At 74.7% G+C, this 56251-nt stretch carries 53 protein-coding genes (1 of these 53 cut by a window edge); 28 read left to right on the top strand and 25 right to left on the bottom strand.

Features of this window, described 5'->3' with window-relative positions; genetic code table 11:
- The 4 genes in view from ACFV1L_RS23610 to ACFV1L_RS23595 are tightly spaced (at most 16 nt apart) and all read right to left on the bottom strand, a layout consistent with a single transcriptional unit that may run on beyond the window.
- Positions 1–674, bottom strand: the 5' portion of a protein-coding gene (locus ACFV1L_RS23610; protein WP_380368830.1) for a multicopper oxidase family protein. Its footprint begins 817 nt before the window's first position; 674 of the gene's 1491 nt are visible here — the first part of the coding sequence; its start codon is at positions 672–674; its stop codon lies beyond the left edge, outside the window.
- Positions 671–1672, bottom strand: coding sequence for a TIGR03842 family LLM class F420-dependent oxidoreductase (locus tag ACFV1L_RS23605; RefSeq protein ID WP_380368827.1), 1002 nt, complete (start codon positions 1670–1672; stop codon positions 671–673). Before ACFV1L_RS23605 ends, ACFV1L_RS23610 begins: the two co-directional genes overlap by 4 nt.
- A 16-nt stretch (positions 1673–1688) precedes the next feature.
- Positions 1689–3077, bottom strand: coding sequence for a dihydropyrimidinase (gene hydA, locus ACFV1L_RS23600; protein ID WP_380368881.1), 1389 nt, complete (start codon positions 3075–3077; stop codon positions 1689–1691).
- Between the two features lie 5 nt (positions 3078–3082).
- Positions 3083–3925 (bottom strand): nitrilase-related carbon-nitrogen hydrolase, encoded by an 843-nt coding sequence (locus tag ACFV1L_RS23595; protein WP_380368825.1) that lies wholly within the window; start codon positions 3923–3925, stop codon positions 3083–3085.
- A 203-nt stretch (positions 3926–4128) separates the two neighbouring features.
- Here ACFV1L_RS23595 and ACFV1L_RS23590 point away from each other — a divergent pair, with 203 nt between their 5' ends.
- From ACFV1L_RS23590 to ACFV1L_RS23580, 3 genes are all read left to right on the top strand, one after another.
- Positions 4129–4731 (top strand): TetR/AcrR family transcriptional regulator, encoded by a 603-nt coding sequence (locus ACFV1L_RS23590; protein WP_380368822.1) that lies wholly within the window; start codon positions 4129–4131, stop codon positions 4729–4731.
- Complete coding sequence (locus ACFV1L_RS23585) at positions 4728–5093, top strand: VOC family protein (protein WP_380368819.1); 366 nt, start codon at positions 4728–4730, stop codon at positions 5091–5093. The genes ACFV1L_RS23590 and ACFV1L_RS23585 overlap by 4 nt, the downstream gene beginning before the upstream one ends.
- 182 nt (positions 5094–5275) lie before the next feature.
- The gene (locus ACFV1L_RS23580) at positions 5276–5590 is read left to right on the top strand and encodes a hypothetical protein (RefSeq protein ID WP_380368816.1); all 315 of its coding nucleotides are present in this window, start codon (positions 5276–5278) and stop codon (positions 5588–5590) included.
- A 44-nt stretch (positions 5591–5634) separates the two neighbouring features.
- Here the strand turns inward: ACFV1L_RS23580 and ACFV1L_RS23575 are convergent, their stop codons facing one another.
- The 3 genes from ACFV1L_RS23575 to ACFV1L_RS23565 form a co-directional block, all read right to left on the bottom strand.
- Complete coding sequence (locus ACFV1L_RS23575) at positions 5635–6246, bottom strand: TetR/AcrR family transcriptional regulator (protein WP_380368814.1); 612 nt, start codon at positions 6244–6246, stop codon at positions 5635–5637.
- A gap of 109 nt (positions 6247–6355) precedes the next feature.
- A complete protein-coding gene (locus ACFV1L_RS23570) occupies positions 6356–6970 on the bottom strand; it encodes a hypothetical protein (protein WP_380368811.1) in 615 nt (204 codons plus the stop codon).
- Between the two features lie 67 nt (positions 6971–7037).
- Positions 7038–7793 (bottom strand): hypothetical protein, encoded by a 756-nt coding sequence (locus ACFV1L_RS23565; protein WP_380368810.1) that lies wholly within the window; start codon positions 7791–7793, stop codon positions 7038–7040.
- Between the two features lie 174 nt (positions 7794–7967).
- On the opposite strand from ACFV1L_RS23565, the gene ACFV1L_RS23560 reads away from it, so the two are divergent.
- The 3 genes from ACFV1L_RS23560 (at position 7968) to ACFV1L_RS23550 (ending at position 11008) form a co-directional block, all read left to right on the top strand.
- A complete protein-coding gene (locus tag ACFV1L_RS23560; protein ID WP_380368807.1) occupies positions 7968–9089 on the top strand; it encodes an NADAR family protein in 1122 nt (373 codons plus the stop codon).
- Between the two features lie 117 nt (positions 9090–9206).
- Positions 9207–9641 (top strand): hypothetical protein, encoded by a 435-nt coding sequence (locus tag ACFV1L_RS23555; RefSeq protein ID WP_380368804.1) that lies wholly within the window; start codon positions 9207–9209, stop codon positions 9639–9641.
- 416 nt (positions 9642–10057) lie between these two features.
- A complete protein-coding gene (locus ACFV1L_RS23550; RefSeq protein WP_380368801.1) occupies positions 10058–11008 on the top strand; it encodes a beta-ketoacyl-ACP synthase III in 951 nt (316 codons plus the stop codon).
- Positions 11009–11154: 146 nt separating this feature from the next.
- On the opposite strand, the gene ACFV1L_RS23545 is transcribed toward ACFV1L_RS23550, so the two are convergent.
- Positions 11155–12174: a nucleotidyl transferase AbiEii/AbiGii toxin family protein gene (locus ACFV1L_RS23545; RefSeq protein WP_380368798.1), complete on the bottom strand. Its 1020-nt coding sequence runs from the start codon at positions 12172–12174 to the stop codon at positions 11155–11157.
- 330 nt (positions 12175–12504) lie between these two features.
- On the opposite strand from ACFV1L_RS23545, the gene ACFV1L_RS23540 reads away from it, so the two are divergent.
- Positions 12505–14997: a DEAD/DEAH box helicase gene (locus tag ACFV1L_RS23540; RefSeq protein ID WP_380368878.1), complete on the top strand. Its 2493-nt coding sequence runs from the start codon at positions 12505–12507 to the stop codon at positions 14995–14997.
- A 22-nt stretch (positions 14998–15019) separates the two neighbouring features.
- On the opposite strand, the gene cpt is transcribed toward ACFV1L_RS23540, so the two are convergent.
- The 3 genes from cpt to ACFV1L_RS23525 all read right to left on the bottom strand — a co-directional run bounded on the left by cpt (position 15020) and on the right by ACFV1L_RS23525 (position 17348).
- Complete coding sequence (cpt, locus tag ACFV1L_RS23535) at positions 15020–15562, bottom strand: chloramphenicol phosphotransferase CPT (protein WP_380368796.1); 543 nt, start codon at positions 15560–15562, stop codon at positions 15020–15022.
- A gap of 37 nt (positions 15563–15599) precedes the next feature.
- Complete coding sequence (locus ACFV1L_RS23530) at positions 15600–16472, bottom strand: MBL fold metallo-hydrolase (protein ID WP_380368793.1); 873 nt, start codon at positions 16470–16472, stop codon at positions 15600–15602.
- Between the two features lie 141 nt (positions 16473–16613).
- Positions 16614–17348 carry a TetR-like C-terminal domain-containing protein gene (locus ACFV1L_RS23525; RefSeq protein WP_380368792.1) on the bottom strand — a complete coding sequence of 245 codons (735 nt, stop codon included), beginning with the start codon at positions 17346–17348 and terminating at the stop codon, positions 16614–16616.
- Positions 17349–17493: 145 nt separating this feature from the next.
- Between ACFV1L_RS23525 and ACFV1L_RS23520 the strand changes: the two genes are divergently transcribed.
- Entirely contained in the window at positions 17494–18504 is a 1011-nt protein-coding gene (locus ACFV1L_RS23520) for a zinc-binding dehydrogenase (protein WP_380368789.1), read from the top strand.
- Positions 18505–18629: 125 nt separating this feature from the next.
- A complete protein-coding gene (locus ACFV1L_RS23515; RefSeq protein WP_380368786.1) occupies positions 18630–19043 on the top strand; it encodes a carboxymuconolactone decarboxylase family protein in 414 nt (137 codons plus the stop codon).
- A 10-nt stretch (positions 19044–19053) separates the two neighbouring features.
- Here ACFV1L_RS23515 and ACFV1L_RS23510 read toward each other — a convergent pair whose 3' ends face one another.
- A complete protein-coding gene (locus ACFV1L_RS23510) occupies positions 19054–19500 on the bottom strand; it encodes a hypothetical protein (protein ID WP_380368783.1) in 447 nt (148 codons plus the stop codon).
- Positions 19501–19585: 85 nt separating this feature from the next.
- Between ACFV1L_RS23510 and ACFV1L_RS23505 the strand changes: the two genes are divergently transcribed.
- Positions 19586–20485, top strand: coding sequence for an aminoglycoside phosphotransferase family protein (locus ACFV1L_RS23505; RefSeq protein ID WP_380368780.1), 900 nt, complete (start codon positions 19586–19588; stop codon positions 20483–20485).
- 602 nt (positions 20486–21087) lie between these two features.
- Positions 21088–21840, top strand: a complete 753-nt coding sequence (locus tag ACFV1L_RS23500; protein WP_380368778.1) for a maleylpyruvate isomerase N-terminal domain-containing protein — start codon at positions 21088–21090, stop codon at positions 21838–21840.
- A gap of 4 nt (positions 21841–21844) precedes the next feature.
- On the opposite strand, the gene ACFV1L_RS23495 is transcribed toward ACFV1L_RS23500, so the two are convergent.
- Complete coding sequence (locus tag ACFV1L_RS23495) at positions 21845–22420, bottom strand: hypothetical protein (RefSeq protein WP_380368775.1); 576 nt, start codon at positions 22418–22420, stop codon at positions 21845–21847.
- A gap of 71 nt (positions 22421–22491) precedes the next feature.
- Positions 22492–23010: an AAA family ATPase gene (locus ACFV1L_RS23490; RefSeq protein WP_380368773.1), complete on the bottom strand. Its 519-nt coding sequence runs from the start codon at positions 23008–23010 to the stop codon at positions 22492–22494.
- A 126-nt stretch (positions 23011–23136) separates the two neighbouring features.
- Between ACFV1L_RS23490 and ACFV1L_RS23485 the strand changes: the two genes are divergently transcribed.
- From ACFV1L_RS23485 to ACFV1L_RS23475, 3 genes are all read left to right on the top strand, one after another.
- On the top strand, positions 23137–23442 hold the full coding sequence (locus tag ACFV1L_RS23485; RefSeq protein WP_380368771.1) for a hypothetical protein: 306 nt from the start codon (positions 23137–23139) through the stop codon (positions 23440–23442).
- A 113-nt stretch (positions 23443–23555) separates the two neighbouring features.
- Complete coding sequence (locus ACFV1L_RS23480; protein ID WP_380368768.1) at positions 23556–23939, top strand: VOC family protein; 384 nt, start codon at positions 23556–23558, stop codon at positions 23937–23939.
- Between the two features lie 41 nt (positions 23940–23980).
- Positions 23981–24604, top strand: a complete 624-nt coding sequence (locus tag ACFV1L_RS23475) for a histidine phosphatase family protein (protein WP_380368765.1) — start codon at positions 23981–23983, stop codon at positions 24602–24604.
- Positions 24605–24803: 199 nt separating this feature from the next.
- Here ACFV1L_RS23475 and ACFV1L_RS23470 read toward each other — a convergent pair whose 3' ends face one another.
- Positions 24804–25409: a TetR/AcrR family transcriptional regulator gene (locus ACFV1L_RS23470; RefSeq protein ID WP_380368763.1), complete on the bottom strand. Its 606-nt coding sequence runs from the start codon at positions 25407–25409 to the stop codon at positions 24804–24806.
- Between the two features lie 61 nt (positions 25410–25470).
- The gene (locus ACFV1L_RS23465; RefSeq protein WP_380368760.1) at positions 25471–26664 is read right to left on the bottom strand and encodes an amino acid deaminase/aldolase; all 1194 of its coding nucleotides are present in this window, start codon (positions 26662–26664) and stop codon (positions 25471–25473) included.
- Between the two features lie 151 nt (positions 26665–26815).
- On the opposite strand from ACFV1L_RS23465, the gene ACFV1L_RS23460 reads away from it, so the two are divergent.
- Positions 26816–28159 carry a D-arabinono-1,4-lactone oxidase gene (locus ACFV1L_RS23460; protein WP_380368757.1) on the top strand — a complete coding sequence of 448 codons (1344 nt, stop codon included), beginning with the start codon at positions 26816–26818 and terminating at the stop codon, positions 28157–28159.
- A 28-nt stretch (positions 28160–28187) separates the two neighbouring features.
- Here ACFV1L_RS23460 and ACFV1L_RS23455 read toward each other — a convergent pair whose 3' ends face one another.
- Complete coding sequence (locus tag ACFV1L_RS23455) at positions 28188–29102, bottom strand: acyl-CoA thioester hydrolase/BAAT C-terminal domain-containing protein (RefSeq protein WP_380368754.1); 915 nt, start codon at positions 29100–29102, stop codon at positions 28188–28190.
- 118 nt (positions 29103–29220) lie between these two features.
- On the opposite strand from ACFV1L_RS23455, the gene ACFV1L_RS23450 reads away from it, so the two are divergent.
- The 5 genes from ACFV1L_RS23450 (at position 29221) to ACFV1L_RS23430 (ending at position 38188) form a co-directional block, all read left to right on the top strand.
- On the top strand, positions 29221–31017 hold the full coding sequence (locus ACFV1L_RS23450) for an acyl-CoA dehydrogenase (protein WP_380368751.1): 1797 nt from the start codon (positions 29221–29223) through the stop codon (positions 31015–31017).
- 399 nt (positions 31018–31416) lie between these two features.
- A complete protein-coding gene (locus ACFV1L_RS23445) occupies positions 31417–31926 on the top strand; it encodes a hypothetical protein (protein WP_380368749.1) in 510 nt (169 codons plus the stop codon).
- 420 nt (positions 31927–32346) lie between these two features.
- On the top strand, positions 32347–36195 hold the full coding sequence (locus ACFV1L_RS23440) for a hypothetical protein (RefSeq protein WP_380368747.1): 3849 nt from the start codon (positions 32347–32349) through the stop codon (positions 36193–36195).
- Between the two features lie 10 nt (positions 36196–36205).
- Positions 36206–36694 carry an RrF2 family transcriptional regulator gene (locus ACFV1L_RS23435; RefSeq protein WP_380368744.1) on the top strand — a complete coding sequence of 163 codons (489 nt, stop codon included), beginning with the start codon at positions 36206–36208 and terminating at the stop codon, positions 36692–36694.
- 282 nt (positions 36695–36976) lie between these two features.
- Positions 36977–38188: an MFS transporter gene (locus ACFV1L_RS23430; protein ID WP_380368742.1), complete on the top strand. Its 1212-nt coding sequence runs from the start codon at positions 36977–36979 to the stop codon at positions 38186–38188.
- On the opposite strand, the gene ACFV1L_RS23425 is transcribed toward ACFV1L_RS23430, so the two are convergent.
- The 3 genes from ACFV1L_RS23425 to ACFV1L_RS23415 form a co-directional block, all read right to left on the bottom strand.
- Positions 38175–38912 carry a hypothetical protein gene (locus ACFV1L_RS23425; RefSeq protein WP_380368741.1) on the bottom strand — a complete coding sequence of 246 codons (738 nt, stop codon included), beginning with the start codon at positions 38910–38912 and terminating at the stop codon, positions 38175–38177. The two genes, ACFV1L_RS23430 and ACFV1L_RS23425, sit on opposite strands and share 14 nt — an antisense overlap.
- Before the next feature lie 149 nt (positions 38913–39061).
- Positions 39062–39322 carry a hypothetical protein gene (locus ACFV1L_RS23420; RefSeq protein ID WP_380368739.1) on the bottom strand — a complete coding sequence of 87 codons (261 nt, stop codon included), beginning with the start codon at positions 39320–39322 and terminating at the stop codon, positions 39062–39064.
- Positions 39319–39582, bottom strand: coding sequence for a hypothetical protein (locus ACFV1L_RS23415; protein WP_380368738.1), 264 nt, complete (start codon positions 39580–39582; stop codon positions 39319–39321). Before ACFV1L_RS23415 ends, ACFV1L_RS23420 begins: the two co-directional genes overlap by 4 nt.
- A 358-nt stretch (positions 39583–39940) precedes the next feature.
- Between ACFV1L_RS23415 and ACFV1L_RS23410 the strand changes: the two genes are divergently transcribed.
- The 5 genes from ACFV1L_RS23410 (at position 39941) to bioD (ending at position 45354) form a co-directional block, all read left to right on the top strand.
- Positions 39941–41215: an SAM-dependent methyltransferase gene (locus ACFV1L_RS23410; protein WP_380368735.1), complete on the top strand. Its 1275-nt coding sequence runs from the start codon at positions 39941–39943 to the stop codon at positions 41213–41215.
- Positions 41216–41285: 70 nt separating this feature from the next.
- Complete coding sequence (locus tag ACFV1L_RS23405) at positions 41286–41795, top strand: GNAT family N-acetyltransferase (protein ID WP_380368732.1); 510 nt, start codon at positions 41286–41288, stop codon at positions 41793–41795.
- Positions 41796–42037: 242 nt separating this feature from the next.
- The gene (bioB, locus tag ACFV1L_RS23400; RefSeq protein WP_380368730.1) at positions 42038–43267 is read left to right on the top strand and encodes a biotin synthase BioB; all 1230 of its coding nucleotides are present in this window, start codon (positions 42038–42040) and stop codon (positions 43265–43267) included.
- Positions 43267–44577: an adenosylmethionine--8-amino-7-oxononanoate transaminase gene (locus ACFV1L_RS23395; protein WP_380368728.1), complete on the top strand. Its 1311-nt coding sequence runs from the start codon at positions 43267–43269 to the stop codon at positions 44575–44577. Before bioB ends, ACFV1L_RS23395 begins: the two co-directional genes overlap by 1 nt.
- 45 nt (positions 44578–44622) lie before the next feature.
- Positions 44623–45354, top strand: coding sequence for a dethiobiotin synthase (gene bioD / locus ACFV1L_RS23390; RefSeq protein ID WP_380368725.1), 732 nt, complete (start codon positions 44623–44625; stop codon positions 45352–45354).
- A gap of 52 nt (positions 45355–45406) precedes the next feature.
- Here bioD and ACFV1L_RS23385 read toward each other — a convergent pair whose 3' ends face one another.
- Positions 45407–47890 carry an RICIN domain-containing protein gene (locus tag ACFV1L_RS23385; RefSeq protein WP_380368722.1) on the bottom strand — a complete coding sequence of 828 codons (2484 nt, stop codon included), beginning with the start codon at positions 47888–47890 and terminating at the stop codon, positions 45407–45409.
- A gap of 314 nt (positions 47891–48204) precedes the next feature.
- Between ACFV1L_RS23385 and ACFV1L_RS23380 the strand changes: the two genes are divergently transcribed.
- The 3 genes from ACFV1L_RS23380 to ACFV1L_RS23370 all read left to right on the top strand — a co-directional run bounded on the left by ACFV1L_RS23380 (position 48205) and on the right by ACFV1L_RS23370 (position 52409).
- On the top strand, positions 48205–51045 hold the full coding sequence (locus ACFV1L_RS23380; RefSeq protein WP_380368719.1) for a BTAD domain-containing putative transcriptional regulator: 2841 nt from the start codon (positions 48205–48207) through the stop codon (positions 51043–51045).
- A 131-nt stretch (positions 51046–51176) separates the two neighbouring features.
- Positions 51177–51620, top strand: a complete 444-nt coding sequence (locus ACFV1L_RS23375; protein WP_084223918.1) for a thioesterase family protein — start codon at positions 51177–51179, stop codon at positions 51618–51620.
- 96 nt (positions 51621–51716) lie between these two features.
- The gene (locus ACFV1L_RS23370) at positions 51717–52409 is read left to right on the top strand and encodes a hypothetical protein (protein ID WP_380368716.1); all 693 of its coding nucleotides are present in this window, start codon (positions 51717–51719) and stop codon (positions 52407–52409) included.
- An 8-nt stretch (positions 52410–52417) separates the two neighbouring features.
- Here ACFV1L_RS23370 and ACFV1L_RS23365 read toward each other — a convergent pair whose 3' ends face one another.
- The 4 genes from ACFV1L_RS23365 to ACFV1L_RS23350 form a co-directional block, all read right to left on the bottom strand.
- Positions 52418–52849: a globin gene (locus ACFV1L_RS23365; RefSeq protein ID WP_380368714.1), complete on the bottom strand. Its 432-nt coding sequence runs from the start codon at positions 52847–52849 to the stop codon at positions 52418–52420.
- A gap of 79 nt (positions 52850–52928) precedes the next feature.
- Positions 52929–54059: an ABC transporter permease gene (locus ACFV1L_RS23360; RefSeq protein WP_380368711.1), complete on the bottom strand. Its 1131-nt coding sequence runs from the start codon at positions 54057–54059 to the stop codon at positions 52929–52931.
- Positions 54056–54973 (bottom strand): ATP-binding cassette domain-containing protein, encoded by a 918-nt coding sequence (locus tag ACFV1L_RS23355; RefSeq protein ID WP_380368709.1) that lies wholly within the window; start codon positions 54971–54973, stop codon positions 54056–54058. Before ACFV1L_RS23355 ends, ACFV1L_RS23360 begins: the two co-directional genes overlap by 4 nt.
- A 163-nt stretch (positions 54974–55136) precedes the next feature.
- The coding region (locus ACFV1L_RS23350) for an FHA domain-containing protein (RefSeq protein WP_380368706.1) at positions 55137–56251 on the bottom strand (1115 nt) is incomplete at its 5' end.

Here is a 56251-nt window from a genome sequence, read left to right as displayed (position 1 = left end):
CCGAGGATGCCGTAGGGTCCGGCGAGCGGGTCGCCGTCGAGGGCGCCGTCGGCGGTGAGGGTCTTGTCCTGGAGGATCAGCGGGATGTCGTCGACGCCGTAGGTGCTGGGGAGCCGGCCGGCCTGCGGGTCCTGGTCGTCGTCGATGATGAACAGGCCGGCCAGGCCTCGGTAGACGTGCTGGGCGGTCTCGCCGTGCGGGTGGGGGTGGTACCAGGTGGTGGCGGCGGGCTGGTCGATGGTCCAGCCGGGCGTCCAGCTGGCGCCGGGTTCGATCAGCTGGTGCGGTCCGCCGTCCATCGCGGCGGGCAGCCGGGTGCCGTGCCAGTGGACGGTGGTGGCCTCGGGGAGGCGGTTGTGGACGGTCATCGCGATCCGGTCGCCGCGGCTCGCGCGCAGGGTGGGGCCGAGGTAGGGGCCGTTGAAGCCCCAGGTGGTGGTGGGGCGCCCGGGCTTCAGGGCGAACTGTCCGGCGGCCATGGCGAGTTCGAAGGTGCGGACGCCGTCGGCGTCGGCTTCGGGGTGCAGCAGCGGCGGGATCCGCAGCGGGGTGGACGGGTCGCGCGGCGGGGGCGCGGGGCGGCCCGGTGCGGTGCCGGTGTTGGTTCCGCAGCCGGTGAGCGGGCCGGTGGCGCCGGTCAGGGCGGCGAGGGCGAGGAAGGTTCGGCGGTTCACGCGGTCAGCTCCGGGATCACTCGCGCCCCGTAGGCGTCGATGGTGGATTCGCGGGCGTCGTGCATCGCGTACAGCGCGAACTGGTCGACGCCCAGCTCGCGCAGGGTGCGGAGCTTGGCGAGGTGGGCCTCGGCGGGGCCGAGCAGGCAGAAGCGGTCGACGATGCCGTCGGGCACGAAGTCGGCGGAGGGGTTGCCGGCGCGGCCGTGGTGGCTGTAGTCGTAGCCGTGCCGGTCCTTGATGTAGGCGGTGAGTTCGTCGGGGACCAGGGCGGAGTGCTCGCCGTACCTGGCGACCAGGTCGGCGACGTGGTTGCCGACCATGCCGCCGAACCAGCGGCACTGCTCGCGGGCGTGGTCCAGGTCGTCGCCGACGTAGGCGGGGGCGGCGACGCAGACGGTGATGGCGTCGGGGTCGCGGCCGGCCTCCTCGGCGGCGCGGCGGACGGCCTTGACCATCCGTTCGGTGAGGTAGGGGTCGGCGAGTTGGAGGATGAAGCCGTCGGCCTTGCGTCCGGCCAGGGCGAGCGCCTTGGGGCCGTAGGCGGCCATCCAGACCGGCAGCCGGCCGTCGGTGATCCACGGGATCCGGATCGGGGTGCCGTCGACGACGGCTTCGCGGCCCTCGGCGAGGTCGCGGATGGCGTCGATGGCGTCGCCGAGCCGGGCCAGCGTGTTGGGCGGGCGGCCGGCCACCCGCATCGCGGAGTCGCCGCGGCCGATGCCGCAGACGGTGCGGTTGCCGAACATGTCGTTGAGGGTGGCGAAGGTGGAGGCGGTGACCTCCCAGGTGCGGGTGCCCGGGTTGGTGACCATGGTGCCGACGTGCATCCGCTCGGTGTGTTCGAGGATCTGACTGTGGATCACGAACGGTTCCTGCCAGAGCACGGCGGAGTCGAAGGTCCAGCCGTAGCGGAAGCCGTTGCGTTCGGCGCGGCGCATCAGGTCGACGACCTTCCCGGCCGGCGGGTCGGTCTGCAGGACGAGTCCGAAGTCCACTGCGGGGGTTCCCCTTTCAGAGGTACTGGCAGGTGGAGCGGGGCAGGAACGCGCCGTGCCCGGGGCGGCCGAGGTAGTGGCCGCGGTCGAGGACGACCTCGCCGCGCGACAGCACGGTCTCGACCCGGCCGGTGACGGTGCGGCCCTCGTACGCCGAGTAGTCGACGTTCATGTGGTGGGTGGCGGCGGAGAGGGTGTGGGTGGCGTGCGGGTCGTAGATCACCACGTCGGCGTCGGCGCCGGGCGCGAGGGTGCCCTTGCGCGGGTACAGGCCGAACATCCGGGCGGGTGCGGCGCAGGCGATGTCGATCCACCGGCGTCGGGTCAGGTGGCCGTCGACCACGGCCTGGTGCAGCAGGTCCATCCGGTTCTCCACGCCGGGCAGGCCGTTGGGGATCTTCGAGAAGTCGCCGCGGCCGAGTTCCTTCTGCCCCTTGAAGCAGAACGGGCAGTGGTCGGTGGAGACCACCTGGAGGTCGTCGGTGCGCAGCCCGCGCCAGAGCGCGGCCTGGTGCTCCTCGGGCCGCAGCGGGGTGGAGCACACGTACTTGGCGCCCTCGAAGCCGGGTTCGGCGAGGTTGTCGGTGGACAGGTACAGGTACTGCGGGCAGGTCTCGCCGAACACCGGCAGTCCGAGGTCGCGGGCGGCGGCGAGTTCGGCGAGCGCCTCGCGGGCGGAGACGTGCACCACGTACAGCGGCGAGCCGGCCACCCGGGCGAGCTGGATCGCCCGGTGGGTGGCCTCGGCCTCCAGCAGCGCCTTGCGCACCTCGCCGTGGTAGCGGGGGTCGGTCCGGCCGCGGGCGAGGGCCTGTTCGACCAGCACGTCGATGGCGGGGCCGTTCTCGGCGTGCATCATGATCAGCCCGCCGGTGTCGGCGGCCTGCTGCATGGCGCGCAGGATCTGGCCGTCGTCCGAGTAGAAGACGCCGGGGTAGGCCATGAACAGCTTGAACGAGGTGACGCCTTCGCCGATCAGGCCCGGCATCTCACGGAGCGTCGACTCGTTCACGTCCGAGACGATCATGTGCAGGCCGTAGTCGATCGCGCAGCGCCCGTCGGCCTTGGCGTGCCAGGCGTCGAGTCCGGCGCGCAGCGCGGCGCCCTTCGACTGGACGGCGAAGTCGACGACGGTGGTGGTCCCGCCCCAGGCGGCGGCCCGGGTGCCGGTCTCGAAGGTGTCGGAGGCGCACGTCCCGCCGAACGGCAGCTCCATGTGGGTGTGGACGTCCACCCCGCCCGGGATCACGTACTTGCCCGTCGCGTCGAACACCCGGTCCGCCGTCCACTGCTGGCGGCCCGTCAGGGAGAGCGCGACCACGGTGCCGTTCTCGATCAGCACGTCCGCGGGCGTCTCCTCGGCGGCGGTGACGACCAGCCCGCCGGTGATCAGGGTCCGGGCCACCGTGCTCACGCCCCGGTGAGCGGGCCGTACGCGTCCGGCCGCCGGTCCCGGTAGAACGCCCACTGCTGCCGGACCTGGTCGATGACGTCCAGGTCGAGGTCCCGGACGACCAGCTCCTCGCGCTTGTCGGAGGCCACCTCGCCGACGAACTGCCCGCGCGGGTCCACGAAGTAGCTGGTGCCGTAGAAGTCGTCGTCGCCGTACTCCTCGACGCCGACCCGGTTGATCGCCGCGACGAAGTACTCGTTGGCGACGGCCGCGGCGGGCTGCTCCAGCTGCCACAGGTAGGCGGAGAGCCCGCGGCTGGTCGCGGACGGGTTGTAGACGATCTCGGCGCCCGCGAGGCCGAGGGCCCGCCAGCCCTCCGGGAAGTGCCGGTCGTAGCAGATGTTGACGCCGACCTTGCCGACCGCCGTGTCGAACACCGGCCAGCCGAGGTTCCCGGGCCGGAAGTAGTACTTCTCCCAGAAGCCGTGGACCTGCGGGATGTGGTGCTTGCGGTACTTCCCGAGGTAGCTGCCGTCGGCGTCGATCACGGCGGCGGTGTTGTAGTAGAAGCCGGCCTGCTCGATCTCGTACACCGGCACCACCATGACCATCCCGAGCTCCCGGGCCAGCGCGCGCATCCGCCGCACCGTCGGCCCGTCCGGGACGGGTTCGGCCCACCCGTAGTGCTCGGGCTCCTGCACCTGGCAGAAGTACGGTGCGTTGAAGACCTCCTGGAACCCGATGATCCGCGCGCCCTGCGCGGCGGCGTCCCGGGCGGCCTTCTCGTGCGCCGCGACCATCGATTCCGCGTCGCCCGTCCACGCGGTCTGGAACAGGGCAGCCCTGACGACACGACCCATGGCCGTCCTCCTCGTTCGAACGCACCGTTAGAGCGCCGACAGTAGGAGCCGCCCGGGCGATGTCCGGGTGCCACGCGGCGGGTGACGGGCATTCAGCACTCGAACGATTGACGGCCTGTTACTGCGATTGCCCGGCCGCCGGACCGCTGCCGGGGCCACCCGCCCCTTGACCGGAGTGAGTGCTCACTCCGATACTGGCGGGCATGACCGAGACCGCGCCGGGACGGCGCAGGGCACCCTCGATGGACGCCGACCGGCGGCGGGAGATGATCGTCCGGGCCGCGCTGCCGCTGGTGGTCGAGCACGGCGGGGCGGTGACCACCCGTCGGATCGCCCGGGCGGCGGGGATCGGGGAGGGGACGCTCTTCCGGGTGTTCGCCGACAAGGACGCCCTGCTCGCGGCGTGCGTCGCCGAGGCGCTGCGCCCCGAGCCCGCGCTCGACCGGCTCGCCGCGATCTCCCTCGCGCAGCCGCTCCCGGACCGCCTGGTCGAGGCCGCCGCCGCCCTGGGCGCCCACCTGGACCGACTGGGCGCCCTCCTCGGTGCGCTGCACGCCACCGGCGGCCGGGCCGGGACCCGCGACGCCGCCCCGCCCGACCGGGCCGCCGGCACGCTGCCGGTGCGCCGGGCCCTGGCCGAACTCTTCGAGCCGGAGCGGGAGGTGCTCAGGCTGCCGCCCGAGCGGCTGGCGGCGCTGTTCCTCGGCCTGCTGTTCGCCCGTGCGGGCGACGAGCAGCACCCCGACCCGGCCGAACTGGTCGACCTGCTCCTGCACGGCGCTCTCACCCCGGAAGGCCGCACATGACCATCACGCTGAACCACACCGTCGTCCCGGCCGTCGACAACCAGGCCGCGGCCCGCTTCTTCGCCACCGTCATGGGCCTGGAGTACACCGGCCCCGACCGCCACTTCGCCCCCGTCCGGGTCAACCCGTCGCTGACGCTGGACTTCCTGACCGTCCCCGAACCGACCGGCCACCACCTGGCGTTCGACGTCGACCCCGCCACCTTCGACGGCATCCTCGGCCGCCTGCACGACACCGGCACCCCGTACGGCAACGACCCGTCCGCCCCCGACAACGGCCGCACCGACCACCCGCTGTGCGCCCGCGGCCTCTACTTCACCGACCCCGCCGGCAACCTGTTCGAAGTCATGTCCCCGGCCTGACCCCCCCACCCGGCTGCGCCCGGGCGGGGGCGCTCGGGGGCACGGGGCGGCGCGGCCCGGCCGGGTGCGGGAACGGTGCGCGCCGGAGCCAACCGACACGGGCGGCGCGCCGTGGTGGCCGCGGGTCGGGACTGCCTACGGTTCTCCGCATACGGTCGATTCCTCGTCTGCGGGAGGTCGGAATGCGTGCTCGGGTCATGGCGACGGTGGTCGCCTCGGTGGTGCTGGCGGCCGCGGGGCTGGTCGGCGCCTCGTCGTCGTCCGCCGGGGCGGCGGCGCTGTCGTGCGGGAACAAGCAGTACTTCACCGGCAGCGGCGGCCACGCCGGGGCGTCCATCCGGTGCACCGGCGGGCCGTTCGTCGCCAAGGCCGCGTGCTACAAGCCCGGCTACGGCACCTACACCCACTACGGGAACCGGGTGGAGACCGGCGGCACCTCCACCGTGTGGTGCGACCTCGGCGCCACCGTCTCCAGCGTCGAGGGCCTCGCCTCCTGATCCCCTCCCGCCGCCCGCCCGCGCCCCGGGAGCCCCACGGGGCGTCAGGCGGGCGGCGGGAGGAGGCGGTTCAGGGCGTTGCGGGTGCGGGTCGCGGCGAGGGGGTCGCGGAGCAGTTGGAGCGACTGGTTGAGCGCCAGGTAGATGCCGGTCAGCTCGTGGACGATCTGCTCCGGGTCGGTGTCGGCGGGCAGGTGGCCGGCCTCGACCGCGAGGCGGACCTCGCCGGCCAGGCGGCGGCGCCAGACCAGCAGCAGCCGGGCGACGTTCTTGCGGACCGGACCGTCGTGCGCGTCGAACTCGACGGCGGCCGTGGTGAACAGGCAGCCGCCGGGGAACACCTCGCGGGCGTGTTCGAGGTACGCGATCCAGCTCTCGCACACCGCCCGCAGCCGGGGCAGGCCGGGTTCGGCGTCCGCGGCCGGATCCCACACCAGGGTGGTGAACAGTCCGGACGCCCGCTCCAGGGTGGCGAGCTGGAGCGTCTCCTTGGTGCCGAAGTGGCCCAGCACCCCGGCCTTGCTCAGCCCGAGGTCGGTGGCGAGGCGTCCGATGGTGAGCCCTTCGAGGCCGTCCACGGACGCCAGTGCCACGCTCCGGTCGATGATCCGGGCCCGGGTGCGGCGGGCCTCGGCCACGGTGCTGCGCGGGCTCATCGGTCCTCCTCCGTCGGGTCCGCGGGATCGGGTGCGCCGGCCGGCGCCCCAGTCCGCGAATCCTACGTGGTCACCGGCCTGACGTGCGGAGCCGCGGCCCGTGGGCCGCTCACTCGCCGAAGTGCGACCAGAGGATCCCCACGCCCGCACCGTCGGCGTCCCGCCCGATCAGGATGCTCTTCGAGGTGAACGCCCAGGTGGGAAAGACCAGCGCGTTCGCGCCGGTCGCCGGGTCGACCAGCACGTCGAGCACCGGTGTCCGGGAGCCGCCCGCCTCCTGGGCCCGGAGTTCGGCGACGGCCTGCGCGATCGGGTCCTCGGCCTGCGCGAATTCCGGCGTCAGGTGCAGGGCCTTGCGGATGCCGTACCGCTCCGGGGTGCCGGAGTGGAGCGCGGTGGCGTGCTCGCTCAGCGCGTTGACGTCGTCCGACGCCTCCTCCCAGTCCGCGGCCGTCAGCGCCTCCGGCGGGCGGCCGCCCGCCACCAGCGCCACCGCCGTGACGGTGGCGCCCCGCTCCTCGTCCTGCTCGTACGCCAGGTACACGTCGTGCAGTCCGTCGCCGAGGACGCCGAAGGTGTAGAACTCCGCGCCGTCCAACCCGCACAGCGCGACCTCGCCCCGGGTCGCCAACTGCCCGGCCGCCGTGAACTCACCGGCCCAACCGGCCTCGCCGTACTGGTTGTTGGCGGTCAGTACCGCTTCGATCGCTTCAATCGTGGTCACCCGGTGAGTGTGCCACCTCCCTGCGACAGCCCCGCGACCGCCGTCGTCGCCCGCCCGCGAGCGCCTGTCAGCGGCGGGCGACCTGGTCGTCCGGCGGGGGCGTGGCGTCCACCGGCTTGCCGAAGTCCCCCAGCTGAACGGCCATCTTCCCGCCGCCGCTCTCCGTCGACAGCAGGTAGGGCCTGCCCTCCGCGGCGATGAAGTAGGAGACGGGCACTCCGTTCTCGTCGGTCATCGTGACGACCACCACCTTGCGACCGTCGAGCTGCCGGGTACCCGCCACGGCGAGGTCCTTGCCGAGGCTGCCGTCGGTGTTCAGGCCGACCTGTGTGGCGAGAGCCGTGCCCATGTTGCAGAAGGCGGAGGCGAAGGTCTTGGTCGTGCTCTCACTGCCGCCGAACCACTTTCCGACCTCCGAGGCGGGCAGGTCCGGAGCGGACGCCCGCAGGGCAGAGGCGTCCGGCTTCCACCACACCTTGCCGCCGGAGCGGACGACTTCGGTCGTGCCCTTGCCGGCGACGGCGTACCGGCCGGCGCACGAGCCGCTGCTGTCCTGGGAGAAGGTGCCGGTCACCGCGCCCTCGCGGTACTCGGGAAGGCTCAGCGTGATGGTGAGGCTGGTCAGCGTGTTGCCCGCCACCCGCGCCCGCGCGATGACCTCCTCCACCGGCAGGTTCTCCAGCGGCGTCTCCGATGCCGTGGCCGACGGCGGGGGCGCGGCCGAGGCCGCCGTGTCGCCGGTCGACGGCGAGGTGCAGGCCGCCGCCCCTGACGCAGCGACGGCCGACAGCACCGCACCCGCCAACAGTCGTCCCCCGCGCACCAGCAGCCCCCCACAACGAACGGATCTTCGAACGGGTCATTATGACAAACCGTCAGGACAGCCGCCGACCGCCGCCCCTGATCCGCGACCGCTCCGACCGGACGTGTCCGGGGGCAGGCGCCGGGACGCGGAAATTCGCGGTCCGCCCGGCGGTTGCCGCGGCACAATCCCGGCATGATCGGCAACCGGATCACCCATCGCACCGCGGACGGCGTCCGCATCCCCGGCACCTGGCGGCACGCGTTCGTTCGCAACGGCGGCCACTACTTCCTCACCGACCTGTTCGTCTACGCCGACGGGCTCATCGACTGCTGGGGCCTGGTCACCGTCGAGGAGTTCGAGGAGAAGCTGCGCACCGGTTGGGTCGCCACCAGCTTCCCGGAAGGCGGCGAGGCCTCCGCGCACGAGTTGGCGGACTGGAAGTTCGGCGAACCGGAGAGCTGGACCAGCCCGGACCAGCTGCTCGCCGAAGTCCGCGACACCATCGACGAGTTGAACGGACGGCCGGACTCGACCGGCCGCTGCCTGGCCGCGGTCGACGCGTTCCTCGCCGACCGGACCGAGGAGAACCGGGACTCGGCCCGGGCCGCGTTCCTGGCGGTCCACGAGTCGCAGCGCCGCTACACGCTGGGCGACATGGACCGCAAGGACTGGCCGTTGCGGGTCCTGGTGGCGGGGCCCGGCGGCCGGACCTACCTGCCGTTCGACGGCACGGTCACGCAGGAGAGCTACGACGAGGCCCTCGCGTACTTCGAGGACCGGGCCCGCCGGCGGGCCGAACGGGCCGACCGGATCCCCGCGGACGGGCCGGCGACCTCGCACGCCCCGGCCGTCCAGCTCTACCACTCGTACCCGAACAAGCCGCTGGACGATCCCGGCAAGGTCGCCCTGCGCCACGACTACCCCGCGCCGATCACGGTCGACGGCACCGACTACCCCTCGGCGGCACACGCCTACTGGGCGCTGTCGGTCGCCGAGCCCGCGACCAGGCCGGCCGTCGCGGCGGCGCCGAGCGCGGCCGCGGCGCGCACCCTCGCGGCCGGGGCCCCGCGCCGCGAGGGCTGGGAGCACGTCCGGACCGCCGTCATGACCCGCCTGCTGCGCGCCAAGTACGACCAGCACCCCGACCTGGCCGCGATCCTGCTGGCGACCGGCGACGCCACCGTGCTCTACGACGACGCCGACTCGTCCTTCTGGGGCGACAACGCGGGCCGCGGCCGCAACTGGTCGGGGCGCCTCCTCGAACTCGTCCGCTCCGAACTCCGGGCGCGGCAGGCAGGAGTCCTCGGGGCGTGACCGGCTGGACGTCGCCGTTGAGGCAACCGATCAGCAAGGGGGCGAGGAGCGGACTCCCGGCGGGTCCGCCCGAAATCCCCGGGCGCCCGTGCCGGTTCGTCTGCCATTCTCGGGCGCGTGTCTGCTCGTCACCGCCGCCTGCCGCGGCACCTCTCGTGGCCGCTCACCTCGACGGACCTCCGCTCCGCCCTCGGCGAGGCGCCGTCCGACGCGCTCCAGGTGAGCTTCGGCAGCCGGGGCTCGACGGACGGGAGCCTGCTCGATGCCCTGTGGCGGCCGCCCGTCGGCTCGAACTACGGCAACGGTCTGCACCCCCGCTGGTGGTCGAGTGTCTGGATCGTCGTCATTCCCGTCCCGAGCGCCGAGCGGGCCGCCACCCGCGGGCTGCTGCGCGACCTGGCCCTGCCCGCGCTCCGCGACTGGGTGGACCGGGCCCGCAACGGATCCGAGGGATGGGCGCTGACCGGGCACAGCCTGTCCTGGCGGCTCGTCGACCAGCGCCTCCACCTCAGCCGCGACCGGCAGCCGTACCGCGCGGTCGAACCCCAATAGGCTCTCGCGCATGAAGCAATCGTCGGAGACGAGCGAGCGCGAATTCTTCGCCTTCCTGGGGCGGCGTCCGAGCATGGTCGTGGGCAGGGCCTCGTTCGACACGGTGACCGCCTTCCTCGCCGGCTACGCGGCGCACGCCGACCGCCACGGATGGGGGAACGTCCGGGACCTGCCGCCCGAGGACGAGCAGCGGGCCATCGAGGTCCTGTTCGAGCTCCTCGACGCCTTCCTCGCCGAGCGGGAGGCGGCGGTCGAGCTCCGCCGAGACGGGAGGACGGGAGGACGGGCGGGCCGGGCGGAGGTGACGGTGTGTCCGGTCCGTGGGCCGCCGCTTAGATTCCGATCGGTCGGTTGCTATATTTCCCGCCGTTGCCACCGGCACCGGTCGGCGGCCGTTGTCGCGGAAGGGAGCTGCCATGCCCGGAGTCCGTATCGCCGGTCTCGGCCACCACCAGCCCAGCAGGGTGCTGACCAACGACGAGCTGGCGACCATGGTGGACACCAACGACGAGTGGATCCGCCGGCGGACGGGCATCGCCACCCGCCGGATCGCCGCGCCGGAGGAGTCGGTGGCGGACCTCGCCGCCGCGGCCGCCGCCAAGGCGCTCGCCGCGTCCGGCCTGGACCCGGCGGAGATCGGGCAGATCACGGTGGCCACCTGCAGCGCGATGGACCGCTGCCCGTCGATCGCGGCGCAGGTCGCGGCCCGCCTGGGCATCCCGTCCGCGGTCGCGTTCGACGTGAACAACGGCTGCGCGGGCTTCTGCACCTCGCTGTCGCTGGCCGACCACTCGCTGCGCGCGGGCGCGGCCAGGCACGCGCTGGTGATCGGCGCGGAGAAGATGTCGGACGTCACCGACTGGACGGACCGGCGCAGTTGCATCCTGCTGGGCGACGGCGCGGGCGCGGCGGTGCTCTCGGCGACCGAGGGGGCGGGGACCGGCGTCGGCCCGGTGGTGTGGGGGTCGGACCCGTCGCGGGCGAGCGCGGTGCGGCTGCTGGGCGACTGGCACCCGCGGTTCGAGCAGGACGGCCAGGCGGTGTTCCGGTGGGCGACCACCGAGCTGCCGGCGCTGGCCGAACAGGCGTGCCGGGCAGCCGGGTTGAGCCCGGCGGAGCTGGACGGGGTGGTGACCCACCAGGCGAACCTGCGGATCATCGAGTCGCTGGTGCAGAAGCTGGGCCTGTCCGAGGACGCGGTGATCGCCCGGGACGTGGTGGACTCCGGCAACACCTCGGCGGCGTCCGTCCCGCTGGCCCTGGCGAAGCTCGTGGAGCGCGGCGAACTGGTCTCCGGCGCCCGGGTGTTGCTGTTCGCGTTCGGCGGCGGCCTGTCCTGGGCCGGCCAGGTCGTCACCTGCCCCTGAGCCGACCGCAGACCCCCGACCGCAGACCGCCGACCGCCGACCGCCGACCCCGGAACGTCGGCCCCCGGAACGTCGACCGGTCCCGGCCGCCGACCCGCCGGGGCATCGAACGCCGACCGCCGGCCGCCGGAACCGGTGCACCGGGCCTACCGCTCGCGCACCGGTTCCAGCGCCCGGCGCAGGCGCTCCAGCCATTCCTCGGCGGTGCCCCGCACCCGCGGGTGGTCCGCGCGGAACTCCTCCCAGTCGACGGAGCCCAGGACCACCGCGTCCAGGCGCAGCGCGTCGCCGGCCGCCGGGCAGCCCGGCTCGCGACTGAACACCTTGCGCAGCAGCGCGGGGGTGAGCTCGGCGGCCGCGGTCTCGGCGAGGAGCACGGCGTCGTGCAGGTCCTTTGCCCGGGCCCGGCCCGCCGCGGCGCTGTCGGCGTGCAGCCAGAGCAGTTTCCAGGCGAGCGACAGGGCGCGGCCCGCGGTGCGCACGACGCTCGGCCCGGTGCCGTCGGCGCGGGGTATCGCCGTCCACACCGGGGCCTCGGGGAGCCACTCGTCGCGGGCGAAGTCGATCCGCACCTCGCCGGACGGGTGGCCGTCGGCCTGCCACGGGACGGTCAGGCACACTCCCGGGGTCTCGTACTCGGCGTAGGTCCAGGTGCCGTCGTCCCGGGCGGCGTCCGCGTCGAGCACCAGCCCGGGCGCGGCCGTCGGCCGCTCGCGCACCAGGTCGAGCAGCGTCTCGTACGGCGGGCGGGTCTCCGGTTCGGTTTCGGCGATCCAGTGCAGCCCCTCGGGCGGGACGGCGGGCCGCAGGCCCCGGGTGTCGAACTCCTCGTACGTCCAGATCTCGTACCGGGCGGCGCCGTCGGCGGCCTCCGGCCACTGCTGGACGACCGCCACCTCGTCGACGTACGGGTAGGGGTGTTCGGTGTCGACGGGGATCAGCGACGGCCGGGGGACGATCCAGTCGAGGTCCGCGGGTTCGCGCGCCTCGGCGCCGACCCAGGCCGGCATCACCATGCTGCCCCGGAGCACCAGGACGTCGCTCAGCGAGGAGTCGGCGACCAGGCCGAGCAGGTGGTCGAGCACGGCGCGGTGCGCGGCGCGGTGCGGTCCGTCGGGTGCCGCACGGGGCCGGTCGCCGGCCCGGGCCGGGCGGTCGTTGTGCACGTTGGGCTCCTCCCCGACGGCCGTCCCGGTCCGGGTGCCGGTGCCGGAAAGGGTGACGGGCCGTCACCGTCGTGGGTCGAGCATGCCAGTCGCCGGTGACGGGCCCGTCCTGCGTCGGTCGGCCGACGTGGGTGCGGGTGGGGGTCGGCCGGAGCGGCACCCCCCGGCGGCGGCCGGACCGGGGCGCGCCCGTGACGTCCTGTCGCCGCTCGGCCACGCGGAGGAACCGTCCGGCCTGACCGGCGGCGGCACGGACGGACGGTGCGGGTCCGAGCTTTGCCCCTGGTCGTGCCGGACGGGCAAGATAGCCGGGTGACCCTCCTGGACCTGATGCCGAAACCCGCCACGCCCGACTCGCTGTTCGAGACCTTCGCCGAGTGGGCGTCGGAGCGCGGCATCACCCTCTACCCCGCCCAGGAGGAGGCGCTGATCGAGCTGGTCTCCGGGAACAACGTGATCCTGGCGACGCCGACCGGCTCCGGCAAGTCCCTGGTGGCGGCGGGCGCGCACTTCGCCGCGCTGGCCGAGGGCAAGCGGACGTTCTACACCGCGCCGATCAAGGCGCTGGTGTCGGAGAAGTTCTTCGACCTGTGCAAGATCTTCGGCACCGAGCAGGTCGGCATGATGACCGGCGACGCCTCGGTGAACCCGACCGCGCCGATCATCTGCTGCACGGCGGAGGTGCTGGCGCAGATCGCGCTGCACGACGGCCCGCGCGCGGACATCGGCCAGGTCGTGATGGACGAGTTCCACTTCTACGCCGAGCCGGACCGCGGCTGGGCGTGGCAGATCCCGCTGCTCGAACTCCCGCAGGCGCAGTTCCTGCTGATGTCGGCGACCCTCGGCGACGTCCGCCGCTTCGAGGAGGACCTGACCCGCCGCACCGGCCGGCCGACGACGGCGGTCCGTTCGGCGACCCGCCCGGTGCCGCTGTTCTACGAGTACCGCCGGACCACGCTCCACGACACGCTGGAGGAGCTGCTGAACACCGGTCAGGCTCCGGTGTACGTGGTCCACTTCACGCAGAAGGAGGCGGTGGAGCGGGCGCAGTCGCTGATGAGCATCAACATGTGCTCGAAGCAGGAGAAGGACGCGATCGCCGCCCTGATCGGCAACTTCCGTTTCACCACCAAGTTCGGCCGCAACCTGTCGCGTTACGTCCGGCACGGGATCGGCGTGCACCACGCCGGCATGCTGCCGAAGTACCGCCGCCTGGTGGAGCGCCTCGCGCAGGCCGGTCTGCTGAAGGTGATCTGCGGCACCGACACCCTCGGCGTCGGCGTCAACGTGCCGATCCGCACGGTGCTGTTCACGGCGCTGTCGAAGTACGACGGCCAGCGGGTGCGGATCCTGCGGGCCCGCGAGTTCCACCAGATCGCCGGGCGGGCGGGCCGGGCCGGCTTCGACACCGTCGGCCAGGTGGTGGCGCAGGCCCCGGAGCACGTGGTGGAGAACGACCGGGCGCTGGCGAAGGCCGGCGACGACCCGAAGAAGCGCAAGAAGGTGGTCCGCAAGAAGGCCCCGGACGGGTTCGTGTCCTGGACCGAGGAGACCTTCGAGCGGCTGATCGCGGCCGACCCGGAGCCGCTGGTGTCCCGGTTCAAGGTCAGCCACGCCATGCTGCTGTCGGTGATCGGCCGCCCGGGCAACGCGTTCGAGGCGATGCGCAAGCTGCTCACCGACAACCACGAGGACCGCCCGGCGCAGCGCCGCCACATCCGGACCGCGATCGCGATCTACCGCTCGCTGCTGGAGGGCGGCGTGGTGGAGCAGTTGGACGAGCCGGACGCCGAGGGCCGCACCGTCCGCCTGACGCTGGACCTGCAGGAGAACTTCGCGCTGAACCAGCCGCTGTCGACGTTCGCGCTGGCCGCGTTCGACCTGCTGGACCCGGAGTCGCCGTCGTACGCACTGGACGTGGTGTCGGTGGTCGAGGCGACGCTCGACGACCCGCGGCAGATCCTCGCCTCGCAGGAGAACAAGGCGCGCGGCGAGGCCGTGGCGGAGATGAAGCGCGACGGCATCGAGTACGAGGAGCGGATGAACCGGCTCCAGGAAATCACGTACCCGAAGCCGCTGGAGGAGCAGCTCGGCCACGCCTACGACGTGTACCGGCGGGCGCACCCGTGGATCGGCGACCACCCGTTGCGGCCGAAGTCGGTGGTCCGCGACCTGTACGAGCGCGCGATGACGTTCACGGACTACGTGGGCTTCTACGAGCTGGCCCGGACCGAGGGCATCGTGCTGCGCTACCTGGCGGGTGCGTTCAAGGCGTTGGAGCAGACCGTCCCGGACGACATCAAGACCGATGACCTGAAGGACGTCATCGCCTGGCTGGGCGAGCTGGTCCGCCAGGTCGACTCCTCGCTGCTGGACGAGTGGGAGGCGCTGGCCAACCCGACCGAGCCGGAGGCGGGCGAGGTCCGGCTCGACGAGAAGCCGGCCCCGGTCACCGCGAACGCGCGCGCGTTCCGCGTGCTGGTCCGCAACGAGCTGTTCCGCCGGGTCGAGCTGTGCGCGCTGGAGCACTACGAGGAACTGGCGGAGCTGGACGGCGAGGACGGCTGGGACGCGGACCGCTGGGCGGACGCGATGGACGGGTACTGGGAGGAGTACGACGACCTGTTCACCGGCCCGAACGCGCGCGGCCCGAAGATGCTGCTGATCGAGGAGGTCGAGGACGAGGGCCTGTGGCGGGTCCGGCAGATCTTCGACGACCCGAACGGCGACCACGACTGGGGAATCTCCGCCGAGGTCGACCTGTACGGCTCCGACGAGGAGGGCCGCGCGGTCGTCAAGATCACGGCGGTCGGCGCGCACTGACGGGCCGTCGGCCCGCGGCCTGCTACGGCTGTCCGGCCAGCCGGGCCGCGACGGTGCGGGCGCACGCGGCGGGCGGGGTGGCGGTGGTGTCCACCTCCAGGTCGTAGTGGACGCCGTCGTGGACCCGGTGGGCCTGGTCGGCGGCCATGCCCGGGGTGCGGTCCGGCCGGGCGCGCTCGCGGGCGGCGGCCCGGTCCGGGTCGCAGCGGACGCCGACCCAGAGCACGTCCAGCCCGGCCAGCGCCTCGCGCCAGCGCTGCTGGGAGGCCGCGCCGGAGAGGAACACGTCGTCGACGATGACGGGGGCGCCGGCCCGGGCGGTGGCGGCGACGCCGGCCGTCCAGGCGGTCTCCAGCCGGCGGAAGGCATCGCCGACGGTGACGACGCCGTCCCCGCCGAGGTCGATGCCGTCGTCCTCGGCCAGCAGCGCGGGCGGCATCGCCCCGATCAGGTCGTCGATGCCGAACGTCAGCCAGGGCTCCGGCAGTTGCTCCTGCAGGGCGCGCGCGAGGCTGCTCTTCCCGCTGCTCGAACCGCCGTTGAGCACGATCACCCGAATGGTCACCCGCCCACCGTACCCGCGCGGCCGGCCGCGCGGGCGCTCACCACTGGTGGGCGGCGAAGTCCACCGGTCCGGGCCGGAGCCGGCCGGCGTGGGCGACCAGGGCGCGCAGCTGCTCGGCCATCGCTTCGGGCGCCAGGTGCTTGCGGTCGCCGTGGCCCGGCAGCATCCACTCGAAGCGCAGCCGGGGCGCGACCCGGGCCAGCGAGGCGGCCTGGGCCTCGATGGAGTACCAGGTGACGTGTTCGGCGACGGCCAGTGCGCCGGCGGTGCGCGACCAGTAGATGCTGTCGCCGCTGAAGCAGTACCGGTCGTCGGCGAGGTACAGCACGCTGCCCTCGGTGTGGCCCGGCACGGGGTGGGCGACCACGCCGTCCGCGACCGTGGTCGGCGCGGTGCCGCGGAGCACCCGGTCGGCGTCGGGCGCGGCGTCGAGGTCGCCCTCGTGGATCCACAGCCGGGCGCCGAACCGGTCGGCGTAGCGGCGGCCGTGCGCGGCGTGGTCCCGGTGGGTCAGCAGCACGTCGGTGACCGGCCCGTGCGCCTCGTAGCGGGCGGCCAGCGCCTCCGACCAGCGCGGCGTGTCGATCATCAGCTGGGTGCCGCCGGGCCTGCGCAGCAGGTAGGCGTTGGCGCCGGCGGTGCGCCGCGAGTTGTGGCCGCAGAGCAGCACGTTCGGGTCGATCGCCAGCGGGTACGGGTCGGCGGCCGGGTCCAGCGGGCCGGAGCGGCGGCGGATCGAGCGGGTGTGGCAGGCGTAGGCGGCGGCGTTCAGGTCGGCCAGCTCGGCGGCGGTGCGGGGCTGCCGCACCACCTCGGAGCGGCGCCCGGTCTGCACCACCAGCTCCGGTGCGAGCTGCCGGGCCACGTCGCACCCGGTGCACCGGTCGTCCACGTACCAGTCTTCGTCCATGACACTGCCCCCGGAGGTCGTAACGGATCGTCACCGGGCCCGCGCGGCCCGCTCCTTCAAGAGGTATCCCGGGGCGGGGGGAAACCGGAAGGGGGTCCGGGTCTTGTGCTTCCGGCGCGGGGGCGCTCTGCTGACGGGGCGTCAGCGCGGGGCCAGGCCGTCCACCAGCAGGTCGACCAGGGAGGCCAGGAACTCCGGGGTGACGGGTTCGCCGAGCAGCAGGTGGCGGGCGAACAGCGGGCTCATCAGCGCCTCGACGGCCGCCCGGGGGTCGATGCCGGGGCGGATCTCGCCGCGTTCGGCGGCGCGGCGCAGCAGGACCTCCGCGCGCTCCAGGCGGTCGGCCCAGTAGGCGTCGCGGCGGCTGCGGGTCTCGGCGGTGGCGGGCGCGATGCTCAGGTGCAGCAGCGCGGGGCCCTCCGGGGTGGCGAGGAACGCGCCGAGGGCGGTGAGGAGTTGACGCAGGTCCTCGCGCAGGCTGCCGGTGTCGGGCAGCGGCAGCGCGTGGTCGGTGTAGTCGGCGAGCGCCTCGCGGAGCAGTTGTTCCCTGGTCCCCCAGTTGCGGTACACGGACGTCTCGTGGACGCCGGCGGCCGCGGCCACCGCCGAGACGCTGGCGGCCTCCAGGCCGCCCTCGGCGAGCAGGCGCACGGTGGCGTCGAGCACGGCGCGCCGCATCGCCGCACCGCGACGGCGCAGCGGGGCGGGGGCCCCGCTCCCGGCCGGCGCGGCGCGCCCGCCCGCCCGGTCCGCGCCGGGCTGCGCGCCCCGGCCGGTGCTCGGCTCCGCTCCATGGCCGGCGCTCGGCTGCGCGCCCCGGCCGGCGCTCGGCTGCGACGGGCGGGGATTCGGCTGCGACCTGGGTGAACTCGACACGCCCGAAGCCTAACGCAGGCCTCCTTGCGTTGCCGCCGGGCGCGACGTAGCCTCGGCAATGCAAGTCGCCTTGCGATAGACCACCAGCGGGGCGTTGCGGCAACGAGGCCGCCGACCGTGCGCCGTCGGCCGGAGAGGATCGACCATGGCCCGGATGCGTGCCGTCCGTCTGCACCTGCCCACCCGCAAGCTGAGCGTCGAGGAGGTGGAGCGTCCCGTCCCCGGCGCCGGCCAGGTGCTGGTCAAGGTCGAGGCGGCGGGCGTCTGCCTGTCCGACGTCCACCTGATCGACGGCTCGCTGACGCCGCTGTACCTGCCCGGCGAGAGCGTCACGCTCGGCCACGAAGTGGCGGGCACCGTAGCCGAGTTGGGGCCGGACGCGGGCGCCTGGCAGGTCGGCGACCGGGTCGTCCTGCAGGCCGGCGAGAAGCGCGACGGGATCACCTGGACGCGCGGCGTCGACTACGACGGCGGCTGGGCCGAGTACGCGCTCGCCCGCAAGGACACCCTGATCCGGCTGCCCGAGTCGATCCCGTTCGAGCAGGGCTCGATCATCCCGGACGCGGTCTCCACCCCGTGGGGCGCCATCACCACCACCGGCCAGGTCCGGCCGGCCGAGCCGGTCGGCGTGTGGGGCGTCGGCGGGCTGGGCGCGCACGGCGTGCAGCTGCTGCGCGCGATCGGCGCCAACCCGGTGATCGCCGTCGACCCGTCCCCCGCCGCCCGCGAGCGGGCCCTCGCCTTCGGCGCGGACCTCGTGCTGGACTCGGCGGACCCGGAGCTGGCCGCGAAGATCGGCGCCGCCACCGGCGGGGCCGGCCTGTCCGCCGCCTTCGACTTCGCCGGGGTGCCGGCCGTCCGCGAGCAGGCGATGACGGTGCTCGGCGCGCACGGCCGGCTGGTCCTGGTGGGCCTGACCGACCAGCCGCTGACCGTCGCCGACAGCGTCCGGTTCTCCTACCTCCAGCAGCAGATCCTCGGCCACTACGGCTCCGAGGAGAACGCCGTCCCGCAGCTGATCTCGCTCGCCGCCGGCGGCCGCCTGGACTTCTCCCGCTCGGTCAGCGACGTGCTCCCGCTGGAGCGGGCCGCGGAGGCCGTCGAGCGCCTGCACACCAAGCAGGGCAACCCGATCCGGCTCATCCTCAAGCCCTGACGCCCCGTCACCGCGCCCGGCCCGTCCCGTCTCCACCGGGGCGGGCCGGGCCGTTTGCCTTCGAGTGCGCTCCAACTCCTACCGTCTCTCCCGTTCCCCCGCACCGACGGACCACGGAGAGCCCGATGACCGACACCGCCACCACCCGCCAGGAGCGCTTCGAGCACGGGCTCGACGTGCTCGGCCGGATCGACGGCGAGGCCGGCGACAACGTCCTCGCCGCCCTGTCCGACGTGTCGCCCGAACTCGCCCACCAGGTCGCCGCCTGGGGCTTCGGCGAGATCTACGACCGTCCCGAACTCGCGCCGCGCGACCGCCAGTTGGTCACCCTCGGCATGCTCACCGCGCTGGGCGGCTGCGAACCGCAGCTCCGGGTCCACGTCAACGCCGCGCTGAACGTCGGCCTGACGCCGCAGCAGGTCGTCGAGGCCCTGCTGCACTCCGCCGTCTACTGCGGCTTCCCCCGCGCCCTGAACGCCACCTTCGCCGCCAAGCAGGTCTTCGCCGAGCGCGGCCTGCTCCCGGTCGTCCCCGCCTGACGGCCGGCCGTCAGCGGACGGGACGCCACCGGAACCAGTAGTCCGTGCCGTCGGCGCGGTACCGCTCCCCGTCGTCGAAGCGCAGTTCGCCGATCAACTGCCGTGCGCCGGCCGGGCACCGGCGGTGCGGGACGAGCAGTCGTCCCAGGGCGTCGTACCGGACGTCGACCCCGCCGAGGTCGGGATGCGGCGTGTCGTCCCCGGCCTCCTGCCGGGCGTTCCAGACCGCGAAGATCGCCCACCACTCGCGTTCCCACAGCGCGGCCCCGGCGCTCGCGGGCCACACCTGGTAGGTGCCCGGCTCGTCGCCGTCGTCCCGCCGGAGGCAGCGGAAGTAGTGCGGCACCCCCTCGACCGGCGCCAGGCCGGCCCGCGGCCCGTCGCACCACTCGTGCTCGACGACCGCGTACTCGAAGCCGTCGGCGATCAGCCGGTCCGTGTCCCAGGTGTCTGCCACGGCCGGGGAGGGTACCCGCCGGCGCTCCGCCGCGCCCGCGAATATTTCGCTCGCGCCCGGACGGCCCGTGGTGGAGGGTTGCGCCATGATGCTGCACGAGGACGAGATCCCGGCCGACGCCTCCCTGGTCCGCCGCCTGCTGGCCGAACAGCGGCCGGAGTGGGCCGGGTTGGCGGTCCGGGCGGCCGGGTCGGGCACCGACAACCGGATGTTCCGGCTGGGCGACGACCTGCTCGTACGCCTTCCCCGCACCCCCGGCACGGCGGAGGCGGTGCGCAAGGAGCAGCTCTGGCTGCCGCGCCTGGCGCCGCGGCTGGCGTGCCTCGTGCCGGAGCCGGTGCACGAGGGCGTGCCGGGGGCCGGGTTCCCGCTGCCGTGGTCGGTGTACCGGTGGATCGACGGTGCCGCCCCCGGGCCCGGCTCGGTGCCCGACTGGGCCGCGTTCGGGACGGACCTGGCCGGTGCCGTCCGCAGCCTGCACGCCGTCCCGCTACCGCCCGAGGCCGACCGGGGCGCCCTCCAGTGGTACCGGGGCGGCGAGTTGGCGCCCTGCGACCCGTGGGTGCGCGAGCGCTTCGCGCAGGCCCGCGCCCTGCCCGGCCTGGAGCTGGACCTCGACCGGCTGGAGGCGCTCTGGCGGCGGGCCCTCGCCCTGCCCGCCCCGTCCGGCCCCCCGGTCTGGCTGCACGGCGACCTGAAGCCGTCCAACCTGCTGGTCCGCGACGGCCGGCTGCGCGCCGTCATCGACTTCGGCGGCCTGTCGATCGGCTTCCCCGACGCCGAGCACGCCCCGCTGTGGGACGTACCGGCCGCCGCCCGCCACGCCTACCGCGCCGCGCTCGGCCTCGACGAGCAGGTCTGGCAGCGGGCCTGCGGCTGGGCGGTGGCCGTGGCGATCAGCGGGATCCCGTACTACTGGCACACCGACCCCGCCTTCGTCGCCGAGTGCACCGCCCGCCTGCGAGCCGTCCTGGCGGACCACTGAGACGGAGCCCCGACCGGCCCGGGCGTCGGCGCTCCGGGACGACCGCGTGCGCCGGCACCGGAAGTTCCCACAGGCGGAGCGCCCGACCCGCTCCCACGACCGGGTGCCCACAGCCTCCCGCCGGCGCACGGGGGCCGGCGGACGCAGGCCGCGCGCGACCAGCAGGGCGTCCGTCTCCTCGGCGCCGAGGAAGGTCCGCCACGGCTCGCCGCCCCTGCGCGGCGGCCACCGGCGCCTGCTCGGCGAACGCCTGCCCGGCCGGCGGCCGGCAGGACGGCGACCGGTTCCGTGCCCGGCCCGGGCCCCCGACGGTGTGCAGGACGCGGCCGACCGCCTCGGCGCTCGGGTACCTCGTGACGCACCGCCGGCTCCCCAGGGCGGGCCGTGCCGGGTCGAGCCCGGCGGCCGGCAGGGCGGCGGTCGGCCGCTGCGCCGTCGCGGTTCGCCTCGAACAGCCGGATGCGGGCCGCCCGTTCCCTGCGGCGGGCGAAGGAGTCCGGGCCCGTGCCTCGCCGACGCCTCGCCGACACGGAACTGCCTTCCGGTGCACGTTCCGCAACAATTCCCGGTGTCGCGGCGGCCGCGCGTGATAGGCAGACGCAATGGCTTCCACTCCCGCTTTCCCGGACCTGCTGGACCTGATCGAGGAGCGGTCGGCGGCGCTGCGCCACGCCGTCGCCACCGCGCCGGACCCGCGAACGACTGTCCCCACCTGTCCGGACTGGCACCTGCCGGACCTGCTCGCGCACCTCACCGTCGTGCACCGCTTCTGGACGGCCGCCGTCCTCGCCGGGGCCGAGTTCGTCCCGGCCCCGCCGGAGGCGGACGGCGACCTCCCGGCGGCCGAGGCCCTGGCCCGCTCGGCGGAGGCGACGTCCGCACTGCTGGCGGCACTTCGGGAGGCCGGGCCGGACCGCCCCTGCTGGACGTGGTGGCAGAGCAGCGGCAGCCCCAACGACAGCGGCGCGATCGCCCGCCACCAGGTGCAGGAGGCCGCCGTGCACGCCTACGACGCCCAACTGGCCGCGGGCGCACCGCTTCCGGTCCCCGGGGCGGTCGCCCTCGACGGCATCGACGAGTTCCTCGCCCTCTCCTGGGGCACCGCCGACCCCTGGCCGCACGCGCCGGCCCGGATCCGCCTGCGCACCGACGAAGGCCGGACCTGGCAGGCGGAGCTCACCGCCGACGGCCCGCGGCCACTCGCCCCGGACACCGAACCCGTCGCCCTCGAACTCATGGCACCGGCCAGCGAGTTGCTCCTCACGCTGCACCGCCGCCGTCCCGCCGCGGCGGTACGCAGCACTGGCGACCCGGCCCTGCTCGCCGTCCTGCTCGCGTGGCCCCGCCTGGGCTGACGGCCTACCCGCGCCGTCGCCGAGCGCCCCGCCCGGGGCGGGCGGCGACGGCGGAGCCGTGGGCCGTCTCGGCGGACGCCAGCACCAGGAAGCTGCCGATCAGCGCGAACACGGCCGGGACGCCGGCAGAGATCCGCAACTGCGCGCCACGCCGTCGCTCGCCTTCGTCCTCGGTGATGTCGACGCGGACGAACTGACCGCCCCGGTCGGCGACTTCACGCTTCGTCCAGTAGTAGCCGGTGGAGTCCTTGCGGATCTCCTCCGCGCCGCCGGCGGTCGCCAGCCCGAGGCCGATCAGGCAGGCCACGACCACGTAGCAGAGCTTCAGCCCGCGCGGCAGCACCATCATGTACTGCACCAGGTCGAAGCCGCTGCCCCGCCGCAGGAACGGCACCGACCAGGACCGGGCCAGGGCCGCCCCGAACACCAGGACGATCGCGCCGAGCGTCGAGGCCCACAGCCACACCGGCGCGACCCAGCGCAGCGGTGGCGCCGTCGCCGCCAGGCAGAGCAGTTCCACGGCGCACAGCACCCAGGCCGCGAAGAAGTGCACCCGGTAGCAGCCCCGCAGAACTTCCACGCCTCACCCCGTTCGCATGAACCCCGAATGCCCGCGCAGCCTATCCCGCGCACCCGCCGGGGGTGTTCACTTCACGCCAGTGGCCCTCCGGGCGGGAACTGCACGACGACCTGCTCGCCCTCCCCGTCCGGCTCCTCGAACATCGCCAGGTAGCGGTGGAGCAGCGCCCGGTCCACGGTCACGGAGTTGGCGCCCTCCGTGAGGTTCCGCGCCGCCAGACGGCCCTCCAGGGTCGCCAGGTCGGCCTTGAGGTGCACCAACTCCCAGCGGCAGCCGTGCTGTTCGATCAGCTGCCGGTAGTCGGCGCGGGCGGCGCGGCTCCAGAAGCTGTAGTCCACCACCACGTCCCGTCCCGCCACCATCAGTTCGACGAGTTCCCGCCGCTGCCGCCCGCGCACCTCCTCCTTGAGCCGGTCGTACTCGTCGGCCGCCAGCACCAGTCCGGCGTCGCGCCCGCCGAGCACCCGCCAGACCTCCTCGTCGATCGACAGCCGGACGAAGCCCCGCCGCACCAGCCCCTCCGCGTAGGTGGTCTTGCCCGCCCCCGGGAGACCGCACATCAGCACCACGGTGCTCAATCGCCTCGTCACGCCGCCAGGTTAGTGCGCGGCACCGCACCGCAACCGATCCGCCCGCGCGGTCGTCCGTGATCGTGACACAGCGGATCGGCGGATCGGCGGATCGGCGGATCGGGCGGATCGAACGGGGGGCGGGGCGTGGGCGTGCGTCGAGCGGTGGGGGCCGGGCTGCTGGCGGTGCTGGTGGGGGTCGGGGTGGGGCTGTACCCGGACCCGTACGACAACGACGGTCACAGCACGCTCTACTGCGGGTCCGGCTTCGGCGGGCCGGGCTACTCGGCCGAATTCAATCCGGACTGCCGGGTCAGGCGCAACGGCCTGCTCCTCGCGGCATGGCTGCTGATCGGGACGGGTACCGCCGCCGCGGCCGCCGCGCCGCTGCGATCGCGGCAGCGGCACGCCGAGCGCGGGCCCGAACCGTCGGACCGCCGAGCCGCTCCTTGACGGGGCATCGGACCGCCGGACCGCCGGATCCGGCGGGTTGCCCGCTCGAACCCGATCGCGTCGACCGCCTCCCGGTGATCCCGCCACCGCCGACCCGCCCTAGACTGCCCCTCATGGCATGCCGCATCAGCGAGTTGATCCTGGACTGCGCCGACCCCGAGCTGCTGGCCCGCTTCTGGTGCGAGGTCCTCGGCTACGTCGAACTGGGCCGGGAGCCCGACGGCGGCATCGAGATCGGCCCGCCCGGCACCGGCTTCGGCGGCCCCCTGCCGACGCTGATCCTCAGCCCCACGGCCGACCCGCGCCCGGCGAAGCTGCCGCTGCACCTGGACGTCAGCCCCACCGACCGCGACCAGGACGCCGAACTCGCCCGCCTGCTCGCCCTCGGCGCGACGCCCGCCGACGTCGGCCAGACCGGCGAGGAGAGCTGGCACGTCCTCGCCGACCCCGAGGGCAACGTCTTCTGCCTGCTGCGCACGCCCGTTCCGGCCGTCTGACCGGCGGCCCCGCCGGGCCCGCGACGAAGGAGCTCCGACCCGTGACGGGAACCGCCGCCCGCTACCTGTACCTGGCCCGGCACGGCGAGGCGCTGCCGGACGGGAGCGGGCTGTCCGAGGCGGGGCGCCGCCAGGCGGCCCTGCTCGGCCGCCGACTGGCGGACCGCCCGGTCTCGGTCGTCCACCACGGCCCGCTGCCCCGGGCCGCGCAGACCGCCGAACTGGTCGGCGCGCAGCTGCCCGGCGCCGTGCGCCGGGTGTCGGAGGCCGCCGGCGACTACCTCCCGCACTTCCCGGACCGGGACGAACTGCCGTCCGACAGTGCCGAGTTGTTCCTGACGTTCCTCGCGGGGTGCACGCCGGAGGACCGGGAGCACGGCCCGGCCCTGGCCGAGCGGGCGATCGCGGAGTTCACCGGGCCGGTGGCGGGCGACCGGGAGCGGCACGAACTGGTCGTCACCCACGCCTTCCTGATCGGCTGGCTGGTGCGGCACGCCCTGGACGCCCCGAAGTGGCGCTGGCTCGGGCTCGACCAGGCCAACGCCGCCCTGACCGTGATCCGCTGGACGCCGGGCCGGCCGGCGGCCGTTCTGCTCATGAACGACATGCGGCACCTCCCCGACGATCTCCGCTGGACCGGATTCCCGCCCGGGTCACGGGTGTGACCGCACACCGGGCCCAGCGATCCGCAGGTCCCCGGCCGGCGTTCGCCCGGGGCGGAGCGGACGTTCCCGAAGCAGCCACGGTCGCCGACCGCGACGCGACCTCGCTGCCGACCGGCTGACGGCGCGTCGGCAGCGGGGTGCCGGTGCCGGGGCCCGTCTTCTTACCCGCGGGGCTGCGGCGCCGGTTCGAAGACAGACCTCAGGACGCTGCGGGCCGGGCGATCGAGACGAGGTAGCTGGCGTGTTCGTCGAGGGCGGCGGCGGCGTGCTCGTCGTCGCGGTCGATCAGCCAGGTGAGGGTGAGGCCGTCCAGGGCGCCGAGCGCGTAGCGGGCCAGGACCGGCAGGGGCACGGTCCATTCGATGTCGGCCAGGCGTGCCATGGCCTGGAGGGAGTCGCGGGTCGCGTCGAGGTAGTGGGCGTACTGACGGCGTGCCAGGTCGGCCAGGCCGGGCCGGCGCAGGGCGTACTGGGTGAGTTCGTAGGTCAGCAGGTGTTCGTCGGGGCTCTGCCGGATCCGCTCCCAGTAGGTGTGCAGGCCGGTGCGGACGACCTCGGCGACCGGGGCTCCTTCGACGCCGGCGGCGGCGACGGCGGGGGCGAGGGCGCGCACCATGATCCGTTCGACGACGCTCTGCAGCAGTTCCTCCTTGGAGCGGAAGCAGTAGTGGAACGCGCCGAGCGGCAGTCCGGCCTGCGCGACGACGGCGCGGGTGGTGGCCTTGGCGACGCCGTCGCGGATCATGACCGTGATCGCCGCCTCGATGAGTTGCTCGCGGCGCTCGTCGGCGGAACGGCGGGTCATGCGGGCTCCAGGAGGGATCGGCGGCGGGCGGGCATCGGCACGCTACCTCAGTCCGGTCCGGTCACAGGAAGGCGTGTCCTTCGCCCCGGTAGGTGGGGGCTTCGTCGACGATGCGGTCGCCGTCCACCAGGTGCAGGACGTCGACGCGTTCGCACAGCTCGCCGGCCTTGGCGTGCCGGAACCAGACCCGGTCGCCGAGGCGCAGCGCGTCGGCCGCGGGGCCGGCCAGCGGTGTCTGGACCTCGCCCGCGCCCTCCTGGGGGAGCAGTCGCAGCCCGGCGGGGTGGACGGGGGTCGGCAGCCGGTCCGGTCCGGCCGGGCCGGACGCGGTCCAGCCGCCGCCGAGGACGGTGACCAGGCCGGGGGCGGGACGGCGGACCACGGTGAGTGCGAAGTACGCGGCCGGGACCGGGTCGAAGGCCCGGTAGTGGTCGAACAGCGCGGGCGCGAACAGGCCGGAGCCGGCGCCCAGTTCGGTGACGGCGTCCTCCGCCGAGGTGCTCTCCAGACTGCCGGTGCCGCCGCCGTTGACGAACTCCAGCGGCGCCACGTCGAGGACGGCGCGCACCGCCTCGGCCCGCCGCCGCGCCAACTCCCGGGCGGAGGCCCGCTGGACCAGTCGGACCGCGCCGCGGTGCAGCGGCGCGCCGGGGCGGTCGTCGGCGATGCCGGCGATCTGGCCCTCGTAGGACATCACGCCGACCAGTCGCAGCCGCGGCCGGGCGAGGACGGCCCGAGCCAGCTCCCGGGCCGCGTCGGGGGCGTGCAGCGGTGAGCGGCGCATGCCGAGGTGGAGCTTTCCGCCGAGCAGGCGCAGCGAGGCGTCGAGGTCCAGGCAGATCCGCAGTGGGGGGCCGTCCGGGCCCGCCGCCGCGCAGATCAGCTCCAGGTGCTCGACCGAGTCGGCCATCAGCACGACCCGGGCCGCCGCCCGCTCGTCGGCGGCGAGTTCGCGCAGCGGGTCGGCGTCGGCGCACGGGTAGCCGACCAGGACGTCGCCTCGTTCGTCGTCGAGCGTGCGGGCCAGCCAGAGCGCCTCGGGCAGGGTGAACGCCATGACGCCGCGGAAGCCCGGCATCCGCAGCACCCGGTCGATCAGCTCCCGGGAGCGCACCGACTTGCTGGCCAGCCGGATCGGTTTGCCGCCGGCCCGGCCGACGAGCTGCGCGGCATTGGTGCGCAGCGCCTCCAGGTCGACGACGGCGAACGGCGGACGCAGCCCGGCGGTCGCCCGCTGCAGTCGTTCGATGGTCATGGGAGGCCCTTCCGTCGGATGCGCGGGCTCGTGTTCGGTGTCGGCCACCCTGACTTGTTCATCTGTCCAAGTCAAGCGTTCAGGTCCCTTGACTTGGACAACCGTCCGGCAGCACGCTTCCCCCCATCAACGAGCCGAGAGGACACCGGAGATGAGACCGGACACGACACCCGCGTGGCGCAACTGGGCAGGCAACGAGCAGGCCCGGCCGGCCCGGGTGGCGCACCCCCGGGACGCCGAGGAGGCCGCCGCCGAGATCGCCGCCGCCGTCCGGGACGGGCACCGGGTCAAGGCCGTCGGCGCCGGACACTCGTTCAGCCCGGCCGCCGTCGCCCCGGGCGTCCAGCTGCGGATGGACCGGATGGACCGGCTGGTGTCCGTGGACCCGGCGACCGGCCTGGTCACCGTCGGCGCGGGCATGCCGCTGTGGAAGCTCAACCCGCTGCTGGCGGAGCACGGCCTGGCCATGGAGATCCTCGGCGACATCGACCGGCAGACCGTCTCCGGCGCGGTCTCCACCGGCACCCACGGCTCCGGCCTGCGCTTCGGCGGCATCGCCACCCAGCTGCGCGCGCTCCGACTCGCCCTCGCCGACGGCACCGTGGTCCGCTGCTCGCCCACCGAGCGGCCCGAGCTGTTCGCCGCCGCCCGGGTCGGCCTCGGCGCACTGGGCGTGATCACCGAAGTGACGCTCCAGTGCGTGCCGCTGTACGTCCTGCACGCCCGGGACACCGCGATGCCGATCGCCGAGGTGCTCACCCGACTCCCCGAACTCGCCGCCGCCAGCGACCACTTCGAGTTCTTCTGGTTCCCGCACAGCAGCACCGCGCTGACCCGCCGCTTCACCCGGCTGCCCGGCGGCACCCCGCTGCGCCCGATCCCCGCGCTCACCCGCCGCCTCGACGAAGCCCTGAACGGCCCCGCCTTCGAGGCGATGTGCCGGATCGGCACCCGGTTCCCGGCCGCGGTCCGCCCGATCGCCCGGTTCGCCGCGAAGGCGATGTCCGCCCGCGAATGGACCGACCTGTCCTACCGGGTCTTCGCCTCACCTCGCGAAGTCCGCTTCCTGGAGGGCGAGTTCGCCATCCCCCGGGAGCACGCCGCGGCGGCGCTGCGGGAGATCCGGCAGTGGATCGACCGCCACGACGAGCGGGTGTCCTTCCCGCTGGAGGTCCGGTTCGTCGCCGCCGACGACATCTGGCTGTCCACCGCCTACGGGCGGGAGAACTGCTACATCGCCTTCCACCAGTACCACCGGATGCCCCACCGCCGGTACTTCGACGCCTGCCAACGGATCCTCGCCGACTTCGGCGGCCGCCCGCACTGGGGCAAGATGCACACCCTGGACGCCGCGGCCCTGCGGCCGCGCTACGAGCGCTTCGACGACTTCACCGCCCTGCGCGACACCCTCGACCCGACCGGCGTCTTCGCCAACCCGTACCTGGACCGCGTCCTCGGCCCGGCCCCCGCCGCCAGGCCCACCGCAGTCGGCTGATCCGCCCGCCCGGGCACCCGAACGCCCCTCAGGACGACCGCCCCCTCTCCGACTCCGCCGCCGGCATTCCGCTTACCGCCGGGAGATCCTGACGCCCCGTCAGCACCTGGACGACGTACGGCCACGCGGCAGCGCCGAGCAGGGCGTCCGCCTCGGGCGTCCCTCCGTAGTCGAACTGCGCGGAGGCCGGCGCGGGGCCCTCGCCGGGCAGGCGGATCCGGTGGCCGGCGTCGGGGCGCTGCACCAGCCGGACGCCGAGGCCGGCGGCGCGCCGCCGCGCGGCGAGCTGTTCGGCGAACGGGAGCGCCGGCCACATCGCGTCGTCGCCGCCCGCGACCAGCAGCAGGTCGGCACGGGCGGCCTGGACCGGGATGTCCGCCGCGGGGACGGCGCCCGCGGAGGTCCGTTCGCTCTGCTCGTACCAGCCGCGGATGGCGACCGGCCGGCCCTCCGGCTCGGCGGGCTCCCAGGTGTCGTCGAGCGGCACGAACGGCAGTGCCCGCCCCTGCCAGGTCCAGCAGGAGCGGAGCGGGCGGTCCGCGCCGTCCCGGCCCGGCCCGACGTTGCTCCACACCCGGGAGGTGGGCGCCAGCGCCACCACCGCGTCCACCCGCGGGTCGTGGACGGCCGTCAGCATCGCGGCCTCGGCGCCCTTGGAGGTGCCGAGCATCCCGATCCGGCGCGCCCCGTTGTCGCGCAGCAGGCCGACCGCCGCGGTGAAGGTCTCCAGCGGCACCTCGCAGATCCCCGGCGGCTGCCCGGGCCCGCCGAACCACCGGAGTGCCAGCGCCGCCACGCCGGCCCGGGCCAGCAGCCGGGCCCGTTCCCGCTCGATCCGCCCGCTCGACCCCGACAGCACCACCACCGCGGCCCCGCTCCCGCCCGCCGGCTCGACGAGCAGCGCCTCCCACGGCTCCGTCAACTCCCGCTCGACGACGTCCATCCGAACCTCCTGCTGCTGATCGGCGGTCGGCACCGCCGGGGACACGGGTCCTGCGGCGGGCACCGTTGCGGTACTAGTCTCTGCGGCCGTCGGACTTCCTTCGTGATCGGGGTGTGCCATGGCCGAACTGCTGCTGTCCCGCCGGGATCTGGACTTCCTGCTGTTCGAGTGGCTGGGGGCGGAGTCGCTGACCGCGCGGGAGCGGTTCGCGGAGCACGACCGGGAGACCTTCGACGCGGTGCTGGACCTCGCGCAGGAGATCGCCGCACGACACTTCGCCCCGCACAACCGGCGCAACGACGTCGAGGAGCCGCGGTTCGACGGCGAGCGGGTGGTGCTGCACCCGGAGGTGGGCGCGGCGCTGGAGGTGTTCGTCGGGTCGGGGCTGATGGCCGCGGCGATGGACCACGACCTGGGCGGGCAGCAGCTGCCGACGCTGGTGGCGAATGCCTGCACGGCGTGGTTCCAGGCGGCGAACGTCGGCACCGCGGCCTACCCCTTCCTCACCGTCGCCAACGCCAATCTGCTGTCCGTCTACGGGACTTCGGAGCAGCGCGAGCGGCTGGTGCGGCCGCTCGCCGCGGGCCGGTTCTTCGGGACGATGTGCCTGTCCGAGCCGCAGGCCGGCTCCTCGCTGGCGGACGTGCGGACCACGGCCGAGCCGCGTCCGGACGGCGGGTACCGGCTGTTCGGGACCAAGATGTGGATCTCCGGCGGCGACCACGAGTTGGCCGAGAACATCGTCCACCTGGTGCTGGCGCGGACCCCGGGCGCGCCGGCCGGGGTGAAGGGCCTGTCGCTGTTCGCGGTGCCCAAGTACCTGGTGGGGGCGGACGGTTCGGTCGGCGAGCGCAACGACGTGGTGCTCGCCGGGCTGAACCACAAGATGGGGTACCGGGGGACGGTCAACACGGTGCTGAACTTCGGCGAGGGGCGGCACCGGCCGGGCGGCGAGCCGGGCGCGGTGGGCGAGTTGGTGGGCGAGCTGCACCACGGGCTGGCGTGCATGTTCCACATGATGAACGAGGCCCGGACGGGTGTCGGGCTGGGCGCGGCGGCGCTCGGGTACACGGGCTACCTGCACGCGCTGGAGTACGCCCGCTCCCGCCCGCAGGGGCGCCCGCTGACGGACCGTGACCCGTCCGCACCGCAGGTGCCGATCATCCAGCACCCGGACGTCCGGCGCCTGCTGCTCGCTCAGAAGGCTTACGCGGAAGGGGCGTTGGCGCTCGGCCTGTACTGCAGCCGGCTGCTGGACGAGCAGCGGACCGCGCCGGAGCCGTCCGCGCGGGCGGCGGCGGGGCAGTTGCTGGAGGTGCTGACGCCGGTGGCGAAGAGCTGGCCGTCGCAGTGGTGCCTGGCGGCGAACGAGCTGGCGATCCAGGTGCACGGCGGGTACGGCTACACGCGCGACCACCCGGTGGAGCAGTTCTACCGCGACAACCGGCTGAACGCGATCCACGAGGGCACGCACGGCATCCAGGCGCTCGACCTGCTCGGCCGCAAGGTGGTGCGGGACGGCGGCGCGGGCCTGGCGGCGCTGCTGGACGCGTTCGCGGCGACCACCGCCCGGGCGGCCGAACTCGGCGGGGAGGCGGCGCGGTTCGCGGCCGCGCTGGATGCCGCCGCCGGGCGGGTCCGGCACACCACGGGCGTACTGTGGTCGGCCGGCGATCCGGAGGTGGCGCTGCCGAACGCCTCCGTGTACCTGGAGGCGGTCGGCCATGTGGTGCTGGCCTGGATCTGGCTGGAGCAGTACCTCGCGCTGGGCGGCGCGGACACTCCCTTCCATCAGGGCAAGCGGCAGGCCGCCCGCTGGTTCTTCCGGGTCGAACTCCCCCGCACCGGGCCGCAGTTCGACCTCCTCGACGCCCTGGACCGGACGGCCGCGGACACCCCGCCGGCCTGGTTCTGAGCCCTCGGCCCGCCGCGCGGCCGGGACTTTCCGGATGTCCGGAATCCGACGGCCGCAGGTCAGCGGGCATTTCACGGGCGCATTCCATGATCCGACCGGTTAAGCGGAAGCAGGGCGTCTGGACAGTCCGCACCGGCCCGATTACAGTCGGTGCGGGGCCTGCGAGAGCAGGAAATGTCACAGTGGGGGCGGCACATTCATCGTCGGGCGGCGGAAATCCGTCCCGCCCGGTGATTCACCATGTCTTCCGGAATCGGCTTCGACCGACGCTGCCGTTTTCGGAATTCGGCTCGCGGAAGCGCCGGTTCTTCACGGCTCGACGCGGGCCGTCGCGTCCGTCGAGGCCCCTCGTCCGCAACTCGTCCGCAACTCGCCCGGACAAGAAGGAGAGACACCCTCATGCCTCTGTCAGCGGCTGACCTCGCGAAGCTCGGCGACACCCCGGTCACGATCCAGTCGGACCACTACCCGAACATCCACCTGCGCATGGACGGCACCGGCGTGACCGAGTTCGCCGGCAGCGGCGCGGGAAAGGTGAACTGCCAGTTCGGCACCAGCCCCTGGACGGCTTTCCGGGTCCGGCCGCAGAGTGACGGTTCTTTCGCATTCGAGTCGGTCGCCTTTCCCGGCGTCTTCCTGCGCATGGACGGCGCCGGAGTTCCGGACAACATGGCCGGCGGGGGAACCGTCAACTGTCAGTTCGGCGCCCACCCATACGAAATGTACAAGCTCCGCCCGCAGGCCAACGGCTCGTTCTCGTTCGAGTCGGCGACGGCATTTCCCAACCATTTCCTGCGCCTGGTGGTCGGCAGCGGAGTGACCGCCGCCACCGGCCCCGGCGGAACGGTGAACTGCCAGATCAACGCCAACGGCGGCGACGACGAGAAGTTCTACCTCGACCTCGCCTGAGCGACTCCGCGGGCCGCACCTGCCGACCGGCGGGGTGCGGCCCGCATCCGTTGCGCGGCAGGCCGCGCCGGACCGGGGCGGTCGGTTCCCCCTCGCCCGGGGCGCGACACCCGCCGGCGCGCGCCCGCCCCGGCGTCCACGGTCCGGTCACCGCTCCCTGCCTCCGGGCGCTTCACGACGGCCCCGCCCGGGCCGGCCTGCACGAAGCCGGGCACGAAGCCGGTACGCGCCGTGCCGAGGAGGTGGTGGCGGAGGGCGTCGGAACGCCTGCGAGCCACGGCCTAGGGTGGTGGGGTTCGCAGGTGCGGGAGGGGGCGGGGCGGCGTGGAGCGGTCGCGGCTGGTGGGGGTCCGTGGCCCGGGCGGTCCGGGTTCGGGGTGGGCGGTCGGCGGCCGGCTGGTGCTGACGTCCGCTCATGTCGTGCGCGCGGGACGGCCGGACGGCGTCGAGGTGTTCCGGCCGGCGGGGCCCGGCCCGGTCGGCGCCGAGGTGCTGTGGTGCGGCACCCCCGGCGGCCGGGACGACGCGGCGCTGCTGCTGGTCGACGCCGCGCTGTGGCCGGAGCCGCCCGGTCCGGTGCGCTGGGGGCGGCTGGTGACGGACCGTCCGGGGACGGCCTGCGAGACCTGGGGCCTGCCGGACGTCGCCCAGCGCCCCGGCCGGCCCGCGGAGGCGGTGCAACTGCTCGGCGAGTTGAACCCGGGCACCGGCTTCGCCGGCAACCGGCACGTGATGGACCTGCGCCGGCACCCGCCGCAGTGGTCCGACGGGTCCGCCTGGGGCGGCCTGTCGGGGGCGGCGGCGTACTGCGACGACCTGCTGGTGGGCGTGGTCGCCTCGGAGCGGGCCCACTCGGGCGGGGCGCAGCTGAACCTGGTGCCCGCCTACGTGCTGCACCACGACCCGGCGTTCCGGTCCGTGCTGGCGGCGCACGGTGTGCCGGCCGCCGTGCTGGAGCCGGTGGAGCTGCGGCACCTGGCGGATCCGGCGCTCGCCCCGGACCGGGCGGCCGGTCCGCTCCGCTCCCCCGCGGCGCTGCTGCGGGCGGCCCGGCAGGTGGTGCCGTTCCACGGGCGGGACGCGCTGCTGGGCGAGCTGGTGGAGTGGTGCGAGCGCGGCGGCTTCGGCGCCTGGCTGCTGCACGGGCCCGGCGGGCAGGGCAAGACCCGGCTGGCGCACGAGCTGGCGGCCCGGCTCTCGGAGCGCCGGTGGGCGGTGCTGTGGCCGCGCCCGGACGCCGGGGCGGCGGAGTTGACGGAGTGTCGGCGGGCGGCCCGTCCGCTGCTGGTCGTCCTGGACTACGCGGAGCACCGCACCGGGCAGCTGGCCGCGCTGGTCGCGGCGGCGGCCGCGCACCGCGGTCCGACCGCGTTCAAGCTCCTGCTGCTGGCCCGCACCGACGGCGACTGGTGGCAGCAGGCCGTCACCGCCGACGACTTGACCCAGGACCACCTGGAGCACGCCCCGACCCGCCGGCTCGACCCGCTCCAGGACGACCCGGCGGGCCGCCCGGCCGCGTACCGGGCCGCGCTGGACGCGCTGGCCGCCGCGCTGCCCCTGGTCGACGGCCAGTCGGGCCCGGACTGGGCGGGCGTGGCCGCCGCGCTGCCGACCCCGCCCGGGCTCGACCAGCCCGGCTACGGCAACGCGCTGACCCTGCAGATGGCCGCGCTCGCCGACCTGCTCGACACCACCGGCGGGTCGGAGCTCGCGGAGCGGCCCGGCGCGAGCGCGGTGGAGGACCGACTGCTGGGGCACGAGCGCCGCTACTGGCAGCGCACCGCGGCCGCGTTCGGTCTCGCGCCCGCGCTGTCGGCCCGGGCGCTGGACGCGGTGGTCGCCGCGGCGAACCTGGCCGGCGCGGCCGACCGCGAGCAGGCCGACCTGCTGTGGCGCCGACTCCCGGCGCTGGCCGACCAGTCACGGGACCGCCGGGACACCGTGACGGCCTGGCTCGGCGCGCTCTACCCGGCGCCCGCACCCCACCCGTTCGGCCCGCTGCCGCCCGACCGGCTCGCCGAACGCCACATCGCCCGCGTCCTCGACACCGACCCGGCCCTCCCCGAACGCCTCCTCCCCGCCCTCGACCCCGACCGCACCGCCCACCTCCTCACCGTCTGCACCCGCGCCGCCGCCCACCCCACCGTCGCCGGCCGCCTCGACCCCCACCTGACCGCCCTGTGCGTCCGCCACCGCACCGCCCTGGCCCCGCACTTCGTCCGCCTGGCGACCCGGAGCCCGCGGCCGGGACCGCTGCTGGCGGCCCTGCGCGAGATCGTCGAGGACCCGCGGACGCCGCTCAGGGAGCTGATGGACCTCAGCGACCTGCTCCCGAACTCCAGTCAGGCCCTGGTGCACGAGGCCGCCGCCCTCGCCCGGGTGCTGACGGACCGTCTGCGGCAGCTCGCCGCCACCGACTTCGCCCGGCACGGACCGCACCTGGCCACGGCGTTCATCGAACTCTCGGTGCGGATGAGTCAGCTCGGCCGCGCCGAGGAGAGCCTGGCGGCCGTCCAGGAGGCGGTCTCGTTGTACCGCGCCTTCTTCGCCGCCGATCCGGACCGCCACGCCGAGGAGTTGGCCATCGCGCTCGGCAACCTCGCCACCCGGCTCGCCAGGGCCCACCGGCCGGACGAGGGACTGACCGTGGCGACGGAGGCCGTCGAACTGCACCGGGGGCGCGGCGAAGCGGGCCTCCCGGGGCTGGCCGCCGCCCTGCTCACCCGCTCCAACGTCCTCGGCCTGCTCGGTCGGCACGAGGACGGGTTGGCCGCCGTCCAGGAGGCCGTCGTCCTCTACCAGTCCCTCGCCGAGACCGACCCGGGAAGCCACGTCCAGCAGCGGGCAGCAGCCCTGGCCGCCCTGACTGTCCGACTGGGAGAGCTCGGCCGCCTCCCCGAGTCCGTCGCTGCCGCCCGCCGCGCGGTGGCCGTGTACCGGGCTCTCGCCGAGGCGGCCCCGGACGCCCACCTGCCCGACCTGGCGGGCGCGCTGAACAACGAGTCGCAGGCCTGGCAGCTGCTCGGTCGGCCCGAACACGGGCTCGCACCCGCCGAGGAAGCGACCGCCCTGCTCCGTCGGCTCGCGGCCCGGAATCCGGACGCCCACCTGCCCGATCTGATCACCGTCCTCACGGGCCTCGCCGACCACCTCAACGAGCTCGGCCGGGACGCCGAAGCGGTGGCCCGGGCCCGGGAGGCCGTCGGCATCGCCCGCACCCTGCGCACGACGCCGCAGGCCGCCCGCACGGTTCACCTGGCCGCGGCACTGCTCTGTCTCTCCCGCCAACTGGGCCGCCGAGGCCACGCCGGGGAGGGGATGACGGTGGCTCAGGAAGCGGTGGCGGCCTACCGCTTCCTGGCGGACCTCTCCCCCGCCGTCCACACGGCCAAGCTCGCCATCGCGCTCGGCCACCTGACCAACCACCTCCTCGTGCTCGGCCGGCCCGAGGAGGCGCTTTCCGCCGGCCGGGAAGCGGTGGAACTGGCCCGAAGGCTCGACCCGCCGGCCCGCCTTCTCCAGCTGGCCGACTCGTTGGAGCGTCTCACCGGCACGCTCGGCGTCCTGGGTCGGCACCTGGAAGCGGTGCCGCTGTGCGCGGAGGCCGTGGAGGTCTGCACCGCCCTGGCTTCCACCGATCCGGGCACTCACCTGCCCCGTCTCGTCCTCGCACTGCTGCGGCTCTCCGAGGAGCTTCGCATCGCCGGGGTCGCCGACTCTGCGGTCGCCTTCGCCCGCGACGCCCTCGACCTCTGCCGGAGCCTGGACGAGGCCGTCCCCGAGCGTCATCTCCCTCTGCTCGCGGAGGCGTTGACCAACCTCGCCGACTGCCTGGGCGAACCGGAGCAGCTGGCGGAGGGCCTGGCCCTGGCCGAGGAGGCGGCGGCGCTCCGGCGGGCCCTCGCGGAGCGCGATCCCGGCACTCATCTCCCCCTGCTGGTCCATGCGTTGATCGTCCTGGCCACCCAGTACGGGATGGCCGGCCGGGTGCAGGACGCGCTCGCTCCCGCCGTCGAAGCGGTCCGCATCTGCCGCGCCGATCCCGGCCTGCACCGGTCGCCGCTGGCCGCCGCCCTGCGCATCCTCGCCGTGGTCCGCCTCAATCTGGGCGCACGCGAGGAAGCGCGGGCCATCGCCTCGGAGGCGCTCGGCCTGTTCCGGGAGCCGGCCGCCGAGCGGCCCGCCGAGTTCGACCGGGTGGTGGCGCAGTTCACCGGAATCCTGGCGGCGATCGACGAACTGTCGACGGACGAATTCCCGGACAGCTAGTATCCCGAATATGCGGACGAGCGAAGGCGTCGAGTGGGGCCTGCACTGCTGCCTCACCCTGGTGTGGCTGGACGAACCCGGCCCGGTGCCCTCGGCCCGGCTGGCGGCGATGTTCGAGCTGTCGCCGACGTACCTCAACAAGGTGCTGCAACGGCTCACCCGGGCAGGGCTGTTGACGTCCGTCTCGGGGCCGCGCGGCGGCGTCCGGCTGGCCCGCGACCCGGGCCGGATCACCATGATGGACGTGGTGACGGCCGTCGAGGGCGCCGACCCGCTGTTCGCCTGCGCCGAGATCCGGCAGCGCGGCGCCTCCGCGGAGGGCGCGACCGACCGCGAGTTCGCCCGCCCGTGCGGGATCGCCGCCGCGATGCGCCGCGCGGAACTCGCCTGGCGCCGCGAACTCGCCGCCCGCACCGTCGCCGACCTGGCCCGGGAGGCCCCGTCCGCGTCCGTCACCCGGATCCGCCGCAACTACGCCCGCCTCGCCTCGGCCGCCTGACCCGCCGCCCCGCACCCGCGGAGCAGCCGACCACCCCCATTCAGGACACCGACTGTCCCGAAACATCCCCGGAGAACCCGCCGGAACCAATACCGTCAACACCCCACCCCTGGCCGGAGTTCGACCCGGCAGGACCACCCTCCACCCCGCCGTCCTCGCGCTCGGCACCTTCGCCGTCGACACCGGCGCCTACGCGCCCGCCCGACCCTCCACCCCGCACCCGCGGCCCACCCGACTGCGCCAATTCAGGACACCAACTATCCCGAAACCGGAGAACCCGCCATGACCAGCACCGTCAACGCCTCTCCCATGCAAGGGAGTTCACCCCGGCAGGACACCCTCCGCCCCGCCGCCGTCCTCGCGCTCGGCACCTTCGCCGTCGGTACCGACGCCTTCGTCACCGCCGGCTTCCTGCCCGCGATGGCGGGTGCGCTGCACGTGTCGACGGCCGCCGCCGGGCAGTCCGTCAGCCTGTTCGCCGGCGCCTACGCGCTCGCCTCGCCGCTGCTGGCCGTCGCCACCGCCCGGCTGCCCCGCCGCGCCCTGCTGGTGGCGGCGCTGGTGCTGCTGGCCGCCGCGAACGCGCTGGCCGCGCTGGCCCCGACGTACGCCGTGCTGCTCGTCGGCCGGGTGCTGGCGGCGCTCGGGGCGGCGGCGTTCACCCCCACCGCGGGGGCGACGGCCGCGGCGCTGGTGCGGGCCGAGTCGCGCGGGCGGGCGCTCGCGCTGGTGATCGGCGGGCTGACGGCCGCCACCGCGCTCGGGGTGCCGCTCGGCCGGGTGGCCGCCGCCGGGCTCGGGTGGCGGGCGGCGCTGGGCGCGGTCGCGGTGCTGTCCGCGCTGGGCGCGCTCGGCGTGCGCCTGACGCTGCCCCGGCTCCCCGGCGGGGCGCCCGTGCCGCTCCGCACGCGGCTGGCCGCGCTGCGCCGCCCGGGGGTGCTCCGGGTGCTGCCGCTGACGGTGCTCGGGATGGCGGCCTGCTACGTGCCGTACTCGTACAGCGTGCCCGTGCTGGCCGCGGTCGGCGTCTCGGGCCGGGTCGCGGTGCCGGTCGCGCTGGTGCTGTACGGGGCGGGTGCGGTGGCGGGCAACCTGCTGTCGGGGCGGTGGACCGACCGGGCGGGCCCGGTGCGGGTGCTGACGGCGGGCTACGCGGCCATGGCGGTGGCGTTCGCGGTGCTCGCCGTGCTCGCGGCGGGCCGGTGGCCGGCCGTCCCGGCGGTCGGGGTGCTGGTGTTCCTGTGGGGCGCGAGCAGCTGGTGCCAGACCCCGGCGCAGCAGCACCGGCTGCTCGCGGCGGCGTCCGAACAGGCCCCGCTGGTGGTGTCGTTGAACGCGTCGGCGATCTACCTGGGCATCGGCGCGGGCACCGTGCTGGGCGGACTGGCGCTGCCCGCGGGCGCGGCGGCGGTGTTCGCCCTGGCGGCGCTGCTGGCCTGCGCTGCGGCGGTGCTCCTGCGGGGGACGGCCGGGGCGGCGGCTACATCCACATGAACGGCTGGCCGGCGACGGCGGCGGCCGACCGGGTGCTGGCGGTCAGCACCTCGTCCGGGCCGGCGCCGGCGCGCTGGTCGGCGTAGCGGGAGACGGTGAGGGTGAGGTAGTGGCCGACCAGTTCGACCCGGGTCGCCGCCATCGGCTTCACGCCGGCCGCCGGTGCGACCAGCCCGTCCGGGAAGGTGAATTCGAACTCCGCGGCGTGTTCGCGGACGGCCTGCAGGGCCCGGGCGGCGGCGCCCGCGTCGGTGAACCGCAGGACGGTGACGCTGGTGATCACGGGCTGGTCGTTGCGGGTGAGCGCGATGCCGAGCCAGCCCTGGCACTCGAGCTTCTCCAGCAGGTTGCGGGTCTTGTCGTTCTGGACGGCCCGGCAGTCGGCGCCGTCGCGGGCGGCGCTGCGGTGCGCCTTGTACAGGTCGAAGTCGTAGGTGCGCTGCGCGGGGAAGTACCGCTCCGAGTTGAAGGACTGAGCCTCCGTCAGCGGCTGGGCGCCCTGCCCGGCGGGGGCGGCGGCGGCCGCCGGCTGGGTGCTGGTGGGGCCGAGCCCCGGCAGGATGTCGCCCGGGTGGGGGGTGGACACCACCCACACGCCGCCGGCGGCGAGCACCCCGACGACACTCCACAGGAAGGCCAGGCGCCGTCGCTCACCGACGGCCCGATGCCCGGCCACCGGCAGGTCCTCGTCAACGCCCGCGGGCGCGCCCCCCTGGATGGTCATGGCGCAGATTCTAAGCAGCTCATCCCACGAACCCATCCTCGGGTCGGACGCACCGGAAGCATCCCCGCACGGCACGCACGCGGCGCCCGGTCGGCTTGTCAGCAGATGGCACGGTATGTCCAACGCGCAGCTGGCGGCGCACCGGCGGCTCAGTCGCCGAGCCCCGGGATCCACACCAGGCGCAGCACGTCGATGGTGCGCTCGTCCGGGTTGACGAAGAGTTCGGCCGTGACGGACGGGGCGAGCACCGCACTGCGCAGTTCGCCCCACTCGTCGACGGCGGAGCCGGCCCGGTCGTCGAGCGTCACCAGCACCGCGGTGACGAGTGCGAACAGCAGGTCGTCCGCCTTGGAGATCTCGACCATCGTCCGGGCGGGCTGCTCCTGCAGCCAGACCCGCCACCCCTTCACGCGACGGCCCCGGCCTGCGGCCCCCGGCCCGCGCCGAGCGCCCGCCCCACGGCCGCCCGGTACCCGGACCGGTCGCTGCCGTACGCGGCGGACATCGCCCGCAGCCACCACGAGGTGATCACCGCCTCCCGGTCCAACGGGTCCTCCAGCGGACCGAGTTCGGCGTAGAACCGGGCCCGCTCGTCGTACGTGAGCGCATGCTCGATGCCGTTGATGCTCCGCGGCACCCGCAGGGTGCCCGACTCCGCCATGGCCGTCATGTGCTGCCTCCCGTCCCGATGTCTCCGACCGTACCTGCGGCCGCCCGATCCGTCTGCCACCTTTCGCCACGGAATCGACCCGGAGTTCGTTCCCCGGGCCCGCGGAAAACCGCTGGACCCACCGGCGGGGACGCGCCGTTGGGTTCCCGAGGAGAGGTCGACGAACGGGAACGGCGGACGGCGGAACTCTACGAGATCCGCGGCGTGCGGAGGTCTCGCACCGGCTCGACGTGCTGGCGGGCTTCGTCGCCGTGTGCGCGGCGGGGGACGGGGACGCGCGGCGCCGGCTCGCCCTGCTGACCGCAGCGGCCGAAGCCGCGCCGGCGGCCGCGCCCCCGGAACTCGGCGTCGCGGCGCAGTGCCTGGACAGCTCATCCACTCGGCCGAGGAGGACTGGGCCGACCACCCGTACCGCCCCGCCGACGCCCGGCCCGACGACGCCGGCCGGCAGACCCGCGACTACGCTGAGGACCTGCGGCGCGCCGTGCTCCCCGTCGCCCTCCACGACGACCCGGGGCGCGTCGAACTCGGCCTGGCGGTGCGGTTCCTGGCGCTGTGCCGACAACGGCGCCGGGACCCGCGGGTCCGCGAGGACGTCTTCTGCCTCGCCGGGCGAGCCGCGACGGCGCTGGACCTCGGGCACCCGGCGGCGGCGCGGCGGGAGGTCGAGCGGACGGAACGGGCGGGATCGGTCGAATCGGGTCCGTGCGACTGCGGTCGATCCGCGGAGTCGGCGCCGCACGGCGATTCGCCTTCTCGGGCGGCCGGTTCCGCTCCTACCATCGATCCGTCGGCCATCCGAGAGGCAGGGGTCGGTTCGATGACGGAGGACACCCCGACGGTGGACCGCTCGAAGCCGAGCGTCGCCCGAATCTACGACTATCTGCTCGGCGGGCACGACAACTTCCCGGTCGACCGCGAGATCGGCGACTACTTCCTCCGGGAGCTGCCCGGTTCGGCGGCCGTCCCGGTCGAGAACCGCCGGGCCCTGATCCGTGCCGTGGCGGCGATGGCGACCGCCGGCATCCGCCAGTTCCTCGACCTGGGCAGCGGGCTGCCCACCGCCGACAACGTGCACCAGGTCGCCCGGCGGCACCGCCCCGACGCGCGCGTGGTGTACGTCGACAACGACCCGGCCGTACTCGCCCACGGCCGCGCCCTGTTGGCCGCCGACGGGCGCACCGCCGTGGTCCTGGCCGACCTGCGCGAGCCGGCGGAGGTCCGCCGCCGGCCGGAGGTGGTGGACCTGATCGACTTCGACGAACCGGTGGGCCTGGTGTTCAGCGCCGTCCTGCACCATCTCGACGACGCCGAGCGGCCCGGCGACCTGGTCCGCTGGTGGACGGAGCGGGTGCCGTCGGGCAGTCAGGTCTACCTCTCGCACTTCCGGTCCGGCGGCAACGAGGAGTGCCGGCTCGCCGAGCGGAAGTTGCAGGGCAGCCTCGGCCGCGGCCGCTGGCGCACCGACCAGGAGATCCTGGCCCTGTTCGGCGAGCTCGAACTCCTCGAACCCGGCCTGGTGTGCTGCTCCGAGTGGCGCCCGGAGACCGTGTCCGCCGCGACCGGTCCGCCCCGGCACGAGCCGACGGTGTGGGAGCAGATGATCTCCTGCGCGCTGGCCCGCAAGCCGTAGCGGCCCGCGCCCGGCCGCCGCGCGGGAAAATCGGGTGGCCCGGGCCCGCTGCCCCGGTAGCGTCGGGCGGATGACCGAGTTGCAGCGGCTGCGCGCCGACCACGCGCCGGCGGTCCTGGCGTTCGAGGCGGCGAACCGCGGGTACTTCGCCGCCTCCGTGCCGGACCGCGGCGACGACTACTTCGACCGCTTCACCGAGCGGCACGCCGCCCTGCTGGCCGAGCAGGAGGCCGGCGTCTGCGTCTTCCACCTGCTGGTCGCCGAGGACGGCGCGGTCCTGGGCAGGTTCAACCTGTACGACCTGGTGGACGGCGCCGCCACGCTCGGCTACCGGGTCGCCGAGCGGGTGGCGGGCCGCGGCGTGGCCACCGGGGCCGTCCTGGAGCTGTGCCGGATCGCGGCGGCCCGGTACGGCCTGCACACGCTGCGGGCGGCGACCACGCACGAGAACCTCGCCTCGCAGCGGGTGCTGGCCAAGGCCGGGTTCGTCCCGGTCGGCCCGGCGGACCCCGCCGAGCTGAGCGGTGCTTCGGGCACCTGGTACCGGCGCGAGCTCGACCCGTGGAACCACGACCAGTGAAACCGCGCCCGTGAACCCGCGCCCCGTGAACCGCGGTCCACGGAGGGCACGGCCGCGCCCCGCTGACTGGTCGTCACACTGTGTGAGGAATGTCTCACGGCCGCCGACTGGCTCTGCATCCCGTCCGATGGTGTGTAAAGCAGCAGGTCACGGCGCATTGTGACTACTCGCACACGCTCCGGGCGATCTTCTGGCGTGTTCCCTCTGGCGGACTGCGGGGCCGCCCGGGCAGGATCGGGCCCATGGATCTCCTCGACACGCTGACCGACAAGGGCCTTCGCCGGGAACTGCCCACCCGCGAGGAGGCGCTGGCCGTACTGGCCACCACGGATGACGAACTGCTGGACGTGGTCGCGGCGGCCGGGCGGGTGCGCCGGCAGTGGTTCGGGCGGCGGGTGAAGCTCAACTACCTGGTGAACCTGAAGAGCGGGCTCTGCCCGGAGGACTGCTCGTACTGCTCGCAGCGCCTCGGGTCGAAGGCCGAGATCCTCAAGTACACGTGGCTGAAGCCGGAGCAGGCCGCCGAGGCGGCGGCCGCCGGTGTCGCCGGCGGTGCGAAGCGGGTGTGCCTGGTCGCCAGCGGGCGCGGCCCGACGGACCGGGACATCGACCGGGTCGCCGACACCATCGCGGCGATCAAGGGCGCGGACGAGCAGGTCGAGGTGTGCGCCTGCCTGGGCCTGCTGTCGGACAATCAGGCGGAGCGCCTGAAGGCGGCCGGCGCGGACGCGTACAACCACAACCTGAACACCTCCGAGAGCACCTACGGCGAGATCACCACCACCCACACCTACGCCGACCGGGTGGACACCGTGGCCAAGGCGCACGGCGCGGGCCTGTCGGCCTGCTCGGGCCTGATCGCGGGCATGGGCGAGAGCGACGAGGACCTGGTCGACGTGGTCTTCGCGCTGCGCGAGCTGGACCCGGACTCGGTGCCGGTCAACTTCCTGATCCCGTTCGAGGGCACCCCGCTCGCCGAGGAGTGGAACCTGACCCCGCAGCGCTGCCTGCGGATCCTGGCGATGGTCCGGTTCGTCTGCCCGGACATCGAGGTCCGGATCGCGGGCGGCCGCGAGGTGCACCTGCGCTCGATGCAGCCGCTGGGCCTGCACATCGCCAACTCGATCTTCCTGGGCGACTACCTGACCAGCGAGGGCCAGGCCGGGCAGGCCGACCTCGACATGATCAAGGACGCGGGCTTCGAGGTGGAGGGCGCCGAGCAGACCACGCTGCCGCGGCACCGCGCCACCGCGTCCGCCGGCTGCGGCGGGGGCGCCCCGGCCTGCGGCGGCCACGGCGAGGACGCCGCGGACGCCTGCGGGACGGGCGGCTGCGGCCCGTGCGGCGGCCACCACGCCGAAGCCGGTGCCGGGAGCGGGACCGACGCGGCCGGCGAGGGCGACGAGGCCCGCACCGACCTGGTGCGGGTGCGCCGCCGCGGCGCGGGCACCGAGCTGGCGCCGAACGCCTGATGGACGCCGCGCAGTTGCTCGACCTGGACCGGGCGCACGTCTGGCACCCGTACGGTCCGATGCCGGGAACGGTCCGGCCGTTCGTGGTGGAGTCGGCCGCGGGCGTCCGCCTGCGGCTGGCCGAGCCGGTCGGCGGGCACGACGAGCTGATCGACGGGATGTCGTCCTGGTGGGCGGCGATCCACGGCTACCGGCACCCGGAACTCGACGCCGCCGTCCGCGACCAGCTGGGGCGGATGAGCCACGTCATGTTCGGCGGGCTGACCCACCGTCCGGCGGTCGAACTCGCCGCCAAGCTGGTGGAGTTGACGCCGGAGCCGCTGCAGCACGTGTTCCTCGCCGACTCCGGTTCGGTGGCGGTCGAGGTCGCGCTGAAGATGTGCCTGCAGTACTGGCAGTCGCTGGGCCGGCCGGAGAAGCACCGGGTGCTGACCTGGCGCGGCGGCTACCACGGCGACACCTTCCACCCCATGTCGGTGTGCGACCCCGAGGGCGGGATGCACCACCTGTGGGGCGGGGTGCTGCCCCGTCAGCTGTTCGCCGCGGAGCCGCCCGCCGGGTACGACGCCCCGGCCGATCCGGCGTACCTGGCGCACCTGGCCGAGCTGATCGGGCGTCATGCCGGGGAGCTGGCCGCGGTGATCGTCGAGCCGGTGGTGCAGGGTGCGGGCGGCATGCGCTTCCACTCCCCCGCCTATCTGACCGCGCTGCGCGAGCTGTGCGACGCGCACGACGTGCTGCTGGTCTTCGACGAGATCGCCACCGGCTTCGGCCGCACCGGCGAACTGTTCGCCGCCGACCACGCGGGCGTCTCCCCGGACGTGATGTGCCTCGGCAAGGCGCTGACCGGCGGCTACCTGACGCTGGCCGCCACCCTGTGCACGGGCAGGGTCGCGGAGGGCATCTCGCGCGGCGAGGTCCCGGTGCTGGCCCACGGCCCGACGTTCATGGGCAACCCGCTGGCCGCCGCCGCGGCCAACGCCTCGATCGACCTGCTGCTGCGTCAGGACTGGCGCACCGAGGTCAAGCGCATCGAGGCGGCGCTCCGCGAGGCGCTCGAACCGTGCACCGGGCGGCCGGGTGTGCGGGACGTCCGGGTGCTCGGCGCGATCGGCGTGGTCCAGCTGGACGCGCCGGTCGACATGGCGGCCGCGACGGCCGCCGCGGCCGAGCAGGGCGTGTGGCTGCGCCCGTTCCGCGACCTGATCTACACCATGCCGCCGTTCGTCACCGGCGATCCGGACGTGGCAGCGATCGGCCGCGCCGTCGCCGCGGCCGCCGCCGCGTCCCACGCGGCGCACGGCGGCTGATCCGCCGCCGCCCGCTCCACCGCACCGTCGTCCCGAGGAAGCACCATGTCGCCCGTCCTGTTCGTCACCGGCACCGGCACCGAGGTCGGCAAGACCGTCAGCACCGCCGCCCTGGCCGCGCTCCGCACCGATCCGGTGGCGGTGCTCAAGCCGGGGCAGACGGGGCTGGCGCCGGGTGAGCCGGGGGACGTGGACGAGGTGGCCCGGCTGGCCGGGCCAGTGGTGCACGGTGTCGAACTGGCCCGCTACCCCGAGCCGTTGGCGCCCGACACGGCGGCCCGCCGGGCCGGCCTGCCGCCGCTCGCGCCGGAGGACGTGGCGAAGGCCGTGGCCGACCTGGCGGACCGCTTCGGAACGGTGCTGGTGGAGGGCGCGGGCGGGCTGCTGGTCCGCTACGACGAACAGGGCCGGACCCTGGCCGATCTCGCCGCGGCCTGCGAAGCGGCGGGCGTGCAGGTCGAGTTCCTGCTCGTCGCGGCGGCCGGCCTGGGCACCCTGAACGCGACGGCGCTGACCGCCGAGGCGCTGCGCCACCGCGGTCTGGCGCTGCGCGGCGTGGTGGTGGGCAGTTGGCCCGCCGATCCGGACCTGGCGGCCCGCTGCAACCTGGCCGACCTGCCGTCGGCCGCCGGCGCCCCGCTGCTCGGCGCGCTGCCGGCCGGCGCGGCGGCGGCCCGGACCCCGGCCGCCTTCCGGGAGTTGGCGGCGTCCTCGCTCGCCCCGTCGCTGGGCGGGCACTGGGACGCGGCGGCGTTCGCGGCGGCGTACCCGGCCTGAGACGGCCGCCCGCGCGGCGGGGCGGGTGCCCCGCCGCGCAGGTGACGTCGGGTCAGCCGATGGTCCACCGCTGGAGCGCGGTGCCGGTGTCCGCCTGCTGGGTGACGAGCGCGCCGTCGCCGGTGGAGGCGGTGGTGACCAGCAGTCCGCTCTTCTGCGAGGCGATGGTGTATCCGCTGCCGGCGGCGGTGACGATCCAGCGCTGGTTGCTGCCGCCGGTGCAGGTGTACTGGATGATCGCCGCGCCGGCGGTGCCGGAGCCGCCGTTGACGTCCATGCACAGGGTCGATTCGGCGTTGCTGATCTGGTAGCTGCCGTCGGCCTGGGCGGTGAAGACCCAGCGCTGGTTCTGGCCGCTGTTGGGCGTCCAGGTGACCAGTTGGGTTCCGGCGGTGGTGGAGTGGTTGGGGTCGTCCAGGGCCTTGCCGGAGGCGGTCAGGGTGTGGGTGCCGGCGAGTGCCGGGTTCACCGCCCAGGTGAAGGCGGTGGATCCGCCGGCGGTGCCGGAGGTCGCGGTGACGGTGACGGTGGCGGAGCCGGTGGCGGTGGGGGTGCCGGTGATCAGGCCGCTGGGGCTGATCGACAGGCCGGCGGGCAGGCCGGTGGCGCTGAAGGTCAGTGCCTTGCCGGCCGAGTCGTTGCCGCCGATTTGCAGCGACACCGCGGTGTTGACCTTGGTGGACTGGTTGCCGGGGTTGGTCACGGTGACGGTCTCGGGCGCGCTGCCGGCCGCCGTCAGGGTCAGCGTCTGCTCGCTCGCGGTGCGGCCCGCGCCGACCGTGCTGCCGCTGGTGTCGGTCCAGGACCGGGCGGGGGCGGTCTCGGCGAGGCGGCCGGCAGCGGCGGACAGGCCGAGCGCCAGGCCGCTGTAGCGGTTCACCAGTCTGACGGTGCCGTCGGTCGCGCCGGTGGCGTCGGCGCCGCGCAGCACCCACCACTGCTGGCCGACGGTCGGCCCGCCGGCGGGCGCGGCGGTCGCGGTCGGCTGCGCGCCCCAGGCCCGTCCGGCCTGCGCGCCGGAGTTGACGCCGAGCAGCTGCCCGGTCGAGGAGTTGACGATCCGGTAGGAGCCGTCGCCGTTGGCCGCGAAGGTCCACGACTCCAGTGCGGAGCCGGTGGGCGCGGCCAGCGAGGTGGTGGCGCCGCTGCCGGAGACCTGGGCGAGCACCCGGCCGCCGCCGCCCGCGATCCGGTACGCCTTGGTCGGGTCGACCGGCGGCGCGGCGGGCGCGGCGGAGTCGATGGTGACGTTGACGTACTGGCCGGACGCGCCGCCGGAGCAGCCGAACGCGCAGTACGAGCGGAAGGACTTGCCGACGATCGCGGAGCTGGTGCGGTTGGCGCCGTCCAGGAACCAGCGGTACCAGGACGCGGTGTGGTAGCTGCCGGTGTCGCCGATCGGGAACCACTTCTGGGTGGCCAGGTTGTCGGTGGCGTAGAACTGCTGCGGGGCGTTGCCGCTCTGGTCGACGGCCTGGGGTTCGCCGATGTACAGGCCGAGGTAGGCGTTCCAGGTGACGTCCATGACGAACAGCGGTGAGGTGGCGGGCATCCGGCCGGCCGCGATCTGCTGGGCGGAGGTGCCGGTGTTCGCCGGGTCGTACTCGCCGGAGACCGGCGTGTACCCGGTGCTGCTGGTCGGGCCGACGGGGACCATGTTGGACTCGCGGCCGCCGACGCCGGCCTCGCTCCACGCGCCGTCGTACCACTTCTGCCAGGAGCCGGGGGCCATCTTGGCGGCGATCGGGGCCCGGGCGACGTGCTCGTAGAAGGCCTTCCAGCCGCCGCTCTTGTCGACCACGCGGGAGCCGTAGAACACGTAGAAGTACCCGGAGGCGGCGTCCACCAGCAGGCGCTGGTCGCCGTCGCCGTACGAGTAGGTCTGGTTGGGGAACTGCGCGGTGTCGCCGCGGGTGGTGCTGTAGGGCGAGGTGATCACGTGGTCGCGGATCGTCCAGGTCCGGCCCTGGTCGGTGGAGACGGCGTAGTCGATGGCGTCGAAGTGCAGTCCGTCGCCGAAGGGTTGGGGGGTGAACTCGTTGTGCACCAGGCCGTACCAGTCGCCGGTGTCGGGGTCGATCCAGATGCCGGACAGGTCGCAGTAGTTCTTGTGCGCGTAGCTGGTGCTGCCGGTGGCGGCGGTGGCGGTCCGCCCGGTCGGGCTGTTGTTGCAGCGCCAGGTGGTGTCGTTGTTCTTGTCCTGCGCGTTGGCCGGGTTGACGGCGTTGGAGACGGCGGCGGAGCGGGTCGCGGTGTCGAAGTCGGTGCCGGTGAAGAAGTCCCAGTAGCGCGGGTCGTTGGCGCCGTAGAGGGCCGCGGACTGCTGGAACCAGAAGGTGCCGTCCTTGTCCAGGTAGGGCACCGCCGGGGTGTCGGTCGGGTGGCCGTACGTCGTGGGGGCGCTCACCGTGACGGTGTAGCCGGTGGCGTCGGGCGCGGCCGCCGCGGTCGGTGCGACGGCGGCCGCGCCGGCCGCGGCGGTCAGCAGGGCGGCGGCCAGGGCGGTGACGGCCGGTCTGCGCGGGGATGGGAACACGGGCACTCCCTCGGTGGGCGGTTCTGCAATGAGATGCAGTATCCGGGCCCGTATCGCGCACCTGTCAACATCTGCGCACAGAATCTTGCACGCGAACCTGTTCGGGAGTGTGCGACTCGGCCCACCCGGCGGGGCCGACCGATCAGAGACCGACACCCGCCCGCCGGCCCCGCCGCCCCGTCCGGTCCCTCCCCGGTCCGCTGACGGAGCGTCAGCCCGGCGCGCAGAACCGGAGGTCGACGCCGGCGAATCCGGTTTACCGCTCGTCGGTCGGGATGGCACGCTTGCCTGTTGTGACGGATCAGGACGGCCCGGTGACAGGTGTGCGGATCGGCGTACTGGGCCCGGTGACGGCCGCCCTGGACGGCCGGCCGGTGGCGCTCGGCGGACCGCGGCAGCGTGCGGTGCTGGCCGCGCTGGTCGCCGCGCGCGGCCGGCTGGTCGGTCAGGACGCGCTGATCGAACAGGCGTGGGAGCACCGGCCCGCACCGTCCGCCGCGACCCTGCACTCGTACGTCGCCGCGCTGCGCCGGGCGTTGGAGCCCGGGCGGGCGGCGCGCGGCTCGGCGCGGGTGCTGGTCCGGGAGGGCACGGGGTACGCGCTGCGGCTGGCGCCGCAGCGGGTGGACGCCGAGCAGTTCACCGTCCTGGCCGGGCGCGGCGAGCGGCTGCTCGGCGCCGACCGGCCGGAGGCGGCGGCCGCCGTGCTGACCGAGGCGCTGGCCCTGTGGCGGGGCGCGGCGTACGCCGAGTTCGCCGAGCAGGCGTTCGCGGTGCCGGAGGCCGCCCGGCTGGAGGGGCTGCGGCGGGCGGTGCAGGAGGACCTGTTCAGCGCCGAACTGGCCCTGGGCCGGCACGCGGCGGTCGTCGCGGACCTCGGCAAGTACACGGCGGAGCAGCCGCTGAGCGAGCGCGGCTGGGAACTGCTGGCGCTGGCCCTGTACCGCTCCGGGCGGCAGGCGGACGCGCTGGAGGCGCTGCGCACCGCCCGCCGCCTGCTGGCCGAGGAGCTGGGGGTCGACCCGGGCCCGTCGCTGCGGCGGCTGGAGTCGGCGCTGCTGGCGCAGGACGAGTCCGCGGCGCCTCCGCCGCGCCGGGCCGCGGTCCGGCCCGCCGTGGTCCCGCCACCGCGCCGGGGTGGCAACCTGCCGATCCCGCTCACCGGCCTGATCGGCCGCGACGGGGCCCGCGACCGACTCGCCGCGCTGCTGGACGCGCACCGGCTGGTGACGCTGACCGGCACCGGCGGCATCGGCAAGTCCCGGCTGGCGGTGGAGGTGGCCCGGGCCCGCACGGACGAGGACGGGCCGTGGCTGGTAGAGCTGGCCGACCTGGAGGGCGCGGACACCCCGCTGCTGCTCGCCCGGATCGCCGAGGCCCTGGGCATCCGTGACGCGGTGTCGGCGGAGCGGCTGGCGCAGGTGCTGGGCGGGCGCCGGCTGCTGCTGGTGCTGGACAACTGCGAGCACGTGCTGGCGCCCGCCGCCGAGTGCGTGGCGCAGCTGCTGTCGCGCTGCGCGGGTGTCCGGGTGCTGGCCACCAGCCGGGAGCCGCTGGGGGTGGCCGGGGAGCTGGTCTGGCCGCTGGATCCGCTGACGGCCGGGGAGGCGGTGGAGCTGTTCGTGGCGCGGGCGTCGACCGCGCTGGCCGGCTGGACGCCCTCGGAGCGGGAGCGGGCGGTGGCCGAGCGGATCTGCCGGGAGCTGGACGGGCTGCCGCTGGCGATCGAACTGGCCGCCGTGCAGTGCCGGTTGCTGTCGCTGGAACAGATCGAGGAGGCCCTGCACGACCGGTTCGCGGTGCTGGTGGGCGGGCCCGCCACCGGCCCGGCCCGGCACCGGGCGCTGCAGTCGGCCGTCGAGTGCAGCCACCGGCTGCTGGACGGGCGCGAGCGCGAGGTGTTCCACCGGCTGAGCGTGTTCGCCGGCGGGCTGGACCTGGACGCGGCGGCCGCGGTGTGCGGCGGCCCGGTGCTGGCCGAAGTGACCGCGCTGGTGCGGAAGTCGCTGCTGGCGGTGGAGCCGGACACGCATCCGCGGCGCTACCGGATGCTGGAGACGCTGAAGGAGTTCGCCCGTCGGCAGGCGGAGCCGTCCCTGCTGGCGGACGCTCAGGCCGCGCACCGGCTGCGGGTGTTGGAGCGGGCGGAGTCCGCCGAGGAGCAGCTCCTGGGTGCGCGGGCCGGGTCCGCGACCGAGCGGACCGCACGCGACCAGCCGGAGATCCGGGCGGCGTTCGCCTCGGCGCTGCTGGCCGGCGACTCCGCGTTCGCGCTGCGGCTCGGCGGGGCGCTGACCAGGTTCTGGTACCGCTGGGGCCATGTCAGCGAGGGGCTGGGCTGGTTGCGGGCCGCGCTGGAGATGAGCGGGCCGCAGGCGCCGGCCCGGGAGCGGGCCCGGGCGCTGATCGGGGTGGCGGCCCTGTCGTACCTGGTGGGCGATTTCGCCACGGCGGCCGGGTCCGCCGCCGAGGCGGTGGAGTCCGCCCGCCGGGCGGGCGATGCGGCGGTCGAGGCGCAGGCGCTGGGGTACCGGGCGCTGTTCGGCGCGCTGCGCGGCGCGGCGGGGGCCATGGCGGACGCGCGGAGTGCGGTGGAGCTGGCGCGGGCGGCGGGTCCGTCGTGGGTGCGGGCCGAGGCCCTGATGGTGCTCGGGATGCTGCTGCGGTTCGGCGGTGAGGAGGAGCGGGCCCGGGCGGTGCTGATCGAGTCCATCGAGGTGGCGCGCGGGTGCGGGTTCGGGTTCGTCGAGTCCTCGTCGGCCTGGCTGGTGATGAAGAGCGACCTCGACGCGGGTCGTGCCGGGCGGGCGCTCGCCTCGGGGCTGGACATCCTGCGGGTCCTGGAGGAGGACCGGGACGCCACCGCCTGGCTGGTGATCGCCCACACCACTGCCGCGGCGCTGGCCTGTGCGGGGCATCCGGCGGAGGGGGCGGCGCTGCTGGGCGTGGTGGCCGGGCGTGGCGAGCGGATCGGGTTCTCGCCGATCGCGCTCGATCCGGTGGACGGTCCCCGGCACGCCGCGCTGGTGCGCGGCGCCCTGTCCGAGGCCGAGTTCGCGCACCACGTCGAGCGGGGGCGGCAGTTGTCGGCCGCGGGCGTTGCCGGGCTGTTCGCCGGGGTGGGGGCGGGCTGTCCCGACTCCGGCGGCCGCTGAGCGCCCCGCGGCCGGTCCCCCGGGGGGCCGGGGGGGGTTGGAGGACCGCCCGGCCCCCCCCCCGGGGGGGGCCCCGCGGGCCCGCGGCCCGTAGGCTTCCTGCGGGTCCACCTGAGCCTGAGGAGTACACCGTGGCACGTCACATCTACGCCTGCCCCCTGCGGTGGTCGGACATGGACGCCTTCGGTCACGTCAACAACGTGGTCTTCCTGCGCTACCTGGAGGAGGCCCGGATCGACTTCATGTTCACCCAGGCCGCCGAGGCCGGCGCCGGGGAGTTCGCGGGCGGGTCGGTGGTCGCGCGCCACGAGATCGACTACAAGCGGCCGCTGGTGCACCGCCCGGAGCCGGTGACCATCGAGACCTGGGTGACGAAGATCGGCGGAGCCTCGCTGACCGTCTCCTACGAGATCAAGGACGTCGCCGAGGACGGCACCGAGACGGTCTACGTCACGGCCTCCACCGTCGTCGTGCCCTACAACCTCGCCGAGGGCCGGCCGCGCCGGATCAGCGCCGTGGAGCGGGAGTTCCTCGGCCGCTTCATGGACGAGCAGCCCGCCGGCTGCGCCGCCTGACGGGCCGTCGGCCCGCGCCGTCCGAGCCCGCCGCACCGACGCGTGCCGGTACGCACCGACGTACCGGGACGCACTGACGAATCGAGCTGAACCCCGGTGACCGCGCAGCCCCGCCTCGACCTCGCCGACCAGGGGGAGGCCGCCGACCTGGCCGCCTTCCTGGGCCGGCTGATCCGCTTCGACCGGGCCGCCGCGGTCCGGCTGCAGGCGGTGCCGGCGGCGGACGGCGGCGGGGTGCTGGCGGTGTTCGGGCGGCTGCCGCTGGGCGGCTCGGCGGTCCTCGCGGTGCGCACCGTGCGGCTCGCCGGGCAGGTGGCGGAGGCCGATCTCACCGTCTCCGCAGGTCAGTTGCTGGAGTCCGTGGACGAGCCGGCCGCCTCGGTCGGGCTGCCCGCCCCGGTCACCGGGCCGTCCTGGGCGGGCCTGCTGCCGCCGCGCTCCGGCTGGCAGCCGCTCGGGCAGCCGCCCGTCGACCGGGTCATGGACGAGGTGCGCACCGCGGTCGCCGAGTTCAAGCAGCGCACCGCCGAGGTGCCGGAGCACCACCGGAGCCGGCAGGCGGTGGACGCGATAGCGGACGAGATCTGGTCCCGGCCGCTGGGTGCCGCCGAGGGCCTGCCGCTGCGGGCCGCGCACGCCGCCTACGCGATCGGCTTCCTGCGGCCCGGCACCCCGCTGCGGGCGCACCGCGCCGGGGCCTGGCTGCGGCTGGACGCCCCGGCCGGCTCGGTCGCGCTGCGGGCGGGCGCCGCGCCCGGCGCGGGCCTGGGGCTCAGCCCGCTGCGCTGACGGCGCGGTCAGTCCGCCGTGTTGATCATCGAGGCGGCGGCGTACGTCAGGTAGTGCCACAGCTCGCGGTCGTCCTCGGCGGGCAGCGCGAGCCGGTCGAGCGCGGTGCGCATGTGCCGCAGCCAGGCGTCGTGCGCGGCCCGGTCGACCCGGAACGGGACGTGGCGCATCCGCAGCCGAGGGTGGCCGCGGCGCTCGCTGTAGGTGCGCGGGCCGCCCCAGTACTGCATCAGGAACAGTGCGAAGCGCTCCTCGGCGGGGCCGAGGTCCTCCTCCGGGTACATCGGCCGCAGCAACTCGTCCTGGGCGACGCCCTGGTAGAAGAGGTGGACCAGCCGCCGGAAGGTCTGCTCCCCGCCGACGCGGTCGTAGAAGCTCTGCTCCGCCGCCGTCTGCTGCACGGTCTCCTCGTGTGCGGTGTCGCGCCCGGTGTCAGTCACCCGTCCATGGTCGCAGACGCCGACCGGGGTCGTACACCGGGACTTCCGGCGTACGACCCCGGTCGCGGGGCGGGCGGGGCTACGCGTCGTCCCAGTTGAAGAAGCGCCAGGCGACGGCGCACAGCACCGCGGTGAAGGCCAGCAGGATGCCCATCGAGGGCAGGGCGTCGGCGATGCCGCCGCCCTGGCTGAGGACCGACTTGGCGGGGTTGATCAGGTAGCGCAGCGGCAGCACCTTGGAGACGTCCTGGAGCCAGGTCGGCGCGAAGTCCAGCGGGATGAACGCGCCGCCCAGGAAGGACATCGGCAGGATGATCAGCTGGTTCATGCCGTTCGCCGACTCCTCGGACTTCGCCAGCGAGCCGGTGACCAGGCCGATCGCCATGAAGGCGAGGGTGGCGCAGATGACCAGCGGGATCACCAGCCACCAGTTGCCGGTGAGCTTGAGGCCGAAGTAGTCGAGCTGCGCGACGGCGAGGAACAGCGCGGTCTGGGCGAGCGCCACCACCACGCTGATCAGCACCCGGGCGCCGACGATGGTGCCCGCCGAGATGGGCGCCAGCCGCAGGCGGCGCAGCACCCGCTTCTTGCGCCAGGTCACCAGGGTGAACGAGGCGCCGTAGACGGCGCCCATGGCGATCGCGTAGGCGAGCAGGCCGGGCGTCAGGTACTGGATCGGCTTGGTGGAGTCGTCCTCGACCTTGGCGGCGTCCAGGGTGAACGCCGGGGCGGCGTGCGAGGCCTCCTGGTTGGCGGTCTGCACCAGGGAGTTCATGATGCCCTGGACGGTGCCGGCCTTGACCTGGTCGGCCTGGCTGAAGCGGAGCACCAGGCGGCCGTCGGCGCCCTCGGACACCAGGCCGTCCAGGTCGCCCTTCCTGACCTTGGCGAGCGCGGCGTTCTCGTCGGTGTAGGTGGTGATCTCCAGGACGGACAGCGGGCCGTCCTTCTGGTCCTTCAGCGCGTCCAGCAGCTTGACCTGGCCGACCTCGGCGACCTTGACGTGCGAGGTGCCGCCGCCCTTGTAGAGGACGCCGAACAGCACCAGGAACATCAGCGGCAGGGCCAGGGTGAAGAACAGGGTGCCCTTGTCCCGGACGAAGCCGAGCAGCATGACCCGGGACAGGCCGACGAAGGCGTTGGCCTTCTCCGGTCCGCCGGCGGGAGCCGGCGCGGGGGCGGTGCGGGGCTGGTCGTCGGTGGCGGTCATGCCCGGTACTCCCGTCCGGTCAGCTGGAGGAAGACGTCCTCCAGGGTGGCGCCGCGGACCTCGAGTCCGCGCAGCGCGTTCTGCTCGGCCAGCATGGAGAGCACCGGCCCGGGCGCGTCGGTGGACAGCGCCAGCGTGATGCCGTCGTCCTCCAGGTTGGCGAACACCGCGCCTGCGGCGGTGAGCAGTTCGCGGGCGCGATCGGCGGTCAGCAGTCCGGATTCCACCCGGATCCGGACCGTGTCGTCGATCTCGCGGACCAGGGCGGCGGGCGCGCCGGTCCGCAGCACCTTGCCGTGGTCCATCACCGAGACGCGGTCGCAGAGGATCTCCGCCTCGTCCAGGTAGTGGGTGGTGAGGACGACGGTGCGGCCCTCGGCGTTGATGTCGCGCAGCAGGTCCCACAGGTTGCGGCGGGCCTGCGGGTCGAGGCCGGTGGTCGGCTCGTCGAGGAACACCAGCTCCGGGTCGTGCACCAGGGCGCACGCGATGGACAGGCGCTGGGCCTGGCCGCCGGACATCTTGTCGGTCAGCGCGCCCGCGGACTCGGTCAGGCCGACCCGCTCCAGCATCGCGTCGGCGGCCTTCGGGCCGATGCCGTAGAAGGAGGCGAAGGTGCGGATGGTCTCGCGCGCGGTCAGCTTGTTGAAGAACGCCGACGCCTGGAACTGCACGCCGATCCGCGGCAGCAGCTTGGCGTTGCGCGGCCACGGCGACATGCCGAGCAGCTCGACGCGGCCCTCGTCGGCCTCCCGGATGCCCTCCAGGATCTCCAGGGTGGTGGTCTTGCCGGCCCCGTTCGGCCCGAGCAGGCCGTAGAACTCGCCAGTCCTGACGGAGAGTGACACTCCGTCGACGGCCTGGACGTCCCCGTACCGCTTCCGGATCCCGTCCGCGGTTATTGCTTCAGTCATGGGGCGAAGCGTAGGGGGTGCACCGGCCCCCACGAGCACATTTGTATGAATTTTGCTGGTTCGGTGACCGCCGGGTGACCGCGCCCCGGCGGCAGGGCGGTCAACTGCCCTGCCACCGGGGCGCGGTGACGCTCCGTCGGCGCACGAAGCGGCCGACGGGCCGTCAGGCCCGGTGCACCGTGATGGTGGTCCAGGCGCCGACGTGGATCCGGTCGCCGTCGCTCAGCGGCACCGGGGTGTGCGGCGGCAGCGTGTCGGTGCCGCCGTTGAGGGTGGTGCCGTTGGTGGAGTCCTGGTCGACCACCACCCAGCTGCCGTCCGGCTGTTCGGCCAGCAGGGCGTGCTGGTGCGAGGCGCCCGGGTCCTCCGGGGACACCGACAGGTCGATCTCCGGCACGGTGCCGCGCTGCTGGCTGCGCCGCCCGATCCGCAGCTGGCCCCGGCCGGTCAGCGGGACCCGCCGCTCCGGGGTGTACGGCGGGAAGTACAGGCCGGCCGCCTCCGGGCCGCTGCGCGTCATCATGTCGGTGAAGTAGTCGTGGTCGGCGGCCACCACGGCGAACCAGGTGGCGCGCTGCGGCGGCGCGGCCGGCGGCTGGCCCTGGCCCTGCTGCCCGGGCGGGGTCAGCCGGAACGAGGTGCCGAAGTCGTCGCCGCCCTGCTGCGGGGGACGCTGCTGCTGGTGCCCCTGCTGCGGGCCGGAGGGCTCGGCGTACACCGGGCCGGTGCGCTCGTAGTCGCCGTCCGGGAAGGCCGCCGGCGGGCGCTTGTCGAACGACGGCGCGGCCGGGCCGGGCCGGGCGCCCGGCGCGGACGGGTAGCCGGCCGGCGGCGCGGAGGCCGGGCCGGGCGCGGACTGCTGGTAGCCGGGCCGCTCGTACGGGGACTGCGGCTCGAACGGCTGCTGCGGCCGCTCGTACGGCGACTGCCGGTCGAAGCCGCCCGGCGCGGGCGCGGCCGGCTCGAAGGCGGACGGCTCGAACCCGGGCGGCGCGGCCGGCGGCTGCGGGGACGGCGGCGGGAAGCCGTAGTCGTGCTGCGCGGACTGCGGCGGCTGCGGGGCACGGCCCGGCTCGGGGTGGCCGTGCGGTGCGCCGGCGGGCTGCGGGGCGGGCGGCGGCTGGTGCCCGGCCGGGGCGGGGCCGCCCGGCGGGCGGGCCGAGGTGGCCAGGTTGTAGTCGTAGCCGCACTCCTCGCAGTACCGGCCGGTCTGCGGGGTGCGGCAGATCGGGCAGTTGGCGGGCGGCGCGGCGGGCGCCGGCGGCGGCGCGCCGTACC

The organism is Kitasatospora sp. NPDC059646 (genome assembly GCF_042734615.1).
Classification (GTDB): domain Bacteria; phylum Actinomycetota; class Actinomycetes; order Streptomycetales; family Streptomycetaceae; genus Kitasatospora.
This window is presented reverse-complemented; position numbering and strand designations above follow the sequence as displayed.

Excerpts from the sequence above, each read along its gene's own strand:
- ACFV1L_RS23595 (WP_380368825.1), bottom strand. The coding sequence starts at position 3,925 with ATGGGTCGTGTCGTCAGGGCTGCCCTGTTCCAGACCGCGTGGACGGGC.
- ACFV1L_RS23590 (WP_380368822.1), top strand. The coding sequence starts at position 4,129 with ATGACCGAGACCGCGCCGGGACGGCGCAGGGCACCCTCGATGGACGCC.
- ACFV1L_RS23585 (WP_380368819.1), top strand. The coding sequence starts at position 4,728 with ATGACCATCACGCTGAACCACACCGTCGTCCCGGCCGTCGACAACCAG.
- ACFV1L_RS23580 (WP_380368816.1), top strand. The coding sequence starts at position 5,276 with ATGCGTGCTCGGGTCATGGCGACGGTGGTCGCCTCGGTGGTGCTGGCG.
- ACFV1L_RS23575 (WP_380368814.1), bottom strand. The coding sequence starts at position 6,246 with ATGAGCCCGCGCAGCACCGTGGCCGAGGCCCGCCGCACCCGGGCCCGG.
- ACFV1L_RS23560 (WP_380368807.1), top strand. The coding sequence starts at position 7,968 with ATGATCGGCAACCGGATCACCCATCGCACCGCGGACGGCGTCCGCATC.
- ACFV1L_RS23550 (WP_380368801.1), top strand. The coding sequence starts at position 10,058 with ATGCCCGGAGTCCGTATCGCCGGTCTCGGCCACCACCAGCCCAGCAGG.
- ACFV1L_RS23540 (WP_380368878.1), top strand. The coding sequence starts at position 12,505 with ATGCCGAAACCCGCCACGCCCGACTCGCTGTTCGAGACCTTCGCCGAG.
- ACFV1L_RS23530 (WP_380368793.1), bottom strand. The coding sequence starts at position 16,472 with ATGGACGAAGACTGGTACGTGGACGACCGGTGCACCGGGTGCGACGTG.
- ACFV1L_RS23520 (WP_380368789.1), top strand. The coding sequence starts at position 17,494 with ATGGCCCGGATGCGTGCCGTCCGTCTGCACCTGCCCACCCGCAAGCTG.
- ACFV1L_RS23515 (WP_380368786.1), top strand. The coding sequence starts at position 18,630 with ATGACCGACACCGCCACCACCCGCCAGGAGCGCTTCGAGCACGGGCTC.
- ACFV1L_RS23505 (WP_380368780.1), top strand. The coding sequence starts at position 19,586 with ATGATGCTGCACGAGGACGAGATCCCGGCCGACGCCTCCCTGGTCCGC.
- ACFV1L_RS23500 (WP_380368778.1), top strand. The coding sequence starts at position 21,088 with ATGGCTTCCACTCCCGCTTTCCCGGACCTGCTGGACCTGATCGAGGAG.
- ACFV1L_RS23480 (WP_380368768.1), top strand. The coding sequence starts at position 23,556 with ATGGCATGCCGCATCAGCGAGTTGATCCTGGACTGCGCCGACCCCGAG.
- ACFV1L_RS23470 (WP_380368763.1), bottom strand. The coding sequence starts at position 25,409 with ATGACCCGCCGTTCCGCCGACGAGCGCCGCGAGCAACTCATCGAGGCG.
- ACFV1L_RS23465 (WP_380368760.1), bottom strand. The coding sequence starts at position 26,664 with ATGACCATCGAACGACTGCAGCGGGCGACCGCCGGGCTGCGTCCGCCG.
- ACFV1L_RS23460 (WP_380368757.1), top strand. The coding sequence starts at position 26,816 with ATGAGACCGGACACGACACCCGCGTGGCGCAACTGGGCAGGCAACGAG.
- ACFV1L_RS23455 (WP_380368754.1), bottom strand. The coding sequence starts at position 29,102 with ATGGACGTCGTCGAGCGGGAGTTGACGGAGCCGTGGGAGGCGCTGCTC.
- ACFV1L_RS23450 (WP_380368751.1), top strand. The coding sequence starts at position 29,221 with ATGGCCGAACTGCTGCTGTCCCGCCGGGATCTGGACTTCCTGCTGTTC.
- ACFV1L_RS23445 (WP_380368749.1), top strand. The coding sequence starts at position 31,417 with ATGCCTCTGTCAGCGGCTGACCTCGCGAAGCTCGGCGACACCCCGGTC.
- ACFV1L_RS23435 (WP_380368744.1), top strand. The coding sequence starts at position 36,206 with ATGCGGACGAGCGAAGGCGTCGAGTGGGGCCTGCACTGCTGCCTCACC.
- ACFV1L_RS23430 (WP_380368742.1), top strand. The coding sequence starts at position 36,977 with ATGACCAGCACCGTCAACGCCTCTCCCATGCAAGGGAGTTCACCCCGG.
- ACFV1L_RS23425 (WP_380368741.1), bottom strand. The coding sequence starts at position 38,912 with ATGACCATCCAGGGGGGCGCGCCCGCGGGCGTTGACGAGGACCTGCCG.
- ACFV1L_RS23415 (WP_380368738.1), bottom strand. The coding sequence starts at position 39,582 with ATGACGGCCATGGCGGAGTCGGGCACCCTGCGGGTGCCGCGGAGCATC.
- ACFV1L_RS23405 (WP_380368732.1), top strand. The coding sequence starts at position 41,286 with ATGACCGAGTTGCAGCGGCTGCGCGCCGACCACGCGCCGGCGGTCCTG.
- bioB (WP_380368730.1), top strand. The coding sequence starts at position 42,038 with ATGGATCTCCTCGACACGCTGACCGACAAGGGCCTTCGCCGGGAACTG.
- ACFV1L_RS23395 (WP_380368728.1), top strand. The coding sequence starts at position 43,267 with ATGGACGCCGCGCAGTTGCTCGACCTGGACCGGGCGCACGTCTGGCAC.
- bioD (WP_380368725.1), top strand. The coding sequence starts at position 44,623 with ATGTCGCCCGTCCTGTTCGTCACCGGCACCGGCACCGAGGTCGGCAAG.
- ACFV1L_RS23360 (WP_380368711.1), bottom strand. The coding sequence starts at position 54,059 with ATGACCGCCACCGACGACCAGCCCCGCACCGCCCCCGCGCCGGCTCCC.
- ACFV1L_RS23355 (WP_380368709.1), bottom strand. The coding sequence starts at position 54,973 with ATGACTGAAGCAATAACCGCGGACGGGATCCGGAAGCGGTACGGGGAC.